The 57,671-nt window shown below is 61.4% G+C and carries 43 protein-coding genes and 7 pseudogenes (1 of these 50 only partly in view); 28 read left to right on the top strand and 22 right to left on the bottom strand.

What is annotated here, in order from left to right:
- A protein-coding gene (locus ORI60_RS40075) for an IS5 family transposase (RefSeq protein ID WP_266043224.1) crosses the window boundary here: on the bottom strand, positions 1 to 401 show its 5' portion. Its footprint begins 343 nt before the window's first position; the window shows 401 of its 744 coding nt (coding positions 1–401); the start codon lies at positions 399 to 401; its stop codon lies beyond the left edge, outside the window.
- A gap of 1,931 nt (positions 402 to 2,332) precedes the next feature.
- Between ORI60_RS40075 and ORI60_RS40065 the strand changes: the two genes are divergently transcribed.
- A complete protein-coding gene (locus ORI60_RS40065; protein WP_266043223.1) occupies positions 2,333 to 3,598 on the top strand; it encodes a putative adhesin in 1,266 nt (421 codons plus the stop codon).
- Between the two features lie 763 nt (positions 3,599 to 4,361).
- Here the strand turns inward: ORI60_RS40065 and ORI60_RS40060 are convergent.
- Positions 4,362 to 4,646 (bottom strand): hypothetical protein, encoded by a 285-nt coding sequence (locus ORI60_RS40060; protein WP_266043222.1) that lies wholly within the window; start codon positions 4,644 to 4,646, stop codon positions 4,362 to 4,364.
- 380 nt (positions 4,647 to 5,026) lie between these two features.
- On the opposite strand from ORI60_RS40060, the gene ORI60_RS40055 reads away from it, so the two are divergent.
- The 7 genes from ORI60_RS40055 to ORI60_RS40025 all read left to right on the top strand — a co-directional run bounded on the left by ORI60_RS40055 (position 5,027) and on the right by ORI60_RS40025 (position 13,541).
- Entirely contained in the window at positions 5,027 to 6,205 is a 1,179-nt protein-coding gene (locus ORI60_RS40055) for a beta-1,3-glucanase family protein (RefSeq protein WP_266043221.1), read from the top strand.
- A gap of 1,386 nt (positions 6,206 to 7,591) precedes the next feature.
- Positions 7,592 to 9,589 carry a hypothetical protein gene (locus tag ORI60_RS40050; protein WP_266043220.1) on the top strand — a complete coding sequence of 666 codons (1,998 nt, stop codon included), beginning with the start codon at positions 7,592 to 7,594 and terminating at the stop codon, positions 9,587 to 9,589.
- 200 nt (positions 9,590 to 9,789) lie between these two features.
- Positions 9,790 to 11,283 carry an aldehyde dehydrogenase family protein gene (locus ORI60_RS40045; RefSeq protein WP_266043219.1) on the top strand — a complete coding sequence of 498 codons (1,494 nt, stop codon included), beginning with the start codon at positions 9,790 to 9,792 and terminating at the stop codon, positions 11,281 to 11,283.
- On the top strand, positions 11,271 to 11,600 hold the full coding sequence (locus tag ORI60_RS40040; RefSeq protein ID WP_266043218.1) for an alcohol dehydrogenase catalytic domain-containing protein: 330 nt from the start codon (positions 11,271 to 11,273) through the stop codon (positions 11,598 to 11,600). The genes ORI60_RS40045 and ORI60_RS40040 overlap by 13 nt, the downstream gene beginning before the upstream one ends.
- Positions 11,597 to 11,977, top strand: coding sequence for a hypothetical protein (locus tag ORI60_RS40035; RefSeq protein WP_266043217.1), 381 nt, complete (start codon positions 11,597 to 11,599; stop codon positions 11,975 to 11,977). Before ORI60_RS40040 ends, ORI60_RS40035 begins: the two co-directional genes overlap by 4 nt.
- The gene (locus ORI60_RS40030) at positions 11,962 to 13,401 is read left to right on the top strand and encodes a hypothetical protein (protein ID WP_266043216.1); all 1,440 of its coding nucleotides are present in this window, start codon (positions 11,962 to 11,964) and stop codon (positions 13,399 to 13,401) included. Before ORI60_RS40035 ends, ORI60_RS40030 begins: the two co-directional genes overlap by 16 nt.
- Positions 13,402 to 13,412: 11 nt before the next feature.
- Entirely contained in the window at positions 13,413 to 13,541 is a 129-nt protein-coding gene (locus tag ORI60_RS40025) for a hypothetical protein (RefSeq protein ID WP_266043215.1), read from the top strand.
- Between the two features lie 538 nt (positions 13,542 to 14,079).
- Here ORI60_RS40025 and ORI60_RS40020 read toward each other — a convergent pair.
- Positions 14,080 to 14,253 carry a hypothetical protein gene (locus ORI60_RS40020; RefSeq protein ID WP_266043214.1) on the bottom strand — a complete coding sequence of 58 codons (174 nt, stop codon included), beginning with the start codon at positions 14,251 to 14,253 and terminating at the stop codon, positions 14,080 to 14,082.
- A 63-nt stretch (positions 14,254 to 14,316) separates the two neighbouring features.
- Complete coding sequence (locus ORI60_RS40015) at positions 14,317 to 14,565, bottom strand: hypothetical protein (protein WP_266043213.1); 249 nt, start codon at positions 14,563 to 14,565, stop codon at positions 14,317 to 14,319.
- A 959-nt stretch (positions 14,566 to 15,524) separates the two neighbouring features.
- Between ORI60_RS40015 and ORI60_RS40010 the strand changes: the two genes are divergently transcribed.
- Positions 15,525 to 16,910 carry a putative glycoside hydrolase gene (locus tag ORI60_RS40010; protein WP_266043212.1) on the top strand — a complete coding sequence of 462 codons (1,386 nt, stop codon included), beginning with the start codon at positions 15,525 to 15,527 and terminating at the stop codon, positions 16,908 to 16,910.
- A gap of 351 nt (positions 16,911 to 17,261) precedes the next feature.
- Here ORI60_RS40010 and ORI60_RS40005 read toward each other — a convergent pair whose 3' ends face one another.
- Together ORI60_RS40005 and ORI60_RS40000 are read right to left on the bottom strand one after the other, a co-directional pair.
- A complete protein-coding gene (locus ORI60_RS40005; RefSeq protein WP_266043211.1) occupies positions 17,262 to 18,692 on the bottom strand; it encodes a gamma-aminobutyraldehyde dehydrogenase in 1,431 nt (476 codons plus the stop codon).
- A 13-nt stretch (positions 18,693 to 18,705) separates the two neighbouring features.
- The gene (locus ORI60_RS40000; protein WP_266043210.1) at positions 18,706 to 20,055 is read right to left on the bottom strand and encodes an APC family permease; all 1,350 of its coding nucleotides are present in this window, start codon (positions 20,053 to 20,055) and stop codon (positions 18,706 to 18,708) included.
- Between the two features lie 162 nt (positions 20,056 to 20,217).
- On the opposite strand from ORI60_RS40000, the gene ORI60_RS39995 reads away from it, so the two are divergent.
- Positions 20,218 to 20,697 (top strand): Lrp/AsnC family transcriptional regulator, encoded by a 480-nt coding sequence (locus ORI60_RS39995; RefSeq protein ID WP_266043209.1) that lies wholly within the window; start codon positions 20,218 to 20,220, stop codon positions 20,695 to 20,697.
- A gap of 79 nt (positions 20,698 to 20,776) precedes the next feature.
- A complete protein-coding gene (locus ORI60_RS39990) occupies positions 20,777 to 22,147 on the top strand; it encodes an aspartate aminotransferase family protein (protein WP_416234569.1) in 1,371 nt (456 codons plus the stop codon).
- A 299-nt stretch (positions 22,148 to 22,446) separates the two neighbouring features.
- On the opposite strand, the gene ORI60_RS39985 is transcribed toward ORI60_RS39990, so the two are convergent.
- The 5 genes from ORI60_RS39985 to ORI60_RS39965 form a co-directional block, all read right to left on the bottom strand.
- Positions 22,447 to 22,581 carry a hypothetical protein gene (locus tag ORI60_RS39985; RefSeq protein ID WP_266043207.1) on the bottom strand — a complete coding sequence of 45 codons (135 nt, stop codon included), beginning with the start codon at positions 22,579 to 22,581 and terminating at the stop codon, positions 22,447 to 22,449.
- Positions 22,582 to 22,746: 165 nt separating this feature from the next.
- Positions 22,747 to 22,986, bottom strand: a complete 240-nt coding sequence (locus tag ORI60_RS39980) for a hypothetical protein (RefSeq protein ID WP_266043206.1) — start codon at positions 22,984 to 22,986, stop codon at positions 22,747 to 22,749.
- 21 nt (positions 22,987 to 23,007) lie between these two features.
- The gene (locus ORI60_RS39975; protein ID WP_266043205.1) at positions 23,008 to 23,343 is read right to left on the bottom strand and encodes a hypothetical protein; all 336 of its coding nucleotides are present in this window, start codon (positions 23,341 to 23,343) and stop codon (positions 23,008 to 23,010) included.
- A gap of 352 nt (positions 23,344 to 23,695) precedes the next feature.
- Positions 23,696 to 24,124 carry a hypothetical protein gene (locus tag ORI60_RS39970; protein WP_266043204.1) on the bottom strand — a complete coding sequence of 143 codons (429 nt, stop codon included), beginning with the start codon at positions 24,122 to 24,124 and terminating at the stop codon, positions 23,696 to 23,698.
- Positions 24,125 to 24,153: 29 nt separating this feature from the next.
- Positions 24,154 to 24,894 carry a hypothetical protein gene (locus tag ORI60_RS39965; protein ID WP_266043203.1) on the bottom strand — a complete coding sequence of 247 codons (741 nt, stop codon included), beginning with the start codon at positions 24,892 to 24,894 and terminating at the stop codon, positions 24,154 to 24,156.
- Positions 24,895 to 25,200: 306 nt separating this feature from the next.
- On the opposite strand from ORI60_RS39965, the gene ORI60_RS39960 reads away from it, so the two are divergent.
- The 3 genes and pseudogenes from ORI60_RS39960 to ORI60_RS39950 all read left to right on the top strand — a co-directional run.
- Positions 25,201 to 26,496 carry a hypothetical protein gene (locus tag ORI60_RS39960; protein WP_266043202.1) on the top strand — a complete coding sequence of 432 codons (1,296 nt, stop codon included), beginning with the start codon at positions 25,201 to 25,203 and terminating at the stop codon, positions 26,494 to 26,496.
- Between the two features lie 1,599 nt (positions 26,497 to 28,095).
- Positions 28,096 to 29,187, top strand: coding sequence for a hypothetical protein (locus tag ORI60_RS39955; RefSeq protein ID WP_266043201.1), 1,092 nt, complete (start codon positions 28,096 to 28,098; stop codon positions 29,185 to 29,187).
- A gap of 446 nt (positions 29,188 to 29,633) precedes the next feature.
- Positions 29,634 to 30,021, top strand: a pseudogene (locus tag ORI60_RS39950) (IS481 family transposase); the annotation flags it as partial.
- A gap of 489 nt (positions 30,022 to 30,510) precedes the next feature.
- Here the strand turns inward: ORI60_RS39950 and ORI60_RS39945 are convergent.
- Positions 30,511 to 31,785: a hypothetical protein gene (locus ORI60_RS39945; RefSeq protein ID WP_266043200.1), complete on the bottom strand. Its 1,275-nt coding sequence runs from the start codon at positions 31,783 to 31,785 to the stop codon at positions 30,511 to 30,513.
- 1,048 nt (positions 31,786 to 32,833) lie between these two features.
- Between ORI60_RS39945 and ORI60_RS44835 the strand changes: the two genes are divergently transcribed.
- Positions 32,834 to 32,995: a hypothetical protein gene (locus ORI60_RS44835; protein ID WP_416234573.1), complete on the top strand. Its 162-nt coding sequence runs from the start codon at positions 32,834 to 32,836 to the stop codon at positions 32,993 to 32,995.
- Positions 32,934 to 33,614: pseudogene (locus ORI60_RS39940) on the top strand (transposase). Before ORI60_RS44835 ends, ORI60_RS39940 begins: the two are co-directional and overlap by 62 nt.
- 509 nt (positions 33,615 to 34,123) lie before the next feature.
- Here the strand turns inward: ORI60_RS39940 and ORI60_RS44670 are convergent.
- A complete protein-coding gene (locus ORI60_RS44670) occupies positions 34,124 to 34,507 on the bottom strand; it encodes an ATP-binding protein (RefSeq protein WP_323055996.1) in 384 nt (127 codons plus the stop codon).
- A gap of 348 nt (positions 34,508 to 34,855) precedes the next feature.
- Positions 34,856 to 35,217 (bottom strand): annotated as a pseudogene (locus tag ORI60_RS44830) (Mu transposase domain-containing protein).
- A gap of 1,661 nt (positions 35,218 to 36,878) precedes the next feature.
- Between ORI60_RS44830 and ORI60_RS39925 the strand changes: the two are divergent.
- Positions 36,879 to 37,106 (top strand): cold-shock protein, encoded by a 228-nt coding sequence (locus ORI60_RS39925; protein WP_266043199.1) that lies wholly within the window; start codon positions 36,879 to 36,881, stop codon positions 37,104 to 37,106.
- Positions 37,107 to 37,609: 503 nt separating this feature from the next.
- Here ORI60_RS39925 and ORI60_RS39920 read toward each other — a convergent pair.
- From ORI60_RS39920 to ORI60_RS39910, 3 genes are all read right to left on the bottom strand, one after another.
- A complete protein-coding gene (locus ORI60_RS39920) occupies positions 37,610 to 38,269 on the bottom strand; it encodes an HAD family hydrolase (RefSeq protein ID WP_266043198.1) in 660 nt (219 codons plus the stop codon).
- Between the two features lie 29 nt (positions 38,270 to 38,298).
- Positions 38,299 to 39,048, bottom strand: a complete 750-nt coding sequence (locus tag ORI60_RS39915) for a class I SAM-dependent methyltransferase (protein WP_266043197.1) — start codon at positions 39,046 to 39,048, stop codon at positions 38,299 to 38,301.
- Positions 39,049 to 39,238: 190 nt separating this feature from the next.
- On the bottom strand, positions 39,239 to 41,113 hold the full coding sequence (locus ORI60_RS39910) for an Ig domain-containing protein (RefSeq protein ID WP_266043196.1): 1,875 nt from the start codon (positions 41,111 to 41,113) through the stop codon (positions 39,239 to 39,241).
- Positions 41,114 to 42,227: 1,114 nt separating this feature from the next.
- Between ORI60_RS39910 and ORI60_RS39905 the strand changes: the two genes are divergently transcribed.
- Together ORI60_RS39905 and ORI60_RS39900 are read left to right on the top strand one after the other, a co-directional pair.
- Positions 42,228 to 43,448: a cytochrome P450 gene (locus ORI60_RS39905; RefSeq protein ID WP_266043195.1), complete on the top strand. Its 1,221-nt coding sequence runs from the start codon at positions 42,228 to 42,230 to the stop codon at positions 43,446 to 43,448.
- Positions 43,449 to 43,572: 124 nt separating this feature from the next.
- Positions 43,573 to 44,268: a 7-cyano-7-deazaguanine synthase gene (locus tag ORI60_RS39900; RefSeq protein ID WP_266043194.1), complete on the top strand. Its 696-nt coding sequence runs from the start codon at positions 43,573 to 43,575 to the stop codon at positions 44,266 to 44,268.
- A 70-nt stretch (positions 44,269 to 44,338) separates the two neighbouring features.
- On the opposite strand, the gene ORI60_RS39895 is transcribed toward ORI60_RS39900, so the two are convergent.
- Positions 44,339 to 44,689, bottom strand: a complete 351-nt coding sequence (locus tag ORI60_RS39895; RefSeq protein ID WP_266043193.1) for a histone-like nucleoid-structuring protein Lsr2 — start codon at positions 44,687 to 44,689, stop codon at positions 44,339 to 44,341.
- 782 nt (positions 44,690 to 45,471) lie between these two features.
- Here ORI60_RS39895 and ORI60_RS39890 point away from each other — a divergent pair.
- Genes ORI60_RS39890 through ORI60_RS44820 form a run of 3 tightly spaced genes read left to right on the top strand, consistent with a single transcriptional unit; the run spans position 45,472 to position 46,316 of the window.
- Complete coding sequence (locus tag ORI60_RS39890) at positions 45,472 to 45,807, top strand: IS3 family transposase (RefSeq protein ID WP_266043192.1); 336 nt, start codon at positions 45,472 to 45,474, stop codon at positions 45,805 to 45,807.
- Complete coding sequence (locus tag ORI60_RS44825; RefSeq protein WP_416234568.1) at positions 45,714 to 46,118, top strand: DDE-type integrase/transposase/recombinase; 405 nt, start codon at positions 45,714 to 45,716, stop codon at positions 46,116 to 46,118. The genes ORI60_RS39890 and ORI60_RS44825 overlap by 94 nt, the downstream gene beginning before the upstream one ends.
- 48 nt (positions 46,119 to 46,166) lie before the next feature.
- Positions 46,167 to 46,316, top strand: coding sequence for a hypothetical protein (locus ORI60_RS44820; RefSeq protein WP_416234567.1), 150 nt, complete (start codon positions 46,167 to 46,169; stop codon positions 46,314 to 46,316).
- Here the strand turns inward: ORI60_RS44820 and ORI60_RS39880 are convergent.
- On the bottom strand, positions 46,313 to 46,837 hold the full coding sequence (locus tag ORI60_RS39880) for a helix-turn-helix domain-containing protein (protein WP_266043190.1): 525 nt from the start codon (positions 46,835 to 46,837) through the stop codon (positions 46,313 to 46,315). The two genes, ORI60_RS44820 and ORI60_RS39880, sit on opposite strands and share 4 nt — an antisense overlap.
- Positions 46,838 to 47,981: 1,144 nt before the next feature.
- On the opposite strand from ORI60_RS39880, the gene ORI60_RS39875 reads away from it, so the two are divergent.
- The gene (locus ORI60_RS39875; protein ID WP_266043189.1) at positions 47,982 to 49,643 is read left to right on the top strand and encodes an FG-GAP repeat domain-containing protein; all 1,662 of its coding nucleotides are present in this window, start codon (positions 47,982 to 47,984) and stop codon (positions 49,641 to 49,643) included.
- A 240-nt stretch (positions 49,644 to 49,883) separates the two neighbouring features.
- Here the strand turns inward: ORI60_RS39875 and ORI60_RS39870 are convergent.
- A pseudogene (locus tag ORI60_RS39870) lies at positions 49,884 to 51,046 on the bottom strand (IS3 family transposase).
- A 105-nt stretch (positions 51,047 to 51,151) separates the two neighbouring features.
- Between ORI60_RS39870 and ORI60_RS39865 the strand changes: the two are divergent.
- From ORI60_RS39865 to ORI60_RS39850, 4 genes and pseudogenes are all read left to right on the top strand, one after another.
- Positions 51,152 to 51,367: pseudogene (locus ORI60_RS39865) on the top strand (transposase); the annotation flags it as partial.
- A gap of 237 nt (positions 51,368 to 51,604) precedes the next feature.
- Entirely contained in the window at positions 51,605 to 51,718 is a 114-nt protein-coding gene (locus ORI60_RS44815) for a hypothetical protein (RefSeq protein WP_416234566.1), read from the top strand.
- Positions 51,719 to 52,042: 324 nt separating this feature from the next.
- Positions 52,043 to 53,395 (top strand): hypothetical protein, encoded by a 1,353-nt coding sequence (locus tag ORI60_RS39855; RefSeq protein ID WP_266043188.1) that lies wholly within the window; start codon positions 52,043 to 52,045, stop codon positions 53,393 to 53,395.
- Between the two features lie 243 nt (positions 53,396 to 53,638).
- A pseudogene (locus ORI60_RS39850) lies at positions 53,639 to 54,612 on the top strand (IS481 family transposase); the annotation flags it as partial.
- Between the two features lie 1,023 nt (positions 54,613 to 55,635).
- On the opposite strand, the pseudogene ORI60_RS39845 reads toward ORI60_RS39850, so the two are convergent.
- Positions 55,636 to 56,175 (bottom strand): annotated as a pseudogene (locus ORI60_RS39845) (sigma-70 family RNA polymerase sigma factor).
- Positions 56,176 to 56,859: 684 nt separating this feature from the next.
- Positions 56,860 to 57,435 carry a sigma-70 family RNA polymerase sigma factor gene (locus tag ORI60_RS39840; protein ID WP_266043187.1) on the bottom strand — a complete coding sequence of 192 codons (576 nt, stop codon included), beginning with the start codon at positions 57,433 to 57,435 and terminating at the stop codon, positions 56,860 to 56,862.
- On the opposite strand from ORI60_RS39840, the gene ORI60_RS39835 reads away from it, so the two are divergent.
- Positions 57,347 to 57,671: zf-HC2 domain-containing protein (locus ORI60_RS39835; RefSeq protein ID WP_266043256.1), on the top strand; the 325-nt coding region annotated here is incomplete at its 3' end. The genes ORI60_RS39840 and ORI60_RS39835 overlap by 89 nt on opposite strands.

Genomic DNA, 57,671 nt, shown 5'->3' with positions numbered 1-57,671 from the left:
CCGCGAGTCGACGCGGCCACGGTGGGTGCGGCGCGCACGGACTGGGAGTCGATGATCGCCGCCGACGGCGCGGCGGCCCGTCCGTCGGCCAGCCGGACCCGATCTCGCAGTGCGTCCAGCAGTCGCTGGGTCGTACCGGCCTTCTCCCAGGCGGTGAAGCGCTTGTAGACCGTGGGCCAAGGCGGGAAGTCGGCGGGCAGGGCCCGCCACTTGATGCCATTGTCGACCACGTAGAGGATCGCGTCGACGATCAGCCGGCGGCAGTACTTCTCCCATCGTCCGCCCCGACCGGCCAGGCAGGCCGGGGCGGGCAGCAGCGCATCGAGCTCGGCCCACTGGGCGTCGGTGAGGTCGGTGGGATATCGGTTCGTCCGTGGACTGGGCTGATGGGTGGTGGCCAAGCGGCAACAAGCGGGCCCCGCGGTGGAACCGCCCGCGGGGATCGGGCACGATAACAACGGAACTCCTGGCAGAGCGGCGCTTCGACAACGTCCGATCTACCAGGAGTTCCTTCGTCTGCCCACAACATGGCACTCACCCGATCAAGCTCGGAAACAGGCACTCATGGCATGCGTCTCGCTGAGCACCGCGCGAGGAGTGGCTAAAAGGGGGTCTGGCCTGCTCGAAGTAGCGGTGCCCTCCTTACTGACATCTGTGTCGCGGCAAGGGGAATCGGACACCCCAGGGAAACGGAGTTACTCGATCGGCGTCGGCTCGTGGACCCCTGCTCGACTGGGCACGCACGACACTGGCGCTGACCCTCGAGATAGTGAAACGGCCCGACCTGCCGCACTTCACCGTGCTGCCACGGCGATGGGTGGTGGAACGGACCCTGGCATGGATCACCAACCACCACCGCTGCGTCCGTGACTACGAACGACTACGCCACCACCACGAAGCAATGGTCCGATGGTCGATGATCCGCATCACCGTCCGACGACTCACACAACCTCAGTAGCTCGGAAACAGGCACTAAGTGACCGGTGCAAAATAAGTTGGCGTTTGGCCTTGTCTGTGGGACAGGACATTCCAAGATCGCGTTGTGCATGAAAAGGCCTTGACCCACGAGCTGTGGGCTCGGCTGGAACCGTTGATCCCGACGTCACTGAGATGTTTTCGCTCTCCGGGCCGTAGACGTGCCGATGAAGGGATGCGTTGGAGGCATTCTCTACGCGGTGCGTTCCGGAACCTGCTGGAACCGTCTGCCTACCTCCTCGTTCGGTGCCTCGGGTTCGACCTGCTGACGTCGGTTGACCGAGTGGCACGAGGCCGGCGTCTGGCAGCAACTGCATGCGCTGCTGCTCGCCGAACTGCGCGCCGTCGGGCTGCTGGGTCTGTCCGCCGCCCTGGTCGACTCCACCCACCTGCGCGCGCTCAAAGAGGGACCGCACCGGGCCGAGCCCGGTCGACCGCCGCAAGCCCGGCTCCAAGCACCACCTGATCACCGACGCCATCGGCGTCCCGCTGGCCGTCACGCTCCGGCGAGCACCGCAATGACGTCACCCAGCTGATCCCGCTCATCGACGCCATCCCGACGATCCTCGGCGTGATCGGCAAACCACGCCGCCGGCCACGGCGGCTCTACGCCGACCGTGGCTACGACCACGACAAGAACCCGCGCCTGATCCGCACCAGCCGGATCGCACCAGTCACTGCCCCGCGGCGTCCACATCGCTCCGGGGCTCGGCACAGTCCGCTGGCCGGTCGAATGCACCTTCGCCTGGCTCAAAGAGTTTCGACGGCTCCAGGCCCACGGACAGCGCCCATGACACAACGCGCTGCACCTGCCCCAAGCCACTCCCCGCTGCGCCGTCGGTGACCGAGCCAGCCCACGAAGACCCCGCAAACGCGGCAGATCGGATCCTCTGGCCACTGGGCAGGAGACGCGTCGCACTCATGTCGACTTCACCGCACGCTCAACGATGTGACGGAAACGTGCACCGCTGACACCACCGCAGGTTCGACGGTCTCCGATCTCCTGTGCTTCAACCTGTTCGCGGCAGCATTCGCCGTCACGTGCCTCTACCGCCCGGCTTCTAGACCGAGTGGGCATCAACTATCCGTAGTTCCTGGTGCCTGCACTGTTGCGGAAACAAGGTCGATACAGGAGGTGAACCTGTGACGAGATTCTGCGGCGTAACAAGCTTGGTCTTACAGGAAAGCTGGCGTGCACTGGTCGTCAGGATGTACTCACTGCGCGGTACTGGCGCGCTTTTCCGGACCGCATCCCTTAAGTCTGCCTTCTCAGGTGAGGACCGAAGGCGCCCTTCCGTTTATCATGGACCTGGTCACCTCGATAAAGTCGAAGAAGAAATTTGAAGGAGTGATTTAGTTGACATATCAGTTGATCCTTTCGGGGCACGGGAGCTGGAGCCCTGAAGACGGCTACATCGAGCTGCCGGCCGATCGAGAGCTGTGGTTCTACGCTGAATTCGCGAAGCTGCTGCCGGATGAAGTTGGGCAGCTCGTCGAGACTCTCGGCGACCAACTGAGCAAGTTGGAACGGTGGGTGGTTCATGGCGGGAGCACATGTCCAAACTATAAACTGTCTCCCCCGGACCGCCTCGACACCATTGACATCTCGACAATCGATGAGCTTGCCGGAAAATATAAGCAACTCCTCCTTCCGGAAAGCGACGAGCCCGTCCACCTCGGCGACGTCCTGGCAGACGGCAGATGGAGTGATTGCAACGTGCTGCACTGGGGAGCATGCCTTGCACTCAACCTGAAAGAAAAGGGCGGTGCGTTCATCGGCGTCAATGCCCGAGCTGAATCTGACGGACTCGACGCCGCAGAGAGAGCCCGGGTGCCCAGTTACCGGAAGAACCGCGATAAGGGCTTGTCTGCAGAAGCCCTTCCAGGTCACAGGTTCGCCCGCGGCTACGACGCTGTCTTGAGTGAATTTGACGTAGCGGCCCGCGAAGGGTACCTGGAGAGTCTTTTTCTTTCTTACGATCAAGATACTCGGCGCCATCTCTTCATGAACGACGCCATCAAATGGTTTCTGCTGGATCACGGGATTTCCAGAGAGCTCATCGAAGCCCCTACGAAGAGAATGGGGACCGCTGTTGACAATGCGGTTTTCAATCCAGCTGTCACTGTACTGCAGGATACTGGTTACAGCGACTTCCCCAAAGTTGAGAACTTCGACATCAATTCCCTCAAGGTGATCTCGATCGATTTACTGGAGTACGGCATACTCGGCACGAACTCGTTCCACTTCGATTGCTGGCATCGGCCGGACGTGATCGAAGCACCATTCCTGATAGGTGACTTTAAAGGGTCCGGACCAGCGCTTGCCTACGAGTCGGATGTACGATATGCGAATTCTGATAATTACGCTTGGTACGCACCACCTAGAGGTCTTGGCGTGAACCCCAATTGCGCAGTTCACGGCAACAGACAGGACATGACGGCGAGAGTTGAGTTTCTCGGGCACTTCTCGCGTGACGACGCTGCTAGATATATCGATGAGCTACTGAATGGACGCCACGAGTATGAAATGGTCATCAACGATGACCATCAAGTAGTTTACGAGAAAAAGGAGAGAGAATCAGCAGACAAGCCCTTCCGGGTTGAAGTCAGCTTCGTGTTGTGATAATCCTCAGAAAGGTCGCACGTTCAAGTCGTCGGTGGACGAAGGCCGTGGCTGACTCGAACCCATCATCAGCCGCATCCGAGCGGCCGCCCGCCGATTCCCCTTAGATCGACCCCATCGGCACCTGCTCGAGGTTGACATGCGATCGGTTCGTTGAAGCAAAGCCAGATGATGCCCGGACAGACGTCGAACAGGCGGCGATAGCGGACCTTGCCGAGTACGCGCCACTTCCCGACGCCAGGAACTGCACGAAGCCACGCTCGTCATGGCTCCGGCGAACGAACTACTGCCGAACCGTCGTTCAGGCACGGGCGATCGTCTTCGAGGGAATCGGCAGTACGAGGACGGGCGACATGAATCGTCAGGATCAGGCCGCGATCACCGCCGCGGTCCCGACCGCTTCGTCACCAGCGTGCTCATTCCGTGCGCCCTGGTCGCCGGTGACTCGCTGGTTGCCCGTCGCAGGACGCAGGGACCGACGAGCCTTCAGCTGTGACCTTCTCCGGACGGCGCACCCGCAGGGAGTTCATGCTGGCCGTGACCCGTCACCGGACGGGTGATCACCTTTGCGGGCCGATCAACCCGCCTGTGGCGGCACAACTTCGAGTCGGCGGGATTGTCGTCTGGCGGTGAACGGGCATTTCGATGTGCTCGCCGTCAATCTGTCCGACTCGTACAGGAATGACCTTGAATGTGGTTCTCAGGCTGTGCACGACTCGTCGAGTGCTTGCCCGGAGATGGCGCTGTCGAACTTGCCGTGCGTTTAGGAATCGTTGAGGTTCGGATTCCGTGCAGCACTCGGGCTGGTGCGTTCGACCGGCCAGCGGACCGTGCCGAGCCCCGGAGCGATGCCGACGCCGCGGGACATGACGGGTGCGATCCGGCTGGTGCGGATCAGGCGCCGGTACTTGTCGTGGTCGTAGCTACGGTCGACGTAGAGCTGCCGTGGCCGGCGGCGTGGTTTGCCGATCACGCCGAGGATCATCGAGATGGCGTCGATGTCAAGGGGCAGCCCTACATCCTCTTCGTAGGCCAGCCCTTGGAGCAATCAAGCTGGATACCCACAGACAAACTGGATAATATCGCACGAACATGGCATTTATTTCAACGATTTCGGCAGCCGAAAATACTATCGCGCAAAAGATGAATTCGGGGCGCAGGAATCTTCTTCTTCAAGGATCAACGACTTGCCGCGAGTAAGCGGCCGCAAGAATCACCCGCGCCGGACATGCGTAGTCCCACTACTCTCGCGTGAGCATTTTTGCTCGATAAATTGAGCAGAACACCTCCACGTACAAAAAAGTCCTGAGATTCATGGTACTTTGATCAGAACCAAATAGACCATTCCAGCATCTCTACGCCCCGATAGAAATGTGGCCGCTAGCTTTGTGTTCTTCATCTCGAATTCGTAGCCCCCGCACCGGACTCGTGTTTCAGACCTGCATCGCGCTTGTCACCGCGTCGGTTCTCGGCGGCGCCCAGCCCGTCCACGCTGCGGAAAATGACCCGCCGCTGCCAGTCACGATCACGAACAACAGCGGACGTCACGACGCCCTCTACCTGTACGTAGTCGGCACAGATCTGGGCCACGACGACCGGCGTGGTCACCTGAACTCGACAGGCACCTTCACTTCCTGGCCCCAGGGAAAGACTCCGCCGATTCCGGCTCCAGACGCCTCCATCCCGGGTCCGGCCGACGGCGGAAGCATCACGCTCATGGTTCCGCGCAACTTCGCGGGACGGGTCTACATGGCGTTCGGTGACAAGCTGCAGTTCTTCCTCACCACCGGCGGTCTCGTCGAACCGGCGCCGTGGACCGCCAGCGATCCCAACCACGGCGTCCTACTGGACTGGAGCGAGCTGACCTACGACAGCGGCGGTCTGTGGCTGAACAGTTCGCAGGTCGACCAGTTCGCGATTCCACACGTAGTAGCGGTAACCAGCCAGAACGGCTCCACCCGCCGCGCAGGTGAGCTCGTCCCCGACGGCAGGCACAAGATCGTGGAGAGCCTCAACGATCAACCTGGGTGGGGCAGGCTGGCTCAGCGTGCACAAGACGGATCCGTACTGCGGGTGCTGTCGCCTGCACGGGGCACCGACGCCGACGTCTTCGATCCCCGCTACCTCGACGGCTACATCGAACGCAGCTGGGCCGAATACGCTGCCAAACCGCTCGTGGTGACACCGTTCACCAGCAACCCCGCCATCCGCTTCACCGGTCGGACACAGGGTGACGTGCTGTCGTTCACCGATGTGTCGGGCAGGAGAGTCGCAGAGTTCCGCAAGCCGTCGACGATGGAAGTCTGGCGTTGCGACGGGGCGCTGGCCGCACCCAACGACGACATGGTCGGTCCGATCGCCCGTACACTCTGCGCGGCACTCCACCGCTCCACACTCGAGTCGAATGACCTGCAGCCCAGCGGCACGTCAGCTGACTTCTACAAGGGCACGGTCACCGATCACTACTCGCGCGTCATCCACGAGAACATGGCGGACGGCCGCGCATACGGATTCGCGTTCGACGACGTCCTTGCCCAGGAATCCATCGTCCACGACGCCACACCGCACGCGGCCGGCATCACTATCACGCCGCTCACCGTTGACTAGGCGGGCATGTCGACCTGTTCCATCCTGGAAATTCAGTGAAACTGGCCTGCAATCTTCGCCTCGAAGAATCCTTGCAAGGTCCACTCACCGGCTGACAACTCGACAGCAGCACCTGGACCAAAACTGACCGAGCAAGAAACTCGACTCAAAATTCACCAAACGCATTGGACAGAAATGAGTCTCCTGGAATCAAGGCCGCGAAGGACGATCTGAACAGGTTGCCCCATCGGTCGTCCTGGCAGGCGTTGGATACGGACTTTCTGCAGAAGATCTGCATCGCCACGAAGGTGCCCGCGAAGCTTCCGAAGACGTCGCCCCCGGACGGACGCCTCGCCGGGCGTGGGTCTGAGTAGCTTCAGATCGGCAGCGGTGCGGTGGCTGTCGCTTCCCACTTCAGGAACGCAAACCCAGCACACAAGCCAGTAACAACACCACCCACTTCTCGGCGCCGTGCGTGCCGCACCGCATCGACGCCAGTGCGCTGTACATCGCGGCGCCAGCAACACCAGGCCCACGAGCCGACCCTGCCCCGCACGCTTTCCAGACGCGCGTGTAGTGGCGAGGATCCACAGCAACACGATCAGCAGCGCGAGCAACATGGTGAGGCAGAAGATCCATCGCCAGGTCGAGCCGCCACCGACCCGGACAGGATCACGCCCCCAGCACCGGCCGACTGCGGCCAACAGCTCAACGGTCGCACCCGTGCACTCTGCACGCCCGCGTGTTCCCGGCTTTCGAACAGGTACTGGATCAACCTGGGATTCTGGGAACTGGGCACGGCGGCGGACAGTCCCTGCAGCGTCCTGGCCTTGATGATCACCGTCGGCGCGCCAGCCGCGCGACAAGGGCACTGGTGCACACGAACGCGCTGATCGCGATCCGTCACGTCCTGCGTCAGCCGACGATGTCGCTCAGGCGTCCGCAGTGAGGAGCGCAAGCCAGAGAGCCAGGACGTAGCCGGACACTGTCCACTGCGCCATTCCAGAGCCACCGCCCAGCTCGCGTTGCATGGACGGCAACGCGACGATGTCAGGGCTCAGATCCAGCGATGTCATCGCCCCGGCTGCAAGATTGACCAAGAAAGCCTTTCAGCGAGGCGGCCACGGCACGAGCACCAGCAGGCTTGATCCGGCCAGGACCTGCTGCTCCGGACGGTGGCCGGCCATCATCGGGGAGGTCCTCGACCGAACGCCCCGCCGTCGACGATGGACTCGTGGAACCTCGTGCGACAGGCCTGGCGGACACGGGCACCTGGCGACTCCAGGAGACGCACATGCGCGATAAGGCATCGCGACGGCCCGGAAGGCTATCCAGAACGCCATAGGCCGATCGGGTGAGTGTGATGGCATCGACTCGTTCCTGTCGAACGACAGATCGGAGCGTGCGGTGAGCGACCCCATGTACGACTACCCCGCCTGGCTGGGGCCCAACTCAGAAAGCACGGTGCCGCCCGAGGACATCAAGCGCGTCGTGATGAACGAAGATGTCCATCGCGAGCCTGCGGACCTCTACCAGGACACGGGCTGGCTGCGACTGTTCCGGCGCTGGCTGAAGAGCAAATCCTTTCCCAAGGAGCAACGGCGTCCGATCGGCTACGCCTTTGAAGGCGCAGCCGAGCAAAAACTGACCGAACATCAGACAGAACTGCTCCGGAGCCTGATCGCTGAATTCTCGCTTGCCTGCAAGAACGCCAAAACCTGGATCGAACGGCAAGCGGAGGTTTTGGGAGAAGAACCCCAACATGTCGCGACCGCGCTGGCCACAGGAGTAGACGCACCCGTCGCCAAGTCCAGCCTCAATCTGTCAAAATCAGAGCTGCAACTAATTCGCCTGGAGAACACAAAACGGGAACATGGCGAACTGATAACCTTACTAAACGGGATCAAAGATCACCCAGAATATGGAGAAATCGCAACCGAAGCAGCCGGAAAACTGATCTCGCTCTGGTTCGAAGTGAGCCTTCTAGAAGGTCCCGCAAAAGACGCGTACAACCACTCCGGCACAGCACTGGAGGAGATCACAGAGAAACTCGATTCAGCACTCAACAAATACGCGTTCCGCACGAAGAAGTTGTACGAAAACTACCTTACCGCCGCCAAGAAACACGCCAGAAACCAGGCGAAAGCTCAGATGCCCGAGCTTCACCCGACACTGGGCGACATCTTTAAGATCAGCGGCGCGATCACCACGACACTCCTCCCAGGAGTCAGCATGATTCCGGGAGTCGGCCCTTTCATCTCCGGCGGCGTCGGCACTGCATCCGTGATCGTCCAGGAGTCCGTCAACTACGGACTGTCCCGCCATCACGCCAATGACAAAGATTTCGTTCGAAAGAACATCGACAAGGTCAGTAAGCGACAGTCCGAACTGCCAGGAAAAGAGATCAAAAAAGCTGGCTACGTGAACAGAGGCGCGAACGTCGGCGACATGGTCGCCAAACACACCGCTTCTGGCGCGTCTGCGGTCGGACACATCGCACGAATCGTAGGTCAGGCAGCCATTCCGGTCGGGCCGCTCGTGTCAGCTGCCGGATTCGCAGCCAGCCTCGCTGCTGGGACGTCGACGGTCGTGCACCGACAGACCGCAACTGACGAGCAACGACAAGCCCTCCTGGCACTGCTGAACGACGCTTACGACAAGAAGCCGTTCCAGGGCGAGGTCGAAGTTCTCGAATTCAGCAATTCGCACCAGGCTTACCGCATCCTGGTGAACGGCAAGGAAGCATGGCTGAGCGAGACCGGAATGAGATTTCAGAACACGGCGATGAAGGGATTCATTACCGCCCTGAAGAACGCGAACTCTCGCGCAAAGAAAAGCGGAAACTTGATTGCCGGACATTACATCGACGCTCCGATCGGCACCTCGACCGATCACAAGATCGGAGTCTCATTGCCTCCAGGACCCCGCGATTTCACCTTTGTAGGCGGATTGTACAACTGCTGGGCGGTGACCACCGCAGACACCAACGCCCTCGTTTCAGTGTCTCCCGAAGGCAACGTCCGAGTGATCGAAATGGACGCTCTTCCTCACCCGACCCAGCCACAACAAGCTGAGTCGTCTCAGGCACCGAGCGCGGCCAAGTGGTGCCTGGAGAGATTCAGTTCTCCGTCGATCATCGAGGATGCCGCAGCCCTTCGAGAGGCCCGATCCGACGAGGAGCTTGCGCATCTCGTCAACCCGGACAACAACCAGGCCAGCAGCACCAAACCAGCAGTGAACTCGGACTACAAAATCAACGTCCACTGGAGCCATGAGAGCCTTGATTTGGCCAACCGGGATGTAGTCGTAATGGTCGCGGCCTATCTTTTGACAATTTTGAATGAATCAGAGATCCAATCGCTCGAGCATGACCTGCAGCAGCAGGACGTTGTTCAGTTCAACTGAGTGGGCACGAGTGACCGAAGGTTCACCAACCGCCTCACTTTGGGGAATTCCGATGAGGATTGAGCGGTTCCCGCGCTGAGAGCAGAGTCATCCTCGGTCCGTGGGCCACAGCGGTGGCCGAAGGAACTCGTGACACTGCGGCGATCACGAGGATCGCCGAACACGCACGGCGTACCTCGCTGGTAGATCGGAGGGCGACCGTGCGACGCCACACTCACCACTACATCAAAGGTCGCTGGCTCAAGTCGGACACCGGCGTGATCGAGGTCCTGGACCCCACGACCGAAGAAGTCGCCGGTCTCGTGTCCGCTGGTGGCCCGGAGGACGTGACGGCGGCGGTGGACGCCGCGGCCGGGGCGCTCGTGGCGTGGTCCAGGACGACCGGCGCCGAACGGGCCGCACACCTCGACATGATCGCCTTGCTGCTGGAGGACAGGGCTGACGACCTGGCGAAGCTCGTCACGGCGGAATGCGGGATGCCGATCCGCCGCGCCCGGCTCACCGAACTCGAGCGCTCCGTCGCGAACTGGCGGTCGTACGCGGATCTCGCCAGACACCGTCAGGAGCCTGAGCTGTCCCACTGCTCGCTGACCTTCCACCGCCCAGCGGGTGTGGTCGGAGTGATCACGCCGTGGCACGACCCTCTGCACCACATTGCGTTGACCGTGGCGGCCGCGTTGGCCGCCGGCTGCACCGTTGTGCTCAAACCGTCCGAGCTCGCGCCCCTCAACGCGTTCGCGCTCGCCCACGCGGTCGACGCAGCTGGCCTCCCACCGGGCGTGTTCAACCTCGTCGCGGGCTCAGGCAGGCAAGCCGGTGAGGCTCTCGCCGGCAACCCGCTCGTCGACGTCATCGCCTTCGCCGGATCATCATCCTCCACCAGCAGACGAGTCGGTGAGATCGCCTCCCGCACCGGCAACAGGGTCTGCTCCGAACACCACAGCTGCGGCACGTCGGTCGTCCTCGACGACGCCGACCTGTACTCGGCGGTCCACAGCTCGGTCCGGAGCTGCATGACGACCGGTCCTTCACGCGCAACCGTCACCCGGATGCTGGTCCCGAAGCCGAAGTACGAGAAGGCGTGTGAGCTGGCACGTGAAGCTGTGGAGGCACTCGTCGTGGGTGATCCGCACAATCCCGCCACCGAAATGGGTCCACAGGTTTCCGCGCGGCACAAGGAAGAGGTTCTCCGGCACGTCTCCGAGGCGGTCGACCACCACGCCGTGGTGATCACCGGCGGTCTCGCTCCTCCACGGGGAACAACTTCCGGCTACTTCGTCGTGCCAACGGTGCTGGGGATGGCGGACTGCGGCGCCGCCCTGGGCGGCGAAGCCTTCCGCGGCCCGGTCCTGTCAATCTCACCGCACCTCGGAGACGTCGACGCCATCGCGCTCGCCAACGCCTCCCAGTGGACGACCTCCGCGACCGTTTGGTCCTGCGACATCAGCAGGGCTGTCCTGGTCGCGTCGAGGCTGCGCGCCGGCAACGTCGACGTCAACGGAGGTTTCTGGGCCGCGGAGCCGTTGGGCGAACAGCTCGTTTCCCACACGACTCCTGCGGACGACAGCCGTGCGCTGGACGATTTCCTCGTCTCTCAGGAACTTCGGCTTCCTCGCGTAGCCGATCCGGGCGTCCGGTCCGAGTCCGGGACGTTTGAGGCACCGGCGGCGTGGAGCCAGCCATGGTCGAGGTGAGGGCGTGCGCGGCGTTCGACGCCACCGGGTCACCCTGCCCGTTCGGAGTGTGGCGTCAATCCTTGCTTCCGGCGGACGTGGTAATCGAGGTGCTGTTCTGCGACGTCCGCACCTTCGATCTACACCAGGTGCTCACTCACCTGGGCGTCACCGTCTACATGGTGGTGCCCCGATACGAGGTCGTCGGCATGGTTGGACGTGTCGGCTCGAAGGTGAGCAGACTCGGCACCGGCGATTATGTGGGCGTTGGCCGCGTCGACTACTGCCGAACTCGCGCGCTGCTGGGAAGGCCACCGAGTGACCGAGCGGCATCATGACCTACGGCGGCTTCATGTCAAACATGGTGGTGGGCGAACGCTTTGTTCGCCGTGTTCCGTCGAACCTGTCGCTGAGCAGGGCCGCACCGCTGTTGTGCGCAGGTGCTACTGCCTACTCGTCACGACGTCTAAACGCGGAGCGCGGAGCGCCTGCGGTTCGCTTGGTCGGCGCCGGATTCCTGGGGAAGATCGCCGTCAAGATCGCACGTGCGATGTACGGCGGGTTCAGCACAGCGGTGACCTCGGCGGAGAACTTCGACGAGGCAAGTCGGAGGGGAGTCGAGGACGTGTTCTGCCTTGGCAACAAGGCGCAGACCGCGACCCGCGGTGAGGCCTTCAGCTTCGTCTCGACACCACGACCGTGCCCCACGACCTAAGCAGGCTGATCGAACTCCTGGCGGTGAACGACACGATGACCGTTCTGGAGACCTCGGACAACTCGTCTTGGAAGATACGCCTGACAGCGCTCGTCTCGAAGCAGAGAAGCGTATTAGGTTCCCCTGTTGGCGGTCTTCTCGGATCCCAGGAAATGCTGGATTTCTGCGACCGGCACGAGATCGCCTCCGATGTCGAGGTGATCTCGTGCGTGACGTTGACGAAGTTTCAACAACCTAGAAGCAGCGGAGGCCTGAACGAGTTCAGTGATCGACATGCGAACGTTTTTAAATCACTACCGGATCCAAAGAGAAGGACGATCAGAATGAGATGGCAAGACCACCTTAAGGACCTTGATCCAGCGGACTTCCCGACAGAAGCGAGCCATTTTCGCTCGATAACCCACGAGATTGCGAAGAATGACTCCTTCGATGTGCTGATGCGGTCTTTTCATCATTGGTTCAATCATCACGACCCAGGCTCGGACTTTCTCAACGAATGGCACGAAACAACAACCGCCGCCGAATACATGAGCGCCAGCCTGAGGATCTCCGAGAGCGAGCTGAACAGCTACTACATGGCATTTTACTCAGACTGGTACCACTATCACTACAGCTATGCATCCGGCGAATCCAGCTCGGTCAGCTCGGACGCCAGCGTCAGCAGCGATGACACCGAGGCCCTCTCTTGGAGGACCCTGAGTGAGAAACTGAGCTCCGAAGATCTCAAAGCACAGAAGAAAAATCCGGAAGAACTCCTGCTGTACTGCTTCGCCAGCTGGCTCTTCGAACAGCAGGAGATCGACTTCTCGAATCTCACCGAACACCATAAGCTCGACGACTTCCTGAGCCAGGAGATCCAGCCCGCGAGACGGGAGGAGCTCTTCGAACTCTTTTACATCGAACTTTACCTTCACGTGAAGACTCGCGAGGCTCAGTCGAACCAGAGCGAGGACGACTACGACCACTCCGGGGTCAGCGACAAGACAAGCTTTAAAGAATATCCAGACTTCGTGCCGACTCAGCTCAGCGCCAACGCCCCGTCCGGCGAATGGTACGTACTGTTCCAGCAGACCAAGAACGAGACACAATTCCCCTACATCACACGAAACAGCGGTTATCGGGGAATGTGCACTGGGTACATGGGTGACTGTGTGACGATGATCGTGCTGTGCCAGCCGCGCGAGGCCGGTGGCTTCAACGAGATCCGAGGCTGGCACGGCAGCGGTGGGTACGAGGCCATCAACCGTCGCAGGTTGATGGCAGGTGTCTCCGACGACAGATCTGTGTTGGTTCTCATGAGCCCGGACGTGTGGAAGCAACCGCTGAGCCGGGAACCACTGATCGCGGCGCTGGACGCCTACAACCCCGAGTACCACTACGACAGCAGCATTTACTATGTGGATTTCGACGGCAACGTGGTGTGAGAACGGCCGACTTGGATCTCTGCGTCGCGGGACACGGGGCGACCGCCATCGGAGACACGTCCGTCCCGCCCAACCTCATCGGTGACTTTCTCGCGGCGAACGACGAGCTGCTCGACCGGCAGACGACCACGCTGATGTAGCCCTCTGCCCGCTCTCGATCGCGTCAGCAGCCAGGCAACCTCTACGTCCTCGCCTGTGATCCTCTGTGCGGAGACGTTGACGATGCTGACGCGGATCGTCCACAGCTGGCCGAAGCCCAAGCAGACATCACGACGTCGTGGGATCTCCTGGAGCAGCGCGACAACGGCAAGTCTTTCCTGGAGTTCTGAGGACGCTCCCCGATGCCCGGTAGGAGGTCGTGACAACCTGGGAGCAGGTCTTCTACTGACTGACCCGTGGGACTACCTGACAGGGCCAGGCGAAACCAAATTCTACGAGAACTGCTTCTGCCACTCACTGAACGATGCCGGCAAGCAGATCCTCCCGGAGTCGGGCGACATGAAGGCAGTGATCAGCGCCAAGTGCGAGAGGTACATCGCGCTTCCTGAAGAGCCGCAACCAACTGGAAGCACCGCAGTTCGACTGAAGCAACTTGCTCGTAGCCGTGTGCGAGGACCTGCCGACGTACGACACGAAGCTCGACGATATGTAAACCCTCCTGAAAGTCCAAAGGGCGCCCTACGTCCAGCGCCCGGAACGCTCACCGCACATGATCGCGAGACACTCCTCCAGGCTGGCGGACATCACGCGTTCCCGGTGATGGGTGAGACCCGACCGAGGCACCACGTTGACCGCGGTGACGACGTGATCGGCGGTGAACTCACGGTCAGTCTCGATCCGAAACCTCCACATCAGCGAACACCACCGTTCAGGCGCAGCTGGGCGCTGTCGAACTTCCTCACCGCGACGTCCGCTTCAATCGGGACCATCGGCGCGCAGAACATCGAGATCCGCCGGACGTCGTTCGACTGGAACCATCGGTCGGAGGCCGTCAGCAGTGGCCACGTCGGCCGATGAGCGCGTGCGCAGTCCTGACCAGAACCTTGCGCGCCTGCGGTCGTCATCGATCTCGGCGAGATGCCTGCGCAGCTTCAGCACCGCATCCTCCACCCCGAAGATCATCCGCACCAGTGAAATCACTCCGGTGTGTTCGCGTTCCTCCAAGGTGCACAACACTTTCCCGACGTCGGGCCTGCTGCTGCCCGGTAACCCGCCACCGTCGCACCGCGGCGGATCGGGATCAGCTCGACCTTGAGGGGAACGGATCCGCCACGTAGCCGGCAGTCCCGCCAGGGCGCAGTGGCCAGGAGGGGTTTCTGGCCCGACCTACAGCACCGTGTGATCAACGGTGAACACCTTCCCGCTCACAGGTCGCAGCGGTCCCCAGCCGGCCACCCGTTCGTCGACCATCCGCGCTGGCCAGCCGCGCTGCCCCCAGAATGGTGATCGCGGTCCTCGCTCACTCCTCGAGACAGATCCCGTATCCGGATCGCGACACGATCGGGGAACTGAGCCAGGGATCGATCTTGTACTCGTCCCTGCGCGGCCAGCACTGAGATGCGCGGGGGTCCCCTCTGCGCGTACATGATCCGCGGCGGCGTGTTGATGCGTGCCGCTTCCAGGTCATGCCGGCACGCGCGACCCCGCCACAGCACGTCCGAGTCGCCGAACTTCGTCACCTGCGCGGCACGGAGGTGGACCTGGACAGCGCGTCGAGCAGGCACACCGCTATCGCACCTGCGCCCACCACGCCGATCCTCATGAGAGACGTTGAGCACCGCGGAGTCACAAGTTCTGGGGCCGGATCGGCACCTGAACGGGCGCGGCGTTCGCCCGACCCGGCAACTGGCATGACCCGCATCCGAACGGCCCGAACGGGTAGCTCTCGGAGGAAACAACTGGATCGATCGGCTCGCTTAACGTCTTCCTGGCAATGAACCGCCCGCCTACCAGTCCTTCGGGCCGCGTTCGCCCGCTTCTCTCCGGAGGTCGACATGGCGCTCAGGCCGCGAAGGCGGGACACGGCAGGTCCTCTCGGCCGCCGGCTGGTGCGCGGGTTCGCGATGGCGCAACTGCTTACCGTGCTCGTGTGGTGCACGACGGTTTCGGCAACTCTCGTTGCCGTGCGCAGCGACACCACGTCCATCGGCGGTGCGATGGACTCCGGACCCGTTCCGTCCAGCTACGAGCGCGGCCACGAGTCACGACTCGCGTCGATCAGGGACCTGCCGCTGCTCAACGACGCCTTCTCGACCGTGAATCAGCTCGGCTCGCGGAACACGAGCTCGGCCCAAGCCACTACCGCTGCTCCGGCCGAGCCGGCACCCGCGCAACCTCCCGCGCCGACCGCGTCCACACCCGCCGCAACCGCGCGCTCGCAGTCCGCACCGTCCACACAGTCCTTCTGGCTACACCTCAACAGCACGCCGGTGCCCGACGGACAACTCGAAGCCGAAGCACGTCGGCATGCCTACATCGTGCTCAACGCGTGGGAGAGCTCGATGATCGCGAAGATCAAGGCGGCCAGCCCTGGTGTTCAGGTCTTCGTCTACAAGGACCTCTCCTCGACGCGCAGCTACGCCTGCAGCAACGGAACGGACGACGCTCAGCTTCCCACCGGCGTCGGATATTGCGACACCGAGCGGAAACACCCCGAATGGTTCCTCACCACCGCAACGGGCCAACGCCTCCAGTACAGCGGCTACTCCGGGCACTGGCAGATGGACGTCGGCAACACCGGCTACCAGAACGCCTGGATCGCCAACGTCATCTCGTCCACCACGGCAGCCGGGTTCGACGGAGTGCTGCTCGACAACGCGTTGTTCTCCTGCGACAGCTACCACGACGGTGTTTGCCCGGCCAGGTACCCCGATGACAGCTCGTTCCAGAACGCCTACACGACCATGCTGGCCAACGTCGGTAGCAGACTCTCCGCAGCAGGGCTGACAACAGTCGCGAACCTCTCGAACGCACGGCTGTTCACCGGAGCCTGGACGACCTACATGGAGCACCTCGACGGTGGTTTCGACGAGTGGTGGCTTGCGTTCAGCGACACGAACCTGCTGCCGGAGTACGATCAGGGCTGGAGCCGGCAGCTGAAGGAGGTCTCCGCGAACGAAGCTCGCGGTAAGATCACCTGGGTGCAGCCGCATCTCACCGGCGGCGTGCCGCGCCCGTTCCGGTACGCGTTGGCGAGCTACCTCATGGTCAGCGGTCCGCGCAGTGCCTTCGCCCCCATCGCCGAGACCGACGGCTACGGCGACCCGTCACCGGACCGAGCGGAGTACGGCTGGACGCTCGGCTCACCGCGTGCCGCGTACCGGCCGGTCGGCAACAATCTGTTCCGCAGGGACTTCGAGTGCGGTGCGGTTCTCGTGAACTCGAACCCGACCGGTGCGGCAGCCACGACGATCCCGCTGGGCGACGCCTACACCGACGAGTCAGGGCGGTCCGTGTCCTCCGTGTCGCTGCCGGGGACGTCCGGTGCCGTCCTGCGCCGTAACTGTTGATCTACAGCTTGCGAGGGATGTCAGCACCGTGAAGGGCGCCTACCCGGCCTGATCACGTACTTCGGATTCGAGCTCCACAACAGGCTGACCTGTCGAACAACACGTGATCCCGCGATCTGCGAGCCTGCGACCGCCCACGAGGGGGCACCTGGAACGATCAAATCAACTCCTCAAGTTGGAAGAGTGACAGCGGACGCACCCAGGACACCACCAACCCGCCGGTGGACCGGTATCTGGCGATCGCGTCCCACTACAACAACGAGCCACAGCGGCATGATCATCTGATGCCCCCGCATCACCCAGCCGACGAGACCACTTGCCGAGGCGAGACCCGCCTCGGCAAGAACAGACTCAGTCCAAAGAGGACATCACGTGCTTGACACGCGTGTAGTCCTCCAAGCTGTACATGGACAGGTCCTTGCCGTAGCCCGAGTGTTTGAAGCCCCCGTGCGGCATCTCCGCCGCCAACGGCAAGTGCGAGTTGATCCAGACGCAACCGAAGTCGAGACGGCGGGACATGCGAGCGGCGCGACCGTGGTCCCTGGTCCAGACCGAGGAGGCCAGTGCGTAGTCGGTGCCGTTGGCCTCGCGGATGGCGTCAGCCTCGTCGGTGAACATCTGCACGGTGATGACGGGGCCGAACACCTCCTCCCGGACGATCTCGTCGCCGGGCCGGACGCCCGAGACGACGGTCGGGGCGTAGAAGTAGCCGCGGTCACCGATGCGATGGCCGCCGGCTTCCACGGTGGCGTGCCTCGGCAGACGGGCGACGAACCCGCTCACCCGCTCGAGCTGGGCCGCGCTGTTGAGTGCCCCGTAGTGGACGTCCTGGTCCGGGGCGCCGGTCCTGGTCTGCCGAGCAGCGTCGGCGAGGGCCACCACGAACTCGTCGTGCACGTCGTCGGAGACCAGAACCCGTGTGGCCGCTGTGCAGTCCTGACCGGCGTTGAAGAACCCGGCGGCGGCGATGGCGGTCGCCGCCGCGTCGACATCGGCATCGTCGAACACGACGACCGGAGCATTGCCCCCGAGCTCCAGGTGAACTCGTTTGAGATCGGCGGCCGCAGCAGCGGCGACCTCCGCACCCGCCCGCACCGACCCGGTGATCGACACCATGTCGGCGGCGCGATGAGCGACCAGCGCCCTCCCGGTCGTCCGGTCACCGCACACCACGTTGAGCACGCCTGGAGGCAGGAGGTCCGCCACCAGCTCGGCGAGCATCACGGTTGTGGCGGGCGTCGTGTCCGAAGGCTTGAGCACCACGGTGTTGCCGGCCGCGATCGCGGGCGCGATCTTCCACACCGCCATCATGAGCGGATAGTTCCACGGCGCCACCTGTGCGCAGACGCCAACAGGTTCGCGACGCACGTATGAGGTGAACCCGTCGAGGTACTCCCCCGCCGCTCTTCCGTCCAGCGCACGAGCGGCCCCGGCGAAGAACCTCAGGTGGTCCACACAGGCGGGCAGTTCCTCCGCCCTGGTCACTGCGAGAGGCTTCCCGGTGTTCACGGCTTCGGCACAGACGAGCTCCTCGGCGTGGGTCTCCAACACGTCCGCGATCCGCAGCAGAGCCAGCTGCCGCCGTGCGGGTGTGACATCACGCCACGTCTCGAAGGCGGTCCTCGCCGCCGCGAACGCGTTGTCCACATCGGACTTTCCGGACAGCGGCGAGGTGGCGTAGACCTGGCCGGTGGCGGGGTTCACGACGTCAAGAGTGCTTCCATCGGCGGCTTCGACGCGCTCGCCGTTGACAACATTGTAGAAGACCTTCTTGTCGGGCAAGGAAACTCTCCGTCTAATCGGGAACAACTGTGACGATCCACCGGTCGGCGGGCCGGCGGCGGAGGTAGGTGACCCAGTACCCGCTCGCCAGGATGAGGGTCACGAGAACGATCACCAGATCTGCGGCGCGCTGCTGGGCCAGGACGCACGCGAGCGCGAGACTGATCAAGGCGGGGAGCACGGGCCATCCCCGCATCCGCCAGGCGAGCGCCCCCGTGAACAGGCTCCGCCGGGCGACCAGCGCGGTGACCGCGACGCCTAGGTACGTGGCGGTGACCACGACACTCGTCACACCGGTCAACGTCTCGACTGGCGCGAACGTCAACGCGGCACCGCCCAGTCCCACCGCCAGGGTCGCGACCCAGGGGGAGCCGAACCGGCCGCTGACCGTACCCAGTGCCCTGCTCACGACCCCTGGCCAGGCCCGGTCCCTGGCAGAGGCGAACAGCACCCGCGAGTTCTGGATGACTATCACGATCACCGCGTTGGCGATCGCCAGGGCGATGCTCAAGCTCACGAACGTCGCTATACAGCTGTTGCTCCAGCCTGCGGTCATCCCCGCGACGTCGCCACCGCTCAGCGTCACGATGTCCGGCGCGCCCAGGATGATCGCGAGCACTGGCGCCATGATGAGACCGGCGCCGATCGCAAGCGTCCACATCACGGTCCTTACGACCGTGCGCCTCGGGTCGCGCATCTCCTCCGAGAGGTAGACGGCCGAGGTGAAACCCTGCAGCACGAACAACGCTCCTCCAAGCGCCGTGATGATCGCCAGGGCGTCCACTCCGGCGCCCGCTCGACCGACCTCCAGGTCGACGAGGACGGATAACGGACGTTCGACGTGAACGAGGCCCAGGAAGGACACGACCGCGACGGTCACGACCTCCAGGGCCAGGAACACCCCGGTGATCCAGGCATTGGCGCGCAGGTTGAGCAGACCGGTCAGGGTGGCCACGACCATCACCGTCGCGCCCGTGGCCTGCGGACTCGCGTCGACGACGGCGGCCAGGTAGCCGGCGGTGCCCAGCGCGATGATCGGCGGGATGACCATGACGCTCACCAGCGACAACACGAACATCAGCCACCCTGCGAACCTTCCGGCCAGCACCGCTGCCATGGCGTACTCACCGCCGGCGCTCGGCACGAGCGCCGCGAGCTCGGCGTAGCACAGCGCAACGCCGGCGCAGAGAACCGCGGCCACGACGATGACGAGCAACGTCCCCGTTCCCGTGTGGCTGAGCAGAGACGGCACCACGACGAACAACGACGAGGCCGGGGTCAGACAGCTCAGCGTGAGCAGCGTGCCTCCGACAACGCCGATCGATCTGGGAAGCACCGCGGGCGGTATCGCGACTTCGGACATCAGCGCCTCCTTAAACGTGATGCGAGGCACTAAACCAATACGGATATCGTTGTGTCAACATGATCAACCAACGAATATAGCGGTAGCACGCCGCTAGACAAGCAGTATTTCGCAATCCGTGTCCGACTTCGCGACGGCGTGAACAGCGGCGATAATGCGTGGGTGAAACCGAGCAACCCGAGCCCTCAGGTGCATGCACCACTCGACGACGCAGCCAAGAAGATCATCGAGCAGCTGCAACAGGACGGGCGGCGGCCGTACTCGGCCATCGGCAAAGCGGTCGGACTGTCGGAAGCCGCGGTGCGCCAACGGATTCAGCGTCTCTCCGACGCCGGCGTCATCCAGATCGTCGCCGTGACCGACCCAATGCAGGTTGGCTTGTTCCGCCAGGCGATGGTCGCGATCAACGTCGAAGGCCCGCTCGACCCGGTGGCGGACGCACTGGCCGAGATGATCGAGATCAACTACGTGGTCGTCTGCGCAGGTCGTTTCGACATCCTCTGCGAAGCGATCTGCGAGGACGACGCGGGCCTGCTGGAGCTCATCTCGTCCCGGATCAGGACGATCCCCGGCGTTCGCCACGTGGAGACCTCGGTCTACCTCAAGCTGCGCAAGCAGTCGTACCAATGGGGCACCCGCTGAGCAACGATATCAGTTGAACGAGGCATCAGCCACGGCGAATTCCGTTGCGATCACCCTGGATTTGTGCGATAACTGAGGCATGATGCTGACGCCCGCAGCCCTGTCCCGCTCGGCGGGAGACCACCTCTGGATGCACTTCACTCGTCACTCCTCCCTGGAGCGGTCACCGGTGCCCGTCATCGTGCGAGGCGAGGGCGCCTACGTGTTCGATGCGCAGGGCAGGCGGTACCTCGACGGCCTCGCCGGACTGTTCGCGGTCCAGGTCGGCCATGGCCGGACCGAGCTCGCAGAGGCCGCCGCCCGTCAAACCGCCGAGCTCGCCTACTTCCCGCTCTGGGGTTACGCGCATCCCCGCGCTGTCGAGCTGGCCGAGCGGATGACGGAGACCTCACCAGGCGACCTGAACCGGGTGTTCTTCACCGTCAGCGGCGGCGAGTCCGTCGAGACAGCGTGGAAGCTCGCCAAGCAGTACTTCAAGCTGACCGGGAAACCACGCAAGCACAAGGTGATCAGCCGTTCGCTCGCCTACCACGGCACGTCGCAGGGAGCGCTGTCGATCACCGGTATCCCCGCCGCCAAACAGGACTTCGAACCGCTCGTCCCGAGCGCGATCAAGGTGCCGAACACCAACTTCTACCGCGCGCCGGTGCACCAGGACGACTACGAGGCCTACGGCCGCTGGGCCGCCGACCAGATCGCCCAGGCCATCGAGTTCGAGGGTCCCGACACGGTCGCCGCGGTGTTCCTGGAGCCGGTCCAGAACACCGGCGGCTGCTTCGTGCCGCCACCCGGATACTTCCAACGGGTACGGGAGATCTGCGACGAGCACGACGTGCTGCTGGTGTCGGACGAGGTCATCTGCGCTTTCGGCAGACTCGGTCACGACTACGGCGCGAACCGCTACGGCTACCGACCCGACATGATCACCGTCGCCAAGGGACTCACGTCCGGGTACGCCCCGCTCGGCGCAGTGCTGGCGAGCGACCGGCTCATGGAACCGTTCCGCAAGGGCACGACCACGTTCCTGCACGGATCGACGTACGGAGGCCACCCCGTCTCCTGCGCGGTAGCACTCGCCAACCTCGACCTGATGCGACGAGATGGGACCTACGAGCACGTCCTGGCGAACGAAAACGCCTTCAAGTCCACTCTGGACAAGCTCCGCGACCTGCCGATCGTCGGCGACGTCCGCGGCGCCGGGTACTTCTACGGCATTGAACTGGTACGGGACAAGAACACCCGCGAGACCTTCACCCCCGACGAGTCCGAACGAGTCCTACGAGGATTCCTGTCGACCGCGCTCTTCGACGCGGGCCTGTACTGCCGCGCCGACGACCGCGCCGAACCCGTGATCCAGTTCTCGCCGCCGCTCATCTGCGACCAGACCCACTTCAACGAGATCGAGCAGATCCTGCGCAAGGTGCTCACCGAGGCCTCCGAACTGCTCTGACCCAGCTACCGTCAACGGAATCTGGTAGGTTTCACCTGATGCAGGCTGCCCGCTCTGGCCGTCCGGACATAGGCCCGAACGCGATCCTGGAGCTTGCCCTGACAGCGTCCGGACCTCGATCTCCCTGGGCGCCACTTGGAGCAGCAACGCAGGTAGTGGATGCCGCCACTCGCCGGCGGCGCTTCCTGGACCAACAGCTTGTCATCGATGAGGTGACATCTGAGCTCCCTGCGCTCGGCCTTGCCGATCGCGGCCAGTGCGTCGGTGAGTGCACCGGCATCCGCTCCTGCCGAAATCTCCTAGACCGCGTACCCGAACTCGGCCGAGACCCTGGCTCCACCCTTCTCCAGCTGCTTCTTGATCTGGCTGCGATCCAGCGACCCGGTGGTTTTCAGGATCCGCCACTTCCTCCCATCGGACTTTGACCGCTCCACGCCTGGGAAGGAAGTCGCTCGGCACTCCGCGGGTGATCGCCCACCTCAAGTACGGTGCGGCGAGCAGCGGCAACTGACTGTCGATGCTGCAGCAGCTCACGACACCGGGTGACACTGCGATGATCGCCTTCGCAGTCAATTCAGCGACCCCCTCGACGGAAAAGGTCAGCCACACGGCGACGCCAGCATGCGCAACGTCGCGCCGCCTGCCCAGTCGCACTGAACCACCTGCGCCGCGGAGTTCGCATCGGCGAGAATCTTGTCCTCGACAGCGCGTAGGGCCAGCCTCGCTCCGCACGTGGCAGCGAACGAGTCGAAGTCGACGATCGTAACCGAGCCGTCGATCTGGACGCTCAGCTTCCACGCAAGGCTGAGCAGGTTGGCGAGCTCGGAGACGGGAGCCACAGGAGCACCTCCCGCTTCCACCTATACCGACACCAGGCTCGTTGCTGAAGTGGAAATCGCCAGGCCGAGGCTCCCGTGCGCCCGCCAGGCAACCCGGACACGGACATCCACTTTTCCAGTGCACCCCGTCGCGGCACAGCCTGAAGTCCTGGTTGAACCGCCTGGGTCCCGCCACCCCGTCGGCTTACCCGGCGCCGGCCGCGCCTGGCCGTCGAGCGCCTGCTTGGCCATCTCCGCGTACTCGACCAGGCGATCCACGATGTCCTTCATGACGACCTGGATCGCGTCGACCTGGCAACTGCAGCCGGCGAGCGCGGCGATCGGCTCGTCACTGATATCACCGATCTTGCCCGACACGTGCGACAGAATCTCCGCAAGCCCTTGAGGAGTTGACTGGAACAGTGACCTGACCATCATGGAGACCATGACCGGCGCAGACGTATTAAGCCATCTTGTACGCCTCGCTGAACAAGCTGACATCAGTACCAGAAAATGCCAAAACAACACGTTAAATATTCTTCAGGGTAGAACCATAGATTCAACTCCCACTGTTCACGACAGCGGAAGCATAAATTGAACAGCCCGCGTTTACCATCGCCATCACAGAAGTTTCCCATGAATCCTGCGACCTACAACACTCAAGACAGGCGCTGCGTCGCCTGGAAGTACATTCACCAAGTCAGCGAAATCCTCACTCGGCACACTATCATTAGACACCACCCAGGAGCTCACTCCAGTTTCTTTCAACAAATAATTTTACTTTATCAGGAAGATCGCCAAACATGTGATGCGTACCCCCGACACTGCTCCGATAATTAGATGCAGGCAATCCACCAACAAGCCTGCCGCCTTCGGACTTGAACCAGTATCTCATTTTCTTAGTCCCCTCGCTGGTCACGTGGTAGAAGTCCTTATTGCCATATCTAACATTCAGGTGCCACCTTTCGCCCTCCATGTCCCAGGTAGGCATCGACTGTCCGAAGTCGACATTAACTCCATCGATCTTCACTACACCTTTTGCACCCAGTTCAATCGGCTTATAAAATCCTCGGAGCTTCCGATCCTTTTCAGATGCTTTTTTGAATGTCCTTTCCTTCGCCTCCTGGCGCGCCTTGGTCATCCTCTTCTTCGGTGGCATTGCCAACCCTCCCTGGACACGTCAAAACACTAAGCTTCGCTTACCATCTCTTCTTCGACCTCTTTGCAGATCTCCACCAAATCCTCCAACGAAAGCTCATCGGCACCGTCTACTTCTCCCAAGGACTCCACGAGCGCCGAGGATATAAGTTCTGCCTTTTCGGAAGAGCCCATGGACTGCACGAGAAAAGCCTGGATATCGGATAGAGAGTGCCGTTCCTTTGCGGACTCATGAATCGTGAAACCGAGCCCGATGAGCGCGGACCTACGCTCATCGACAGGACGAGCATCCAACCCGTTCAACAGGCCGTAAGCGGCGGCATACAATTCCGTACTCTGACTGTTCGCTGCCGCGTAGGTCCAGTCACGAAATTCGCCCCACCCCTCTTCTGACCCATCCCAGTTCACCCATTCTCGGCCGAACTGTTGCACGACAGCCGCCTGCAGTCCGTGAACGTCAGATTCTTCACCAGCCTCAGTAGATTCGTCCCCGACGCCACCAGCGGCCGCGTGATCCGCTCCAGAAGAAACAGACAAATGGCTGACGTACCTGTCAACCATCCCCATCTTACCGTTTTCCTGAACATACCTCAGAAAAAGTTCCGCCACCTCCTGCAGGTCGGATGGAGAATTCGCGAGAACCCGCTGCTCGAAATAATTCCAGTCGTCACCAGCATCGCGTTGAGATTCAGCAAGAAGAGCAACCCAGTATTCGTCCCAACCAGGAGGAACTTTAGCGATGTCAATAACAGCCATGACTTCTGGGTCCATCTCAAACTCCTTCCGAACGCAGTCTCCAGCACAGGGCACGACGATAAGCCCAGCCCAGCTCGACCTATCGCACGATCGAGCAGTCCTTCGCGCAGCGCAGAATGCGTTTATCGCTTCCGCCCCGGTTCACAAAGTTTTGCGACTTCAGGGCAGCCAACCGACACTGTTCCAGTCGACGCGACCGCAGCATCTTCGGCCTGCGCTTTGAGGCATCGATTTTGCGCCATGAACCGGCTACAAGAGCAAGTGAAAATCTGAGACGATCCGTCCCCTAAACGCTTCACGCCCTCTAGGAGTGATAGTGCCATGAAGGCGATGATCCTTGCGCACGGCATCGATATTCCGTTGAGCAGCGTCTGGGTGCCTCCGGACCGAGTGCTCAGCTTCCTCGCAAAAGACGGTGAGTACGGGGCTGCATCGAGCGAGGTCAAAGCTCTCGACTCAGGGGACAGCTCAGAACTCGAAGTAGATCAGGTGAGCGGCAGGTTCGTAACAGACTGCAGGCTCGTCAAGGACAAGGAGATCAGCAAGATCCTGCTCGAAAGAGTGGCCGAGTGGGGCCAGCCAAAGGGCTTCAAACTGTACTTTGTCGGCTACGACGACCAGCTGCCTAACGGAATTCGCTTCTGTCACGAACCGAAAGCCTGCAAAAAGGCCGGCCGACACACCTGCACCGGACTTCTCGGAGTTGTTCCCGAGAACTACGTCGTAGCAACTAACTGTCGCATAAATCCGCTCAGGGAGCTAGTCGGCCATCTATGGCCAAAGTTCAAGCCCGCCATGACCAAGAAATTCACAGACAACAGATCACAGGAGATCATAAAGAACATCCTCAAGCTGATCAGGCTCAACCGAACCGTTGAAGCGTGGGCACAATTGACCTCCCTGGATCCGGCCACGCTCGCACTCGTGGTTTCGGACAGTGAGGACGTCCTCGCCTTCTACCACAAACAGCTTGCGATCAGGACATCCGAAGCGCAGGAAGACCACTCCTACGACCTCCTGCCCACCCAGGCGAAGTACGCATACGAGGGCGTGTTTCTCGCGGAACCTCATGGATCTGCTCCCCGACCGGAGCTGCAGGTTCCAACCTCCATCGTCGACTGCTACAACGGCGCTTGGAGTGAGCACTTCCTGAACTGGCTCATGGTCGCACCAGAGGTAGGACGCGCAACGTACGACCTTTTCCTCCTGGTCTTCTCCGATGCTTTCTCACAGTTCGAGGAGGCATGCCTGCTACTCCGAGGAAACGACGCCGACCAAAAATTGACAGACAAAGCAGTAGCGGCAATCAGCGCCCACCTTGAGCAATCATCCCTGTATTTCGAGGATTTCAACAACTACATCACCACGACTGGCGACCTATCAAACTTCTACGCACTGCTCACAGTGGTGAACGAGATTTTTCACCCCCTCGAAAAGCCCGCAGAAAAGCCTGATCTACACACCTTGATCACTCCAGTGTGTGAGCAGATCGCCAGACTGAAGACATACTTCTTGGCGCCCGGAATGGGTTTTGAGCAATATGTTCTACCGCTGTACCAGGAAAAGATCTCGGCGGATTCGAAACTCGGCGTGCTCCACATTCGCGGTCCGTGGTGATAAGCGGTCCTGCGCGACGCGCCCACAAGGTCGCGGCCTACACGTTGTGCGAGTTCGAGCCACAGGGACCTGTTCGACCATGCTGGTCAACCAACTTCCCGCTGGCATTGCTCCGCGCCGGAGAGCGGAGGCGGCAGGTCGGGATCCTGTCATCTCCTGCCGTCCGACCCCTTCCATGAGGGTTGGCAGGGCATTCACGGCCTGCTCGCATCCCTCGCGTGCGGTCCGGTGCGGACACTGGCGAACGCTTCCGCGACCGTCACATTGGGAACACTCGCCTTTCCGTGTTCGTCATGCCCACATGACACAAGCAGCTGACCGCACACGCCCACGCGGCAGTGCACACGGCTTCAACATCCTGTGCTTGTCAGTTGGTTGATCAAGACCATCACGTCCAGGTCATGATCGAGTGTTTCGAGGCATCTCAGCAGGCTGGCTTCTTATCCCGGTCAAAGCACTTTTCGCACCTGTTTCGCCTGCAGGAGGGCATCGAGAGGCAGCCCTGCAGGAAGACGTCGCTACAGCATGTTCTGATCCGGCACTTCGCATGTGGACTGCACCGGCCAGTGACCGATCAGGCTCGCCGGCAACTCCAAAGTCGTCCCCAACGGGAAACCAAATGCGGTCACCTAGTGGTGTTCTGGTGGCTACGGGGTGGTAGCAGTGCGAGCCAAGCCCTCCCCAGGGGAGAAGTGCGCGATGACCATGTGGCGGCCACGACCAGGTTGTGTACCAGAACGGCGTCGGCGACACGCTAGCGTCACCGCTCTCATGGTGGCAGTACTGTTCGCGGCGGTCTGCTCTGAACCACACGCCTACGCGGCTCCTGGGGACGTGAACACCACGTATGGTACCGATGAAAGGTCCAAACTGACGGAGCGAAGACCGTCGGCTTGGACAGCACCGCGGACGACATCGTGACACTACTGACTTTCGCCTCAGTGCTCTTCCGCGCGAACGACGACTGAGGCAAACCGCAAGACGCAAAGCAACAAACGACACGGGAAAACGACTTCCGTCATTTCCTGACGTCGCAGCACGCTGAGGATTTCGACCACGCAAGTGTCATCTAGATCTTGGGTGCCGAGGAACTGCCGAGGCGACCAGCGATGGAGCACGGCGGACTTCTTGAGTACCTCGCGCCCGCCTGGCCGTCGTCGAACCGGAGCAGTCTGTCGTCTTCGGCACCTGGGGTCGGAACGACCCGACCTCGTCGGCTCGCGAATTGAAGGCATCGGCCGGTCGCATGTCGAGCCGTCGTTCGTCGGGCAAGCCATCAATCGCATGGTCAAAGTGCGCGACGTGGCGTTCATCGCCACGATACGGCACATCGAGGCCGTACCTGGGCGGCGCGTCGGCGGAACCACAGGAACCACCCTGTAGGACGCGTTCCACCTCATCGCGGAGATGCGCGCGCGTGTCGTCTGCGAGGCAGCGTGGTCACGTTGTCGCGCGAGGGCGGCGGCGAGCGGTACGCCAACACTTACTACAGTGACGAATGGATCGCAGCGCAGAGCCTAGAACTGGAGCCGCACCTGGCAGTCCTCAGCAGGTTCAGCTCATCAGGGATTAGCAGCGCAACGAGAAAGGACCGCAGTCTTGCGACAACGGCTGGCAATCCTTGCAGTAGTGATGATTGCGGTGGCGTGGATGGTCACCACGCAACGGACACGTGAGGAGCCTGACGGAACCGTGCCCTCGTCGGTTGAAGTCCAACACGCCGTGGAGAGCATCCTGGACCGCGCGATGGACTACCCATACGAGGATGTGCGCACTTCGTACCTCTTCGTCAACGGGAAGACCTACGACTACACGGATCTGGGCAGCGATCCCATGCGCGACGGACGCGTCAAGGACGATCACGGCGCTCTGGTGCACGTGGAGGACTTCTTACGCGGCATCCTCCCGGAAGTCGGCGGGAAACTCCCACCATCTATCAACGAGCGCCACGCAGTGATCGCATATGGTTCGAACCGAGCACCTTCTGCACTAGCACAGAATTTCTCCAATGGTTTGTCTACCAGGCATAGGACGGCAATACCGGTAATCAAAGCGATCCTCCCCGACTTTGAGGTGGTTCACGCCGCCCATTACGAGCGCAACGGTAACCAGCCGGCCACCATCCAGTACGCCGCAGGTGCTCGAGCCGAGGTCTTCGTCACTTTCCTGGACGACGAAGACCTCATGCTCATGCACGCGGCCGAAGGGCTCGATCCGGCGTCGCCGCTGAGCTGGTACCACTATGCGAAACTGTCCGACATCAACCTTCAACTCGTAGGCGGCCCGACACTCGCCAGCGCGTTTGCTTACATCGACAACTACGGCGCCACCAAGGTGAACGACCGTACTTTCGCAGTGTCCAAGGTCGCCGGGCAAACGATCTCCGCCAAAATGAGCCAGCAGGAGGTCCTCGATCTAACGCGCTCCCTGGTCGAAAGCGGCGACCCTGGGTTAGATGGCGCGCACCGGTGTTCCGATATGACAGGTGCCCGCCACTTCCTATGCACCTCGTGGGCGGACACGTGTCTGCGCGCGCAGCGAATCCGGGCCCTGCATGAGAAGTACTCGGCACCCTTCGCGGTGCCGTCCGGCGCCATACCCAAGTACGAGGTCATTTCAGGCTCGACACACGCCGGAAATCCGGCAAACTATCTAGGTCCACGCTGCGAGCGAGACCCAGACATCGGCTAAGCCAGCTACCTGACATCACGGCCTGATCGTGTGCTGTGTGCGCCTGGCCAATCGTGATCAGTTCAGCTCGTCTCCTTGGACATCCAGCGTGCGCGCGGCCGGGTTGACCACAAAATTCGTCCTTGGTGGCCATGGTCGTTGCCTCGGGATACCTGCGGTCGGAGATCATCGTCTCATTGGCGTCACTGCCATTGGACATCGTGCACAGGTTGTGGTGGCTTGAGTGGTGCACTTGATCCCACTTTGCCGTTGCGCATCATCACATCGTTCGCCTGGCGGAGGAGCTGAAGTCGGTCCCCAGGCCGCGCGAACGCCTACCATCTGCACGATAGAAACGCGTCTATCCGTGATGTCCAGGGACGTTGCTCCGCACGTGATGACCGTGAAGGCCTCTGGATGTGAAGTGGAGCTGTCTAGGAACCGGTTCACACACCGGAGGCCCCTTCGTGTCCCACCCTAACGCCCCGCTGACTCCACGCACGCGGTTGCGGCTGGCGCGTATGATCGTGAGACAGAACTGGCCTGCGGCCGCCGTGGCGAAGATGTTCATGGTCGAGGAACGGACCGCACGCAAATGGGCCGCCGGAATGCTCTCGACTGCAGCTTTCGACCTCATCACAGCCCCAACCGGACATCCAAGCCGGTCGTGCGGCAGATCGTGTGGCTACGGCGGCGGCTGGAACCGGTCCAGATCGCTGGCCGGCTAGGCATCGCGGCCTCAACCATGCGCGCTGTGCTGACCTCCTGCCGGATCAACTGCCTGTCCCGCGGATCGACCGGGTCACCGGCGAACCGTTGCGCCTCTACGAACACCCGCATCCCCATTACCTGGTCGACCGACCTCCCCAGATCTCACGTCGGTCTCCACTCTTCTCCCGGTGAACCACAGCACCTAGGCGACCGCACTCACGAGATGCAGACGCCTGATCGGGTCGGGTTCGGTGACCGAGATCGCACAAATATCCAGAGTGGTGCTACCGACGTTACCCATGGTGTCGCTTGTGCGGGCGGAACTGCTCCAGCGGCGCTTGGACGCGCACGTCCAGTAAACGGTGTGGCCGGCGTCCAGTCAGGCGCTCAGCGCTCCGGAGAACATCGCGAGCAGTAGGTCACGGACGGTGCACCCTGTCGACGCCACACCGCCATGAGGTCGGCCGTGCAGGACGGGCCCTCACCCGCCGCGCCGCAAACCGTGTCTCCTGTGAGGCTGAGGATGAAGTGCCGGCAGCCAGCGCAGACCGCGATCGCCACACCGGCAGCGCAAATGCGGGACACCGAACGGAAATTCAGCGAAAATCTGAACCGATAATCAGCTCAAATTAGTCAACTAGTCGATTCCTCGATTTTCATCGCCGTCCCTCCGGAAATCCTTCCGAGATACATGTATCCACCACCTTGCACGCGCTTTACCACGAGCAGAACATAAGCGGATCCGATGGCGGACCCAGTCATTACACCTTTTACTATTTGACCGGCAGTCTTGCTTTTCTTGCGAATCTTTAGAACCCCGATTGAATTGTCCTCATTCGCCCCCTTGAGCCTCACCGACAACAGGCGCACGACAGCTGCGGCGAATAGATTTTTTCCTGAAGAACCAAGCAGGACGACACAGTTCTCAAATTGAGCATATCGAACTTCCGCGACAGAATCACCACTGGAAACCTGGTCCAATTCAGGCCTGCAAGTCTTCCTGAATGCAGAGAAGATTTCGATATTGCTTGAATGAATTTTTTCGCTGTTGAGTATTATCGCCAGCCTGAGCAGAGGCACCTCTGATCCATCATCGGTTACCTCATCCGAATAGTGAACATTCCCAGACCACTGGTGTCCGTCAAGTGTTCCTTCAAAAGTTCCGACCCTCCTGCTATTCTCAGAAATAGAACCCCTGAAGCCACCAGGAAATTCGAGTGCGCTCAGCGATCGCTCGAAATCTGCAAATCTGACGTTGTTCCATTGAATGGGAATTTTGTCACTGCCGTAGGAAATGGTGATGTAGACGAGAAGCTTATCGAGGTCAACCTTGCTCTTCGCAAAACGAATTCTCTTTCGATCATTTTTCGCCAGTTGCCCATCGCGAGGCTTCTTGTTCTCGACCCGCATCTGCTCTGTCTGCACCAACTTGCTACACCATCCTTTACAATACTCCCGAAAATTTGCCAGCATAGACTCGACAGAAACACCTTGTTGCTCAAGGAGCACTTTGCTGAAATTGGCAAAGTATTCCGCGCTACCACTCTCGCCAATCCTAAAAACCTCTCCCGCCGATCCGAGAAGTTTTGCATAGTCAAATTCAAACATATCAAAATCATAGCACTTGCCCAATACCTCGAAAACCTCGGAGCTTTGCCAAAAATCCGGATGATTAACGAGATGAACATTGAGAGAATCGATGTCTAGGTGGCCATTTCCGGCCGCCTTCAAATGCAGATCGAGCAAGCTGTCAAGAAATTCCGAACCCTGCCCATAGGACAGCATCATCCACGTCTGAAGAAGGTTGTACAAGTTGTGGTCCTGCACGATTTCGCGCGCGCCCCACGCATCAATCTCCGAACTCTGGAAATTGGCAAGAATCTCAAATTTAACAAGAGGATCAGTCAACAGATGCTCCTTCAATAGGTACCACGAAGAGAAAGCTGGACTTCAGCAGCCGCCCAACAGGAAATTGGCGCGTATATAATTTGCGAGATCAATAGGTAATTTTCAAAGGTATCTATCTAGAATGCCTCCCCGCGCCCTTCAGAGAAATTGTTCGGACTATCTTGATGGTCGGACCCTACAGAATAGGAAGTAAGCACTCGTTACCTATAGGGCACCGTTTCAGGCACGATTGCACGAACCAGAGGGCGATCTGATGACGAACACTGGGGCGCGAGATCAGACAGGACGCGTGTAAATACTTTAAAAGATCTCGCTGTTGCAGCATGCGAGGTCGAAACGTCGTTCCTTCAGAGGCGCACAAGAATGGCGTCATCCTTGTTCTCGGCGTGACGTGGCCAGCCGCCAAAGGACGGAATACAACTGCCTGAGCAATCCTTTCTAGCAGTTGCGCAAGACCGCCATTACGGCACTTCCATGAAGTCATCGAGGGTCTTTCTTTGTCGCGCTACGGCGACAAGGTCGCGACACCGTCTCTGCACTTCGCCTTGGGTAAACACGTGCACACATCCGTCAACGCGAGCCTGGCCCGAAACCGTCGATTCGCTTCTGTTCAAAGCGCATCACGATGCGAAGACGCGGGGACACGAGACAGTCCTCGTCCTACATGGGTGGAACGATCACGCCTCCCAAAAGGTGACGGGGCATCCTAGTCCTCGGCAGATTCGAGCCATCGTGCGAAAGAGCTGTGCGAACAGCGGTGTAACTCCCGATCATGAAGTTGCACCGGATTACCGACACGATGTCCGGCGCGTAGAACGCCGAGGACTCGATGTCCTCGAAAGCATGGTGGCTTGGACAAGCAGCTGGTGAGCGGCGCGAAGACGAGTGGGTTGAAGCTGACCGGTGAGGGCAGGGTGCTGCAGCAGCTGGCCAAGCGGCTCCTGGAGTCCGCGCTCGATGTCGAGATCACCGGTCACCTCGGCGATGACAAACACGATCCAGCCGGCTGCCGGACCAATACTTGCGCAACGGCACCCGATCCAAGACGGTGCCAACCGATGTCGGCTCGGTCGAGATCGAGGTTCAGCGTGACCTCGACATCAGCTTTGAGCCCAGGATCGTCGCGAAGCACCAGAGGCACTTGGGCGGTGGGGGCGGGGGGGGGGGGGGGCGCGGGGGGGGGCCCCCCCCCCCCCCGCCCAAGGTTTGACGACCGGAAAGATCTCCGCGGGTGTTCGAGGGCATGGTCGAGTGGCAGAACCGGCCCCCTCGACGCGGTGTGTCCGGTGACCTTCACCGACGCGATCCACGTGAAGATCTGTGGCAGGCAGGTCACCAACCGACCGATCTACGTCGCGTTCGCGGTAACCTGCGAGGGTCGCCGTGACATCCTCTGGTTGTGGGACGGCAACGGCGGCGACCGCGCCATGTATTGACGGCAAGTGCTCGCTGAGCTCACGAACCGCGGCGTGGCCGACGTGCTCATGGTCGTCTGCGACAGGCCGACCCTGCCAACGCGATCCACCACCGTCAGGCTGCAGACCATCACCCAGACCTGCGCGATCTACCTGCCGCGCAACAGTTTCTGCTATGCGGGCGTCAGCACTGGAACGCGATCGCCAGGGTTCTCAAGCCGATGTACACGCCGCCCGAGGGCGGTTCGCCGAGTTCATCGAGGCCTGGGTCGCTGCTGTCTGGCGACCGCGCGGTAGTCAGACAACGCTTGGGCCAAGTTCGTGCTGTTCCTGGCGCTTGATCCGGGAGTCCGGCGGGTGATCTGTTCGACCAGCACGATCGAGAGCTTCAACGCCCGCATCCGTCTCGGGTGAAGGCCCGCCGGCACTTCCCCAACGTGCAGGCCGCGCTCAAAAGCGCCTAGACGGCGATCATGAGCCGGGACCGGGCCGGCAGCGGCGCAAACGCTGGACCACGCGGTGGAAACCCGTGCTGAACGTGTTCAAGTTCGTCTTCGACGGCTGCCTGGCCGCCGAACGCAAGTAGTTTTTTCAGCCCGAGAGGCATCGTTCGTTGACGGGCCCTGCGAAGAGCGCAGCATCGCCTCGTCCTCAGCAATGACGCGCAATGCTGAAGTCGCTGGCGTTACGCCGCGTGGGAGAACATAGCGGAGGGTTCTGTGTCAGCTGCGTATGCAACCGCGTTACGACAGGTCACGACCAACGAATACTTCCGGCTCGTCGCGAGTTCGGTCACCGACGGCCACGAGGAGCAACTACACCTTCGGACTCGTTCCGTCGCAGGCGGCGGGCCGAAGGCGTGTCAACGCTTTCGAACCCTGACCCCGCTTGGGTTTGCGATCGTTGAGCCCTCGTAGGCGTTATCAGTTGGGGTCGGGGTTCTGATGCTGGTCGCGTGACAGGTTGCGGCGTTGGCGGGTGCGGTAGGAGTCGTCGGTGAGGGTGAAGACTTCGGCGTGGTGGATCAGGCGGTCGATCATCGCTGCGGCGACGACGTCGTTGGAGGAAGTCTCGCTCCAGAGGCCGAAGGGCAGGTTGCTGGTGAACTTGACCGGGCCCTGCTCACAACGTGACGCACTGAGCTGGAAGAACAGGTTCGCAGCATCCTGGTCGAACATGATGTAGCCGACCTCGCCGATGATGATCAGCGTGTAACGACGGACCTTCTTGAGCGCCGTCTCAAGCCGATTCTGTTGGTGCGCGGCTGCCAGGCGGGCGATCCAGCTGCTGGCGATGTCGACCAGCAACGCGTAGCCGGTCTGGGTGGTCTTCGACTCTGAGCCCGATCGTGGTGTGCCAGGACATCGCGGCGCAGCGAGGGCAGGGGTCGAGGTTGAAGTCTTCCAAGGTTGTGACCGCCGGGAAGTGTGCGGTGCGGATCCGCATCACTGTGCCTTTCGACTCGTGGTCGGCGACCTGACGTTGCAGCAGCGCGGCCAGGTATTCTGTGTGCGACCAGTTCTCATCACAGGCCTGCGCCGCAAGTGGTTCCTCGAACGCGCCGGTAGTCGGGGTTTGAGCACTCTGGTCAGGTAGGCGATCTGGGAGGGCAAGCCGTCTTCGGCTTGAGCGCGGAGTCCGTAGGCGTTTTGTGCTCACGTGTTACTCGCTCTCCTTGCTGGTGCCGTGAAACCGACGCCGAACAGAGCGTCGTAGCCGGACAGCGCTCGCATCGCGGCGACGGGTCCGTCGGCGTGACGCCGGGTCTGCCCAGCGGTCGGCCTTTGGTCGGGATCGGGGATCACGGCCTGTTTGGCCCAGCATCGTTCGTGCCGGGCGACTACCTGGCCTTCGCAGGACACCGTCACCTCGTCGACGCGGTGACGTCGACGAACCGGCCGGTTACACGTCGATCCACGGAGTAGTCAAAGGTGTCGACGCGGACGTGGTAGACCGGCCGAGCCGGGACTCGCTGGTTGAGCTCGATCTGCTGAGCGATCGGTGGCAGCGATAGCACTGCCAGGTAGTCGGTCTCGACGAGCTCGTCTGGCCAGCCGTGGATCGACCGGCTGGCCCGCTGTTCGCCAGGACCAGCTACTACTCGAGCTGGATGTTGAAGTCCGCGGGTGAGACGAACACGCGACCGGGAAGACACGAGTTTCCGGTAACCGGTTGTTGCGTTCGACCAGGTCCTTGAACTCCGGATCCCGTTGCGGGGCGGCACGATCTTTGTGGCCAGCGTCCCGGCGAACGCCGCTGCCGGGCTGCTCACCCGCCCCGGTCCCGCCGATCGCGAATTCCCGGGCCCAGACCAGCCGCTTGGTGACCTGCCTGATCCCGTTGATCAGCAGCCACAGCCCCGAGCGGACGTGGCCGGCCTGCCGTAACGGGATCGCGGTCAGGAACGCCGGAACCCGAGTGTCTTCACCAGTAGGGGCAACATCTGTTCGTGGCCAGCAGTGACCGGGATCCGTGTCTCCGGAACCACAAGTCGCGCTGCGCGATCACCGGCCCCGATTCTGTGGCCACTCTGCCAGTAAAGCCCTGATCTGCGGCTCGAACGCATCCGCGACACAACCCCGCAAGACCAGCTTGTACTGCGTCGGCCCGTCGGCCCCCAGTGCAGCGCGGACCGTGTTCCGCGCAATCCCAGCCGCCAGGCGCTCTCCGTGATCGGCCACCCTGAGCCGGATACAACCGGCGGATCTCCATGTCCGCCCGGGCCTCCACATTCAGCGCCCGACTAGATACAGGTGGTTCGGCCTTCAGTGAGGGGCAGCCGAGTGAGCTCAACGGCGAGTGGGCTGGACGGACCCCATGTGTCTGCTCATGGTCCTGTCACTCGGTGCGATGAGCGCCGTGCCAAGGGCGCGCCTCTGGCGCACACGATGCCAGTCGAGCTTGAGAGATGTATCCACGCCGGTGCTCCGCCGCGGACCGAGTTGGCCTCTCCCTTCCCTCGTACCCGCCAACACCCTGATGCCTGGACGGGCGTGGCGTTCTGCGGATGTTGTGGTCATCGTCATGCACAGATCGAAGAAAGCCAGCAGGTGAGCAATGGCGCTCCCGTGCTCAATCGCCGCTGTGTCTTCCGGTCGGCTGCACGAACCATCGAAGCAGCACCGGATCGTGTCCGAGGGCGTGTCGATTTTCGACCCGTTCACGTGGGTCTGCGGACAGCCACGACCGGTTGCCTGTGTTACGTGGGATTGGATTGCACCGGGCGGGCTCTCGGAGATTCCGGTTCGCCAGCAAGGCCGAGTGTGAACATCGGAGGCGGCCAGCCGGATGAGCTAGCACAAATTGCCTGAGTCGCAGTCATTACCCAAAGGTGCCGCGCAGGGTCGATCCCAACCCCGCTGCCTCCTCGCGCAGTTCTGTTGCGCTTGCGGCTGCCCTTGAAAACGTAGTGATTCACGCCCACCGACGACATCGTATGTGTAGCACACTCGCCGAGTGCTGCACACGAAGGTCGATGCCGAACCGCCAGTGTTCTTCAAGCAGAGTTCAAGTCGAAAACTTAACGGCCCGTTGGGCAGGATGGCGGCAGGGCCTACATCGTCGTTACCGCAGTCAACCTCCATCACAAGGAATCGGCGTGAATCTTTGTGCGAACGATGCGGATGATCGACCGAGGTTGATGCAACAAGAATTCAGGAAGTACGCGAAAGGCATGTCATGCAACTGAGTACGCAACCGGGTGAGTACGAGGGCACTGTGAAGTGGTTCAACGCAGAGAAGGGCTTCGGCTTCATCTCACAAGAAAACGGTGGAGCCGATGTTTTCGTGCACTATTCTTCTATCAATGCTAGCGGATATAGGACCCTCGAGGAAGGCCAACGTGTCAGGTTCGACGTCTCCCAGGGCAACAAGGGCCCTCAAGCGACGAACGTCAGCGTTCAGTAATCGAGCCAAATTCAGCGACGAACGATGACACGAAGTGGTGATCGAATGTCTAGCGAGGAACCTCCACCCCTTGACTCGGGTTCCGAACCTGAAGCTTCTGTTGATCCTGAAATTCCAGCGGGGCATTACATGAAGCTGTACGACGAAGACATGCTAAACAACCCGAGCATGATCAAGGACGGGCACGCTGCGCTTCAGCCAGGTCAACGAGTCGAGTTCGACGTGGTATCCGGGCCGTACGGACCTCGCGCGGTACGGGTCCGTCCGATCGAGCCTTCGTGAGGCGCTGGCCGGGCATCTCCGCATCGATCGTAGGGTGAACCGCATAATTCTGGGCGCACATGCCTCTGAGGGACGATGCGAACTCGGGCGGGCGCTCAGGCCTCTGCGGGCCGTGGCTATGGGGATAATCGGGCAGTTCAGAAGTATCGCGGAGGCCATGAGGAATTTTATTCCTCATGGCCTCCGCGATACTTCTGAACTGGCATGAAGAGGAACCAGGTTCACCCTTCAGATGGCAGCTCGAACACAAGGCGTATCGCGTCATGGAGCGATTCGACGAGTAGGCACCCGAGATCTTGGATCTCATCACGATCTGCCGAGACGAACGAGGCGACGTCACACACGACTGTCTGGATCCCAATCGCTGCACCTGAGGCGGCATCACTAACAGTATCGCCTATGAGTGCCACGTCACGCGGCTCCAAGCCGGTCTCACGAAGAAAAGTTCGCAGCATCTCGCTCTTGTCCTCGATCATTTGACCACGCCTGCCGACGATCAACTCGAAAAACTTCTCGACTCCATTATACTGAACCCCACGCCTCAGCTTTCGATACTCCTCCAACGAGACGATCGATTGATTGTTGCCGAAATCTCGCCATTCCCGCAACGCGGCGTACGCACCATCTGCAAGTGGGGCCACAGGCAGCGTCCAGCCGCTCGCCTCAAAAGCACTATGCCACCGCTGCCACAAGCGCTCGTCTCGTGCTCCGGTGAGGTTGTGGAACAGTGCACGAAGAGGGCGAGCGAATCCTGACGTGAGCATGGCCATGTCGACCGACCCGAATTCACAAGCCGACATGGCGTGGTTGACCGCCGCCAGGAGATGGTGTCGATCATCGAGCAACGTGCCGTTCCAGTCCCAGATCAAGTGGCGAGCCACGACCTCTCACCGGCCCCGTAACAATTTACTCATGAGCGATGGCCGGGCGGTTGATCGGCCAGTGGGAGTTTTACAGGCAAAATCTCGTTCATGACGTCTGTCAAAGAATTTTTCGCCGATTTGCGGCCTGCGTTTTCAGCAGGCCGACTATGCTGCTCCGATTGGGTTGAGGTCACGCGGGCGGCCCGTGCGAGCAATCTCCGTGACCGATGGTTGGAACCGATCATCGTGCGTTGCTCCACGACCTCAAAGCGCTGAGGCAGCAAGGACGCAGGTTCACCGGGCCCGACTGTCCAGTCCCGCCTGAAACCGTCCTCTTCGGAGGCAACAGCCTCCCACGCGAGCATACCGTTCGGCATGACGGCAGCGCACGCGCGCCCAAAAACGCTGCGGTCCCAGTAGAATGTGGTCAGTACTAGGGCGAAGGCCTGATCGCGCGGCGCGAAAGCCAGCAGGTCACAGTTGATCGGGTTGATGTGTTCCGCCACGCCTCTGCGCCGTGCTTCGGTCATCAAACGAATTAGCGCGACATCGGAGACGTCTACAGCGGTAACCTGGCGCCCTCGACCGGCCAGTTCAAGTGCGCTGCCCGACATTCCGCAGGCCAGCTCCAGCACTGGACCGGGCACAAGCCCCACTTCAAGCGCGCAGTCAACCAGCGGATGAGGCGCGAAAGTGGCTACCGCGACTTCGTGTTTGCCGTTCCACCTGACACGGTCGGGATGAGCGATCGGGCGGTCGTCATCGGGGCCGCAGTGGTTCGTTCTCGTTGTGTTCATGCCGTTCCTCGACCTGTGAACTGTTTTCCTGTCTGCGCTGAACCAGCTGGCGAACGAACCACCGCTTCGGCGGTGTTGCTGCGGACGCCGGCTGGGGTTGTTCCGGGAGAGTCGCATCCGGGACATTGGAGCGCGTTGACAACCTCACCACACCACGATTCACGCTGTGAGGACGTCAGTCGAACATCAGTCATCTCCGATTTCGGTTCTCGGCTCTGTACCTGAGGATGCGCGCGTGAGATCGGCGAGGGCTCATAATGATCAAGAGAGCTCCTGCGGCAACGATCGCCAGACCGATGAGAAACAAGCCGACGACGCGGACACCCGTTGAGGCGAGGCCTGCCGCCTGTGCGTCGGCCGATGTCGTTGCGGACGCATCTGCCGCCGACGCGGACGTCTGCCCGGAAGCGCTGACGTCGGCGGTCGTCGTAGCGCTCGCGGTGGTCGTGGCAGGAGCCGAAGTCGTGGTGGCCTGGGTCTGCTCGAGCACGACGATATCTACCGGCTGCGTCGTGCTCAACGGCTCGGCCGCTGAATCGAAGACCTTCGCGGTGAACGTCAGTTCCCCGGTCGTCGCCGGCGTGCCGGTGACCGCGCCATTGGACGACAGAAACAACCCGTCCGGCAGCTGACCGATGTCCAGCGTCCAGTTGTACGGAGCGGTGCCTCCCACAGCGTGCATGGTCGCCGAGTAGGGCACTCCACGAATTGCATCCGGTAAGGCTGTTGTAACGATCTTCAAGGGCTCGTCCACCGTCGCCGGAGCGACGTCGATGCTGAGCGCTCTCTGTGCCGAGAGGGGTGTCGGCGACGAATCCGTGGCGGCGATGGTGAAGGTCGCTGTTCCGGCGGCCGTCGGCGTCCCGGAAAGACTCCCCACAATCGGGTCGAGGGTGACGCCATCGGGGAGTGCACCGGAGGCGAGCGACCACGTGAAAGGGCTGGTGCCACCGATCGCTGTCAGTGACGCGCTGTACGCCTCACCTTCCGCCGCCACCGGAAGTTCGGTGGTGGTGATGGCGACCTCGGGCAACCGGGTGAAGCTGATCTTCACGTATCCCGCACTCTCTGCGGTGGCACTCGCCGTTACCTCCGATGCCTCGGGGCTTACGAAACTCGATCCGCCGCCACCACCTCCAGAGCCGCCCGAAACGGCTGTCGCCGAGCCGATGACGCTCCGGGAGCACAGCGCTGAACCGCCACCTCCACCGCCGCCGCGGTAGCCGCCACCACCGCCACCTCCTGGTTGACCAGGCACTGGTCCTTGGCCTGTCAAAGGACTGATCGGCAGGATGAATCCCAACCCACCTCGGCCACCCTGACCTGCGCTTCCCGCTTCACCGGCGGAGCCTGGATAAGTGGTGTCCGCAGCCGAACAGGCCGGATTGGCCGGCGCGCCTCCCGCACCTTCCTGATCCTGGCCACCTTGACCGCCCTGACCTCCGATGACCACCGTGCTCTGGTCAGAGGTCACGGTGTGACCGATCCCCCCAGGCTGGCCCGGTGCGACGACGTTGGGTGCCAGACCAGCCGCACCAGCGTCGCCGCCGTTGGCCACGTTGACCCAGGTACACGGCCTACCAAAGCAGCTGGCGCTCATTCCGGCGGTGCCACCGCCACCTGCTACGACAAGTGGTTCGCCTGCGGAGTAGATCGACGAGGCACCGCCGCCGCGTGGCACCGTCTCGAGTACGGGCACGTTTCGCTCACCCTTCGCACCTACTTTGATGGAGAGGACGTCTCCTTGAGACACTGGCAGTACCGTCTTGACCACTGCCCCCTTGCCAGGGACACCAATGACAGGGTTGTTCACCTCGTCGACATCGCCGCCGGCCGCACCTGCGACTTCGACCGCGATTTGGCTGATGTTCGGCTCGACCGTGAAGTCACCGTTCGAGGATTCATCGATGAACAGGCACGTCACCACATTTCCCGATGTGGTGCAATCTCCTGGCACCGCTGCGGCGCGTTGCGAGCCGGACCACGAGATCAATACGGCGGTCGCAAGCACGGTGATCAGAACCAGAACGCTTGAACAGTGCTGGGCAGCCCGCGCTTGGCGCATCTCGCGCTCCTCGTCTCGACGACATACAGGGGTAAGTCTCGCGAATCTGAGTGACTTGTGAAGACACGCAGGCCCGTACCGATGGGGCAAAGCTGCCGACCCTTTCCGGTGCCCTAAAGGTAAACGCCTTTGCAAATGGCCTGGTCGACAGTTAATAATTCGGGTCGTGTCGAGCAAGGTTTGGTATCAGCAACCGGACGGCGTATTGCCGTTGTGGCCGCGTTCAACCCGCCGCAGGCACAACAGCGCACTCGAAGGTGCACCACGCGCCGGTGACGAGCAGCGTCGCGCATAGCATCCACCCCGTACCGGCGAATCCGCACCGCTTAACGGAGTTGACCAGAGGGCTGACAGCCAGCCAGATGAAGCAGCCATTAGGTTCAGCGCAATGTGATTTGATTGCCAGACACGGAGTGGATGGCACAGTTTGTAAACGACCGTTTTCCATGGACCGCAGGGGTGGACTGCCGCAGATTGCGAGCGCGAACAGCTTGTCAAGTCAAAGAATTTAGCGTGTTCCGATGACTGGGATGTCGGCGCTAATGGCGGGTTTGTTGGATCGCTTGTTGATGCACATACAGATTTCCGGACCGCTACGACTTGATGGTGTCCTCCGAGCTTCATGACTATAAGTCTAGTCTGCCTGCCTTTTGGGTACTCGATGTGCCTTTTAGTGCCGACTTCATGGTCGGCACGAGATCAGTGGGCGTCGAGCAACGCCACCGATGACGCCGAACGTCGCCTTGACCTGGAGCGATCAAGCAGGCCGATCGCACGTGGTGTCGACGAAGAGCGCGGACCAGGTAGCGGTAGAGACGTCTTCACGCTAAGGCAGGCAGACTGCCCCATCGACTGCCTGGCGGCCGTCTTTGGTCTCCACTCTCATGCTTATCATGTTTCAACAGTAATCGCACAGTGACAAGCGGTTCGTCAAATCAGCGCGGGCGAAGTTCGTAAAACCCCAGCGGAATCTCGAATCAACCGATTTGTACATACAGGAATGAATTACACGTAGACATCTGCGGACGGCAGAGCGCTCGCTTCTAAGCGAAGAGCACATAGCTTTATCTTCCGGCAGTGACACGCATCGGCAGAGCTTGACACAAGGAGCGATATGAGCTCAAATCACTTCGGCGTGAAAAAAGAAGAGGAGGTCTATAATTTCCCCTTCCACCGTGATCCTGCAGTCGAACTGTCATCGCTGATGGGTCATCTGCGTGAGCACAACCCTGTCGCGAATGTTCGCCTGCCAAGCGGTCAGCTCGTCTGGCTGGTGACGCGTTACGACGACGTGCGAATGGTGCTATCGGACCGCAGGTTCAGCATGGCGGCGGCAGCGGCGCACGACGCTCCGGAGTTCAGCCCAATGGTGAAGATGTACCCAGGCTTGTTCAGTCTCGATCCCCCGCTGCACACCAAAGTACGCAGACTCTTTACCGGTGCGTTGCACACTGTGCCCACAGCGACGCTGCTTGACATGATCCTGCGCCCGGTCAATGAATTGGTCGAAGGTTTTAACTGGAAAGCGAAGCCAGTGGACCTCATCGCGGATTTCTGCGAGCCGATGGTGACCCGCTTTGCGGCTACCTTGCTTGGGGTCGCGGCCGACACGATCGAGGCCTTCCGTCGACACTTCATCGCGATGATCGCTTTGACCGGCACGAGTACACAGGATGCCACTCGGGAGGCACAGGAGATCAGCGACCTGGTGTCGGAGATCGTGCGCAACAAGAGAGAGAAACCAGCGGACGATGTGTTCAGTCACATTGTCACGGCGTTCGATGCCGACGGATCGCTTCCGGATCGAAATTTGGTTGGCCTGGGAGCCAGCGTGTTGAGTTCGATGTCGAACTCGCCGATCACTCAGATTTCTTATGCGATCGTCGCGCTGCTCCGCCACCCCGAACAGTGGCAGTTGCTCGTGAGAAATCCAGATTTTCTCGATGGCGCCGTTGAGGAATGTTTCCGGTGGAGCGCCCCCCTAGAAGTCGAACATCTCCGTATGGCGACCGAAGACGTCGTGATTGGCGGACGTCAGATTTCCAGAGGAAGTCCTGTCATGACCTCGGTTGCATCCGCCAATCGAGACACGAGCAGATTCCCTGATGCGGCCACCTTCAAAATTACGAGGAAGGACAACTGTCATCTCGGCTTTGGGCATGGGCAACACGTCTGCGCGGGATCCCAGATAGGAACACTGATGCTACGAAGTGTGCTCGACTCTCTAGTGCGACATTTGCCGAAATTGCGGCTGGCGGTGGAAGACACCGAGCTCTTCCTCAAGGATAAGTACAGCCATGCGCTAGCAGTAGGAACCGTTCCAGTCACGTGGTGAGTTGTCGCCGGCACTTGAACCGAATCCGACAAACGATGTGTCACCGCGGCAATGCAAGGATCAATAATCAGCCCGTGCATGCCCGCTGGTTCAACAGGACTCAGTGATCGAGCAAGGAGCAACGATGCACTCCATGCCCAAAGCGGTGGTGTTGCACAGTGGTGGACTCGACTCCGCCACAGTGCTGGCGATCGCACAGGCCGAGGGTTTCGCAGTACACGCCCTCACGGTGTCATACGGACAGCGCAGCGTCATCGAGGTCGATTACGCCCGCGAAATGGCTGCGCGACTGAAGGTCGCCGCCCACGTTGTACTCAACCTCGATCTCGCTCCGATTGGAGCTGCGGTGCCGACCTCATTCGCCGCAGCACGGGACGCGCGCGGCGCGTACTGCCTGCCGGCTCGCAACACGCTGCTGCTGAGCTTGGGACTCGCGTGGATGCAAACGCTGCGGGCGAGAGATATTTTTCTGGGGTTCAACTCCGACTACAGCAGCTGCCCAGATCACTCCATGGAGTTCATGGCACAGTTCCAAAAGCTGGCGGATACGGCCACCACCCTGCCCGACGGTGAACACGTGCGTCTCCACCTACCGCTTGATGGTCTGACCAAAAGCGAAACCATCCGCCGTGGCATCGAGTTGAAAGTCGATTACAACTTCACCCACACCTGTTTCAACTTCCACGATACAAGCTCTGCGCTCCGTGCCGGCAGTCGGCATGCCTGCGGCACCTGTGACGCGTGCAAGAGCCGCCGTCAGGGCTTCACCGAGCTGGGTCTCAAAGATCCAGCGTTCGGCTCCGGTCCCACAGCAGTCTGAAAAGACCGAAAGCGCAGCTTGTCTTCCAACCCTTGGCCGCGGTGACCGCCATGTTCACTTGAGAACAAGATCAGCGATGCGCCTTTTCGAATTCCTCGATGATGGCGGCAGGGATGCGGCCGCGGTCGGCCAACTCGTGACCGTTACTCCTCGCCCATTGACGGATGGCCCTGGTCTGGTCCTTCGTGCGAGACTCGGCCACGATCGTCCGCTCCGTGTTTGTTGCTCGCTTCACGCGGCCACGCGTACGTCGGGCGCCAGCGATGAAGTCAGCCAACGCCTCACGCAACCTCGCCGCGTTGCCCGGCTTGAGGTCGATGTCGTAAGCGACACCATCAAGGCCGAAGCTTATGGCTTCGACTTCTTCGGCAGCTGTGCCATCGAGGTCATCAATCAGCTGTACGAGAACTTTCTGCGCCACAGGTGCACTCCATTCGACTGCGCGAACTCCACGTCTGCATGACAAGCGTAGCAAGAGTACTGATTCAGTGTGGCGCAGCGACCCGAGATTTCCGGTAACGTGAAGATCCACAGGCCCGCCGCTGAGCGCTGCCGGGCTGACATGACGTCAAGGCAGTCGGTCCAAAGAGTGACTCGTCCCGACCGCTAACGGACTAGCGCCACGAGGCGTCGGCCACGTTCTCGTTCACGTGTCGGCACAAGATCGCCCTCTGCTGAGTTCAAAGCGACCAGGTCGCTGGATGAACTGAGAGCTGTGACTCTCACAACCAGGCGACGGTGCGGGGCGTTGCCCACTTCGAGAACGATCATCCTGTGATATCGGGGCCGCAATGGCTTGCAGCTTCACCAACTGGTTCTGCTGCACGAATAGGTGACAGTTGTGACCCGCCCGACTGGATGAGTTCCAGAGTTGGTTGATGACTGGCGGCTTGTTCGAGAGGCTGTGCACTGCGCCTCGTGCGTGCCCCGCCGAGTTCCGAGCGCGTGCCGTCGCGCTGTTCCGAGCCGTAAAGAGCCGAAGCAGACCGCGACGGACCTCGGTATCCATCCGGTCACGTTGTCGAAATGGGTTGACCAGGAGCGGATCGATCACGGCGAGATTCCTGGCACCCCGAGCAGCGAGTCCGTCGAGCTGCGAGCCGCTCGGCGGCGGATCCACGAGCTCCCGACCGAGTTGTTGATCTTGCGTCAGGAAGCGACGTTCCTGGGAAGGGAGCGTCCCCGCCCACGAGATTCTACCCGGTGATCGACAGGCTCACCGATGCCGGGATTCCGGTCGACCGTTACTGTCGCGTCCTCGGGGTCGCCCGCCAGAATTGCTGCAAGGCCAAACGAACACCGACCGCGCAGACGGAGCCGCGACGCCGCTGGCTGACCGGCGTGATCCTGGATATACACGTCGCCTCACGCGGCACCTACGGCCATCGACAGGTGCACGACGAACTCACTCTCGGCATGGGTATCCCCGCCTGCCAAAGAACCGTATGGCTACTGATGAACCAGGTCGGCATCCACGAAATTCCCTGTCCAGCACGCGTCAAACAGCTCCGCGAGCCGCCATCGCCGGCGACCTGGTGAACCGCGAGTTCCATCGACTGAAACCGAACGAACTGCGGATCACCGACATCACCCAGCACAGAACCAGAGAAGGATGGCTCTACTCCACCGCGGGCCGCGATGCGTTCAGCCGTCGATTCGTGGGCTGGCCGATCGACTCCGCACAAGACTCAACCCTGGTCGGTAAGGCACTCGACATGGCCATCCGCAACCGGCGCCCCGAGCCCGGCGGCACCGTCCACGCCATCACGAAACCCAGTTCACCTCCTGGATCTTCGGCGAAAAATCCGCTCGGCCGGTCCGCTGCCATCATGGCCACTGAACCGTCATAGATGGATGACCCGCATAGAGCCAGGAAATCCTGGCGACGGTGACGGCGCTTGAGCGCGCTGATCACCTGGCCGGTGGCGATCTCCTGGGCAGCGAACAAACTGGTGGTGTCGTGCCGGACGTGGTCGAAGCACTGCCGTTCGGGCACGCCGGGCAGCATCGGCAACACCGGTGCCGAGCGGTCGAGTGCCTGGATCTAGGTCTTCTCGGCGACGCAGAGGACCACGGCCTTGGCTGGTGGGTCGAGGTAGAGGCCGATGACGTCGCGAACCTTGTCCACGAACAACGGATTCTTGCTGATCTTGAAATTGTCGACCTTGCGCGGCTCGAGGCCGAACGCCCGCCAGATCCGCGACATCGCTGACTGCGTCGTCCCGGTCTGCGCGGCCGGCGACCGGGTCGACCAATGCGTAGCGTTCGCGGGCTTGTTCTCCGGCGTCGTGACGACCACACGCTCAACCCGGTCATCGGTGATCGTGCGCGGACAACCAGGTCGCGGCTCGTCGGCCAGACCGTCCAGCCTGTCCCGCGCAAACCGCGACCGCCACGTCGCCACAGTGTCCCGATCAACACCAAGCTCTTGCGCCACAACAGTATTCGTCCCGCCCTCGGCACAGGCAAGCACGATCTGCGATCGCCTACGCCTACGCCTACGCCTACGCCTACGCCTACGCGATATTACCGCGGCGCGTCCATCCCTCCAGCGTTCGACGTTCGTCATCAGACACGACAAGCGGCGCCAACTTCGGGCTCGTTGCCGGAGGCGTGGCTTGATCGCCGAAGTCGGTGTTCACGAATGTTGGCGTCAGTACCGCTTGAGGTGGACGCATGGTTGCTTCGTGCGCGTCCAGGAACTGCCAGTGCCGACGAGATCGAGGATTGAGCTGCACTCCGGGATTCGCCGGGACTTTCGTGCCGGGTGTCGAAGCGTGAGATCGAGTGCAGGTACAACGTGGGCTGGCGGACGGTGAAGGAGGCGCTGAGCTCGGCCTGGCCGCGGGAAGAAGGAGCTATCCGCGCAAGCTTCGAAGCTGGAGCCGTTCAAGCCGGCGATCGACGCGATGCTGCGTGAGAATCTGCAGGAGCCGCGCAAGCAGCGACACGGTGAAGTGGATCTTCCAGCGGTTGATCGACGAGTTCGGCATGACCCACGTGTCCCATGCGCGGGTACGTGCTTATGCCGCGGAGCGGAGACCGTAGATCAGCGCGGGTGGGGATTGGGTGTTCGAGGACGTGTTCGCGTCGCAAACGCATCGGCCAGGCGTGGAGGTGAAGGGCGACTTCGGTTAGGTGACAGTGCGGCTGCGTGGCGAGCGGGTGGTACTGGTGCTGTCCTGCTTGCGGTTGTCGTTCTACGGCCGCGCAGATTCTCGATCCTCCAGCGTCAGGCCTTACCGAGGCCCCTTGCCGGCCTGGTCGCCGCTCCGACGGTCACGACACGCACGAGCTTGCCAAGCGCAATACTGCCAAGCCCATGCAGACCGGCGAGCACTTCGGTTCGCCCACGCTGATCACTTGCTCTACCCAAGATCATTGTTCACACCAAGACGGCGACATGGGGAACCTTGGATGCTCGCCACAGTTCCCTTGCTGAGCCATTTCCATCGCAGACGTCATGCGTTTCGCCAGCTCCAGCATGACCCGTCGCACCTTCATCGCTCACCCTAAGGGCGATCCAACGGGCAGGATTACTGCACTTAAAGGATAAAAGTCCACGACACCAAGACGACAAAAGAAGAGAGGCGTAATTTGTTGCATTACATCGCCCGAACAGGCGAGCGGTGCGACAGACTCCGTCTACGCGACTAAATCAACGTCGCTTCAATCGCGAACACGCAGATTCCCACCGAACAAGAAGAGGAATCATGAACAGCCGAAGGAAGAAACTTAGAAAAATTCTATCCAATGCGAGTGCTGCCATTGCACTCATGATCACCTTCGCAGCAGCATCCACACCATTCGCCTCCGCAGATCCCTTACAAACTTTCTATGGCGACTATACGGGCGACGGAGTCAACGACAGGGTAGTTGTGGATCAAAACAACTGCTACTTCGAGTTCCAGCTAATTGAGGTGTGCAATTTTGACATTTATGCAGAAAAGGGACAGGCATCCACTTTTATTAGACAAACCCCAGCACTAGCATCATGGACCGGGTATGCTCATCAAGCACCTTACCAGGTCAACTTTGAAAGATTGACGGACCCTGGGGTGATCACACTTATTGTGTCACTTGCCGATAAAACAAAAACTTTTCAATACCTCAATGGCGCACTTTCCCAGATGAGTGTCACAAACGGCTCAGCACCTTTCACAATAGTGGACCTCGACTACGACGGCGTGAAAGATGTTTTCCACGGTACCGGATATTACTCTGGTTCGATCGGATACGGAGTTACTTATCTAAGCACAGCAGCTCAAGCCACTGGCAATAGCATTTTGCCGCTGCCAGAAGCATCTAGCGGAGGCTACAACTACTACGAAGGTATGACCTACAGTTTTCAAGACGTGACCAATGACGGTAAAGCAGAAGTTGTAGTCGGCGTATTTCGCCCCTCGTCGGGATCATCAGATGCCTGCGCCAGTCAGGATCGTGTAAACGCCTGGCGGGTATACCTCAATCAAGGTCAACGTTCCTTCGGCGCAAGCGCTTCCGGACTCAACTGCCGATCTGCTTACTCTCCCACCACCATCAACTCCGTTCAAACGTTCGACTCAAACAACGATGGAAGGATGGACATTCAACTTCGAAGCAACGCCACGACCGTCCAAACTTCGTATGGCCGCGGGACCGGCGATTTTAATGCGTCACCACCACCGGCGTGGAGCACGCGCGACAAACCAGCCATCTACGACCCGCCATTCGGAGTCTTCACCCTGCGGCCATCCATGACAGACAGCACTGCGGGCCAGACCTACTCCTCAACTTCTCCGTCGGCGACTACTCAGGCATTAATTTGCGATTGGGACGGAAACGGCACTCGCACACCAGGACGATTCGACAACGGCAGTATTCTTTTCAGCAACACGAACACCGGTTCACTCAATCTCGCCTTTACCTTCGGCGCTACCGGAGATCGGGCGCTATGCGGCGACTGGAACGGAGACGGAATCGATACAATCGGCGTGTTCAAACCGTCAAATAGCACCTGGTACCTGCGAAACAGCAATAGCTCAGGAGCAGCCGACATATCATTCGCCACCGCATGCTATGGCACGACTCCAGTTGCTGGCGATTGGAATGGCGACGGGATCGACACAGTTGGATGCGTGATGAACAACAACACTCTTCAGTGGGGTCTCAGGAATTCGCATCAAGATGTCAACCCGATCGCGGTCGACTTTGGCCAATCCGGCGATGTTCCCGTAGTGGGCGACTGGGACGGAAACGGAATCGCTGGAATCGGCGTTTATCGCCCCTCTACCAAGACCTACTACTTGCGTGATTCGCTCAGCACCGGAGCAGCCCAACACTGGATTAAGTTCGGAAATGGCGATTCCAGCCAGCAGCCTCTCTCTTGGAGGTGAAGTTCCGCGAAAACGGTCGCTTACTCGGGCGGGAGAACTTGCACAACTCGCCTGAGTAAGCGACCACTCTAATAGCGATGGGCGAGTGGAATGAAAGTCGAACTTTCATCTCCCTTTTCACAGCCTTAGCCTAACCTTAGACCATCCATACGATTGCTCACGATTCCAGAAATTCCATCCAGATTTACTTATTTCCAAAAGCCAGCCTGGGTCTGGCGCACGAGTAGGTAACAGTTGTGGTCACGCAGCCTGACTGGCTGGCGTGGTCATAATTGCTTCGTACTCGATGGGGTCAACCGGCCGAGGCGGCTTTGCGTCTGCGGCGGCGGTAGGTGCGTTCGATCCAGGTGACGATCGCGGTCCGAAGTCCGTCACAGGAGGACCAGGTGTGCCGGTCAAGAATGTTATTCTGCAGCAACGCGAAGAAGCTTTCCATGGCAGCGTTGTCACCCGCCGCGCCGACCCTGCCCATCGGGCCGGTCAGGCTGTGACAAGCGAGTGTGCGGATGAATTTCCTTGATCGAAATTGTGATCCGCGATCGGTTTTTACCACGCAGCCGGCGACGTCACCGGGGCGGGCGCGGGCGTTGGTGAGCGCGGTGACGGCGAGGCGGGACTTCATCCGGGAGTCGACGGAGTGGCCCACGATCCAGTTGGAGCAGGCGTCCTTGATCGCGCACAGATACAGCTTTCCTTCTGTGGTGCGGTGTTCAGTGATGTCGACCAGCCACAGACTGTTCGGCGCGGTGGCGGTGAAGTCGCGCCGGACCAGGTCGTCATGGACCGGCGGGCCGGATTTCCGGCCGGCTCGGCCGCGTTTCTTGCCGAACGCGCTCCACCAGCCCATCGACGAACAGATCCACCACGCGGTCCGATCCGCCATCGCCGGGCCGGCGTCGCGGGCCTCGTCAGCGAGGAATCGGTAGCCGAACTGCGGATCGTCGCGGTGCGCGTCGAACAACGCGTCCGCCCGATATGCCTCGGCCAGTTCCGCCTGCACGACCGGGCGAGCCCACCACCGGTAGTACGGCTGTCGAGCGATGTTCAAGACCCGGCACGTCACCGCGACTGGACACCGTCTGCGGTGAGCTCGTTCATGAACGGGTAGAGCCTTTTCCCGGCAGGTTCGCCCGCGACAGATACGCCGTCGCCCGGCGCAGGACCTCGTTCTCCTGCTCCAGCAGCTTGATCCGCTCACGCGCCTCGCGCAGCTGCGCCGACTCGGCCCGACTCGCACCGGGCTTGGCGCCTTCCTCGACCTCGGCCTGGCGCAGCCACTTGAACAAGGTCATCGGGTGGCCCCCGAAGTCTTTAACGATCTGCTCGAAGGTCACGCCGGGCTCACGTTCACAGGCACCCCGTACGATACCGTCGCGGAACTCCTGAGGGTAGGGCTTGGGCACAGCGACATTCTCCCAGCTCACCATCACAGCAAGCCAACTCAGATGACCTGCCCTACTGGATGGGTTCCAGAGTTGGTGGCTAACTGGCGGCTTATTCGAGGGGCTGTGCACTGTGCGTACCCCGCCGAGTTCCGAGCGCGTGCCGTCGCGCTTGTCCGGGCCGGTAGAGAGCAGAAGCAGACCGCTGCCGACCTGGGTATCCATCCGGTGACGTTGTCGAAATGGGTCACGCAGGACCGGATCGACCTCGGCGAGATTCCCGGCACCCCGAGCAGCGAGTCCGCCGAACTACGCGCCGCTCGACGGCGGATCCATGAGCTTGGTACCAACGGCCATCGACGGGTGCACGCCGAACTCACTCACTCTCGGCATGGTGATCAACGAGGCGACTGTCCTGTCCCCGCGAAAGGACAGATCGCAGGCTGATCAATCGTAGCGGGCTGGTTTGCCCCCCGATATTGGCCAGGCTGCGAAACTAGGCCGGATACCGCTGATCATCGTCGACGAGGTCGACTACATCCGTTCGAGGCCGAGGCTGCGAACCTGTTCTTCCAGCTCGTGTCGTCCCGCTACGAGCGAGCCAGCCTGATCGTCACCAGGAGCAAACCGTTCTGTCGGCCTGGTGTGCCTCGGCGAGGCGGGCGACCCACTCTCCTCGATGCGAATCGCTAGGACTATACCGAGTCGTGACAGTAATTCGGTGGGTAGGACGTCGCACGTCACGGACATCTAAGTCATTCTCGCGTTGAGTGAGTGCTTATAATTGTTTCTGCCATTCAGGACATCTGCGGACAGATGCTTCTTGGGGCAGTATCGCCGCGTCGCATGCTGCACATAAGTGCAACCACCATACCCCTGCATGTGCTGTCCTTATATTCTGATGCGGAAGGCACAGTAGCGACGCCGACTAGCAACACCATCACAGGGGATGAGCAGCCGGAATCATCACCAAATGATCGAAGTTGCAAATTCTCATCGACCGAAAGGTGAAAGGCTGTGAAAGCACTTGTGTGGGCCCACGGCGTTCTAGTCCGCGAAAAACTCCCCAGCCATGGAATCTTCCTCCCCGAAGGCAAAACGATTGCATGGCTAGGGAATCCCGGAGAAACAGTTGATGCGATGACCGTCCCGATCTTGCTCGCAAAGAATGACAGCAGCCTTTACGAAGCAGACCAGAAGACAGGACCTGGCTTCATCCCCAATTACGACCTGAGCCCGGACACATACCTGCATGAACTCGTTCTTCGCGATCTTCAAGACGCAGCGGATGCAATCGGCTTCAAGCTATACTTCCCCCAGCGACAAACTCGATACTGCACCGGCTATACCCAATGCGAATCTGCGCGAAGGCACATCTGTGACGGAATCCTGAACGAAGTGGGAGAAGACTACATCGTAATGGCGAACTGTCGGGCAGGTTCGTCGCGAGACGAACCATTCCACCGGGTAATGCAACGACTGCGCAAGTTGCGAGGAATTCCGGAACCGGAGCCCAAGACGACGTCGCTCTACCAAAAGTCGGATACCTTCAACAGAATGCGCACGAAGCTGGAGAATTACGTTGCGGACAGAGATTACACGACCGCGATGGGTAAGCTCACGGCCATGGGCGAGGCGAAGCGCGCCATGATGCTCAATAATTCCCAGATGATCAAAGACTTCTGGGAGGACCAGGTTGCCGCACGGTCTGAGGCAGAGCAGCAGAAACGCATCCAAGACTCCTACATGGGCGAGGTCGCGATAAATCATTTCATAGCCGCCCATACTACAAATAAAGATTTTGAGATGATGCTACCGGAAACATTCACGGAGTGTCTTTCCGGAATCTGGGGAAAAACGTTTTTTGAGTGGCTGAAGACTGACCTCACTGTCTCTATTGGATTGCACAACCTTATCCTGTTCAGGCAGAGTGAATCGTTTTGTGATTTGTACGGAGCCATCCTAAGCCTCCGCGCAGGAATCATTCAGGATGTAACGGAAACGATCAATAACTTCGTCGAACCTCTCAACTCATCTTATTCCGGTGCAGGGTTGTTGGATCTCCAGAAATATGGACTGTCTACCCTTGTCAGCCTTGCACAAGATCTCTGGTACTACACTGAGCAGATCGTCGAAGCCGAAGCGGCCTATAACTCGGAGAAGAGTCAGGAAAACGACGAGACCGCACGCAATGCACTTGCGAATGCCAAGGCAGAAGCCGAGCAGTACGTCAACGGCATCTTGGACAGCGTAAATCAACTTTGGCTGCCCGACGGGCCGTTCAGCTCGGATGTCCTCGAGATGTTTCATGCGTACCTCAAGAAGTATCCACGCGAGCCGCAAAGCGCGACGTCGCATGAGCCATCCTGACTTCGACCTGGGAACGCCAATCTACAATGAAGAAGTGCATCATAGGCGAGGCGGCACTCGATCGACCGCTATCGGTACGGCGAAGCGCGGCGCGAGTGGACGCATGAATGCCGCTGTTGGGCATTGCCCGACAGCGGCATTCAGTGTGCGAGAGGCACTCAACACTTGTTTTTCTGAGAAGATACTCGTTCGCGCAACCCATCTCGACCGTGGCGCTATGGTGTTTCCGTTAAGAACGCGGCGCTGACGCCGCGTGCCCGGCTACGCCTGGCGCGCCTGATCGTCGAGCAGGACTGGCGGCCCGCCGAAGCCGCGAAAATGTTCATGACCTCGGTCAAAACCGCACGTAAATGGGCTGAACGTTTCGACTCGAAGGCGAAGCCGGGTTGGCCGACCGCAGCTCGCGTCCACATCACAGCCCGGCCAGAACGCCCGAACCGCTGGTGCGGCAGATCGTGACGCTGCGCTGGCGCCACCGGCTCGGGCCCGTGCAGATCGGCGGCCGGCTGGGTCTCGCGGCCTCGACGGTGCACGCGGTGCTGGTGCGGTGCCGGATCAACAGGCTGTCCCGGATCGACCGGGTCACCGGCGAACCGTTGCGCCGCTACAAACACCCGCACCCCGGGTCACTGCTGCATGTCGACGTCACCAAGTTCGGCAACATCCCCGACGGCGGCGGCTGGCGCTACGTCGGCAAGAAACAAGGCGATCGCAACCGCGAGGCCACCGCCAAACGCACCGGCGCCCGGCACGCCAACTACGAACCCAACGTCGGCACCGCGGTCCTGCACACCGTCATTGACGACCACTCCCGCGTCGCCTACATCGAAATCCATGCCGATGAGACCGCGGCCACCGCCATCAGCGTCCTGCAGCGGGTGATCACGTGGTTCGCAGAGCGTGGTGTCACCGTCGAAAGAGTGTTGTCCGACAACGGTTTCTGCTATCGCTCGCATGCCTGGCGCGACGCCTGCGCCGATCTTGGCATCCGACATAAACGAACGCGGCCATACCGTCCGCAGACCAACGGCAAGATCGAACGCTTCTACCGCACCCTGGCCGACGGCTGAGCCTACGCCCGCCACTACCTCTCAGAAACCCAGCGCCGAGCAGCCCTGCCCGGCTGGCTGCACTTCTACAATCACCACCGAGCCCACTCCGCCATCGGAGGCCAGCCACCCCTCATCAGGCTGACCAACCTCCCTGGACATCACACCACACGATCAGGTCGTTCTCCCCGCACGCGGAGAGTGGTCCGTCGACCTCGCTCGCAAGGAATTGGGCGTCGCCGCGGTCGAGGTGCGCGAGCCAGAGGGTGCCCGGCCAGAAGCCTCTGATCCAGCCGCCGTCGCTCCTCCGTCAACCAACCATGAAGACACTAGGCCATTCAGGCGAACATGTGTTCGAACTGTCAAACGTGATCATTCGGTCCGGTAAGAGATACGCCAGCAAACCGCCGAGCCCGCTTGTGAGAGGACCATGTCCAACGAAGTCCCCTGGATGTCCGTCTGGGCGAAGTCCCTGCGTGACGATCAGCGCGGTGTGACGCACTGGCTGCCGTTGCACCAGCACCTCGACGATTCCGGGCGCTGGAACGCCAGACGTCGTCCTGTCCGATGTAAACGCTTCCGGACGTGGGTTTTAGAGCGCGGTAGAGACAACGCAGAAGCGCGCTCTAGCCGGAACCGTTGGGGCCGATGATTCCCGTGATGCAACCGGCCTCGGTTTCGAAGCAGGCGCGTTCGAGATGGTGGCGTCGCCGATGCGCACGGGCATACCGTCGGTCACGACCTTCATCGCCACACCTTCTTCCGGTTTCGCAGCAGCACCAGGAATAACGGGGCACCAACGTTCCGGCGCGGGTCGCGTGGATGCCGGCCGCGCATGCGTCAGCGATGGTATGGATGCTGGTGGCGATGACGCTGCGGACGCACCACCGTCACAGCACCAGAACCTTCCGCCGCCTCGGTACCGGCCGTGATCCTCGGTGGCACGATGCTCGGTGTGACGGGCGACCAAGACTTGCCGGGTGCTGGTTTCGCCGGAGCGCCGCCGACAGGTCTGGTCACCCGCCTCCCACGCGCTTGTCGTCCTCGGCGCTCGGGTCGATGAACAGCTCGTGGCAGTTGCAGTTGCAGTTGCAGCAGAAGGTTGCGATGTGCTGAAGCACGGCTATACCAGTCTCCTCCCCCAGGTCCTGCTGGAGGAGTCGGATGAGAAGCTCAGTTGGTTCCCGCCTTCTAGGAGATCCGCCGTCCCGAGTGATCGTCGGCCAGCAGCACAATCAGGTCTTCGCGTGCCCTGGCCAGGCGGGACCGGATCGTGCCGACAGGGCACTCGCACACCTCGGCGGCGTCCGCATAGGACAGGCCGAGCTGCTGGGTCAGCACGAACGCGGACCGTCGTTCGGGGTCGAGCGTGCCGATCACGTCGTCGAGCACGACCCGGTCCGTGAACCCAGGCTCCGCCAGCTCGGGCACCTCGGAGCTGTGGTGCAGACGTGGCCTGACCTGCACCGACCGGATGTGGTCGATGACCACACGCCGGGCGATGGACAGCAGCCGGGCGCAGGCGGGCCTCGAACCGCGGCAACGACGCCAACGCACGCAGGTAGGTCTCCTGGGTGAGGTCGTCGGCCAGGCGCACGTCGGTGGCCAGGTGGGCGACGAACCGCCACACGTCGGCCTGGGTGCGCACACGTAGTCCTCCGTGGCGGCCCGCTCCCCTGCCCCGGCGTTTAGTGCCAGAGCGGTGATGTCGGCGTCGCCGCAGCGCAGCATCCTCACAAGGGGTACTACGGGCCGCGCCGAACGGGTTCAGTTCAGCGGGAACCAGTGGTCGTCACCATCCGACAACCTTGACGTGGAGTGCTACACCTGCCGCGAGACCCTGTCCGCCCAGCTCGACGGAGAACTTGGCGCCGTGTCGGCCAGGGAGGCAGACTCGCACGTCATCGCGCGTGGATCCTGCGGATCGTGGTACGCGGCGGCCACATCGCTCACACGCAGTCTGCGCGTGCGTCCAGCCATCGCGGTACCGGATCTCACGGCGGCCATCCTCGACGCCACAACGACTTTCACCTCGCCCGCGCCACGACGACGGCGTACCCGAATCGCGCTTGCTGGCGTGGCGATCGCCTAACGCACAGTCGGCGTGGCCCAGTTGTCCGGCACCTCGACCGGCCACGGCGAGCACCCCTCGGGAGTGAGCGGCAGCCACTTGTCCAACGAGAGCACCGCTTGGAACCTCGCCATGGGCGTCGGTCTGCTGTGGACGGTGCTGCGACCCGGGGCCGTCTCGGGGATGCTGCCCGTCACGGTCGCGCTCGCCGTCTACTCCGCCGGCGACCTGCTGAACGGCACCGCGACCGCCGCGCGAGTGCTCTCCCACAGCTTCCTGCTGCTCAGTCTGGGCCTGCTTACCGTGTTCCACCTCGGCCCACGTGACCCCGGCGGCCGCACTCCTCAGATGACGTCGACGTCCTCGTGGTCACGGCCGTTGACCAGGTCTTCACGGGCCCGCGAGACCCTGGACCGCACGGTCCCGACCGGACAACCGCAGACCTCCGCGGCCTCGGCGTAGGACAGACCCAGCACCTGCGTGAGCAGCAGGGCCTCGCGGCGTTCGGGCGCCAGGCCGGCGAGCATGAGGTTGAGCTCGACGACGTCCTCGAACCCGGCGGACCGCGAGTGATCGGCGGCCTGGCCGGTGTCGGAGGCCTGCTCGTAGTCCGCGTACCAGGAGATCGACGGCCGCACGACCGCCGCGCGCACGTGGTCGACCACCGTGCGGCGGGCGATCGACAACAGCCACGTCCTGGCTGAGGAACGGCCTTCGAACCCCGGCAGGCTGCGCAGTGCCCGCAGGTAGACGTCCTGGGTGAGGTCGTCCGCGACCCCGGCCTCGGCCAAGTGCGCGACCAGGCGCCAGACGTCACGCTGCGTCGAGCGGATGAACTGTTCCAGCGCGTCACGATCGCCGGCGCCCGCGGCCAGCGCGCTGGCTGTCACCGCGTCGTCGTCACCCCTGGAAGTCGGCACGGTCGTGGAGAGTAACGCAGAGTTTTTGGGGAACTATTCACACCTCTCAGCCGACAACATCTGTGTGGACTGCTACACCTGCCGCGAAGCTCTGTCCGCGCGACTCGACGGCGAACTCGAAGGCGTTCCCGCCGCAGAGGTCGACGCGCACCTGGAAACCTGCACGTCGTGCCCGGCCGGGCCCGACCACGCCCCAGCGCGCACCCCCCCCCCCCGCGGCCGCCCGGCCCCCCCCG

The organism is Lentzea sp. NEAU-D7, from assembly GCF_026242055.1.
Lineage (GTDB): Bacteria > Actinomycetota > Actinomycetes > Mycobacteriales > Pseudonocardiaceae > Lentzea.
Note: the sequence above shows the minus strand (reverse complement) of the source record. Positions and strands in the feature narration are given on the sequence as shown.

What these genes read in the sequence shown, in the direction of transcription:
- ORI60_RS39965 (WP_266043203.1), bottom strand. Translation starts at nt 24,894, where the DNA reads ATGGACCCAGAAGTCATGGCTGTTATTGACATCGCTAAAGTTCCTCCT.
- ORI60_RS39925 (WP_266043199.1), top strand. Translation starts at nt 36,879, where the DNA reads ATGCAACTGAGTACGCAACCGGGTGAGTACGAGGGCACTGTGAAGTGG.
- ORI60_RS40020 (WP_266043214.1), bottom strand. Translation starts at nt 14,253, where the DNA reads ATGTGGAGGTTTCGGATCGAGACTGACCGTGAGTTCACCGCCGATCAC.
- ORI60_RS39905 (WP_266043195.1), top strand. Translation starts at nt 42,228, where the DNA reads ATGAGCTCAAATCACTTCGGCGTGAAAAAAGAAGAGGAGGTCTATAAT.
- ORI60_RS39875 (WP_266043189.1), top strand. Translation starts at nt 47,982, where the DNA reads ATGAACAGCCGAAGGAAGAAACTTAGAAAAATTCTATCCAATGCGAGT.
- ORI60_RS40035 (WP_266043217.1), top strand. Translation starts at nt 11,597, where the DNA reads ATGACCTACGGCGGCTTCATGTCAAACATGGTGGTGGGCGAACGCTTT.
- ORI60_RS39900 (WP_266043194.1), top strand. Translation starts at nt 43,573, where the DNA reads ATGCACTCCATGCCCAAAGCGGTGGTGTTGCACAGTGGTGGACTCGAC.
- ORI60_RS39970 (WP_266043204.1), bottom strand. Translation starts at nt 24,124, where the DNA reads ATGCCACCGAAGAAGAGGATGACCAAGGCGCGCCAGGAGGCGAAGGAA.
- ORI60_RS40040 (WP_266043218.1), top strand. Translation starts at nt 11,271, where the DNA reads ATGGTCGAGGTGAGGGCGTGCGCGGCGTTCGACGCCACCGGGTCACCC.
- ORI60_RS39910 (WP_266043196.1), bottom strand. Translation starts at nt 41,113, where the DNA reads ATGCGCCAAGCGCGGGCTGCCCAGCACTGTTCAAGCGTTCTGGTTCTG.
- ORI60_RS39915 (WP_266043197.1), bottom strand. Translation starts at nt 39,048, where the DNA reads ATGAACACAACGAGAACGAACCACTGCGGCCCCGATGACGACCGCCCG.
- ORI60_RS39960 (WP_266043202.1), top strand. Translation starts at nt 25,201, where the DNA reads ATGAAGGCGATGATCCTTGCGCACGGCATCGATATTCCGTTGAGCAGC.
- ORI60_RS39990 (WP_416234569.1), top strand. Translation starts at nt 20,777, where the DNA reads ATGATGCTGACGCCCGCAGCCCTGTCCCGCTCGGCGGGAGACCACCTC.
- ORI60_RS39880 (WP_266043190.1), bottom strand. Translation starts at nt 46,837, where the DNA reads ATGACGAACGTCGAACGCTGGAGGGATGGACGCGCCGCGGTAATATCG.
- ORI60_RS40000 (WP_266043210.1), bottom strand. Translation starts at nt 20,055, where the DNA reads ATGTCCGAAGTCGCGATACCGCCCGCGGTGCTTCCCAGATCGATCGGC.
- ORI60_RS44825 (WP_416234568.1), top strand. Translation starts at nt 45,714, where the DNA reads ATGGCTACTGATGAACCAGGTCGGCATCCACGAAATTCCCTGTCCAGC.